Source organism: Nostoc sp. (assembly GCF_036917135.1).
Classification (GTDB): domain Bacteria; phylum Cyanobacteriota; class Cyanobacteriia; order Cyanobacteriales; family Nostocaceae; genus Nostoc.
Map to the genome: position 1 here is coordinate 173,015 of NZ_JBALEA010000057.1, position 57,671 is coordinate 230,685.

55 protein-coding genes and 1 pseudogene (2 of these 56 running past the window's edge) are annotated in these 57,671 nt (G+C 42.4%); 28 read left to right on the forward strand and 28 right to left on the reverse strand.

The window, feature by feature from the left end:
• The 3 genes from V7K50_RS16750 to V7K50_RS16760 form a co-directional block, all read left to right on the forward strand.
• Positions 1-173, forward strand: the 3' portion of a protein-coding gene (locus V7K50_RS16750; RefSeq protein ID WP_334961871.1) for an SDR family NAD(P)-dependent oxidoreductase. 517 nt of this gene lie to the left of the window's left edge; only the last 173 of its 690 coding nucleotides appear in the window; the start codon falls outside the window, past its left edge; it ends in the stop codon at positions 171-173.
• A 34-nt stretch (positions 174-207) separates the two neighbouring features.
• On the forward strand, positions 208-978 hold the full coding sequence (locus V7K50_RS16755; RefSeq protein WP_334961873.1) for a class I SAM-dependent methyltransferase: 771 nt from the start codon (positions 208-210) through the stop codon (positions 976-978).
• 92 nt (positions 979-1,070) lie between these two features.
• The gene (locus V7K50_RS16760) at positions 1,071-1,769 is read left to right on the forward strand and encodes a glutathione binding-like protein (RefSeq protein ID WP_334961875.1); all 699 of its coding nucleotides are present in this window, start codon (positions 1,071-1,073) and stop codon (positions 1,767-1,769) included.
• 38 nt (positions 1,770-1,807) lie between these two features.
• Here the strand turns inward: V7K50_RS16760 and V7K50_RS16765 are convergent, their stop codons facing one another.
• The gene (locus tag V7K50_RS16765; RefSeq protein WP_334961877.1) at positions 1,808-2,056 is read right to left on the reverse strand and encodes a hypothetical protein; all 249 of its coding nucleotides are present in this window, start codon (positions 2,054-2,056) and stop codon (positions 1,808-1,810) included.
• A 425-nt stretch (positions 2,057-2,481) separates the two neighbouring features.
• Positions 2,482-2,937 (reverse strand): hypothetical protein, encoded by a 456-nt coding sequence (locus V7K50_RS16770; protein ID WP_334961879.1) that lies wholly within the window; start codon positions 2,935-2,937, stop codon positions 2,482-2,484.
• 444 nt (positions 2,938-3,381) lie between these two features.
• On the opposite strand from V7K50_RS16770, the gene V7K50_RS16775 reads away from it, so the two are divergent.
• The 5 genes and pseudogenes from V7K50_RS16775 (at position 3,382) to V7K50_RS16790 (ending at position 7,409) form a co-directional block, all read left to right on the forward strand.
• The gene (locus V7K50_RS16775) at positions 3,382-4,707 is read left to right on the forward strand and encodes an ATP-binding protein (RefSeq protein ID WP_334961881.1); all 1,326 of its coding nucleotides are present in this window, start codon (positions 3,382-3,384) and stop codon (positions 4,705-4,707) included.
• The gene (locus tag V7K50_RS16780) at positions 4,704-6,407 is read left to right on the forward strand and encodes a tetratricopeptide repeat protein (RefSeq protein ID WP_334961883.1); all 1,704 of its coding nucleotides are present in this window, start codon (positions 4,704-4,706) and stop codon (positions 6,405-6,407) included. Before V7K50_RS16775 ends, V7K50_RS16780 begins: the two co-directional genes overlap by 4 nt.
• 12 nt (positions 6,408-6,419) lie before the next feature.
• A pseudogene (locus V7K50_RS30735) lies at positions 6,420-6,572 on the forward strand (TPR end-of-group domain-containing protein); the annotation flags it as partial.
• A gap of 140 nt (positions 6,573-6,712) precedes the next feature.
• Complete coding sequence (locus V7K50_RS16785; RefSeq protein ID WP_334961885.1) at positions 6,713-7,051, forward strand: hypothetical protein; 339 nt, start codon at positions 6,713-6,715, stop codon at positions 7,049-7,051.
• A complete protein-coding gene (locus tag V7K50_RS16790) occupies positions 7,044-7,409 on the forward strand; it encodes a type II toxin-antitoxin system PemK/MazF family toxin (protein ID WP_152589592.1) in 366 nt (121 codons plus the stop codon). Before V7K50_RS16785 ends, V7K50_RS16790 begins: the two co-directional genes overlap by 8 nt.
• Positions 7,410-7,484: 75 nt before the next feature.
• Here the strand turns inward: V7K50_RS16790 and V7K50_RS16795 are convergent, their stop codons facing one another.
• Together V7K50_RS16795 and V7K50_RS16800 are read right to left on the reverse strand one after the other, a co-directional pair.
• Positions 7,485-8,114 carry a Uma2 family endonuclease gene (locus V7K50_RS16795; protein ID WP_334961888.1) on the reverse strand — a complete coding sequence of 210 codons (630 nt, stop codon included), beginning with the start codon at positions 8,112-8,114 and terminating at the stop codon, positions 7,485-7,487.
• Positions 8,115-8,149: 35 nt separating this feature from the next.
• Positions 8,150-8,422 carry a hypothetical protein gene (locus V7K50_RS16800; RefSeq protein WP_334961890.1) on the reverse strand — a complete coding sequence of 91 codons (273 nt, stop codon included), beginning with the start codon at positions 8,420-8,422 and terminating at the stop codon, positions 8,150-8,152.
• Here V7K50_RS16800 and hflX point away from each other — a divergent pair.
• The 4 genes from hflX to gshB all read left to right on the forward strand — a co-directional run bounded on the left by hflX (position 8,307) and on the right by gshB (position 13,426).
• On the forward strand, positions 8,307-10,046 hold the full coding sequence (gene hflX / locus V7K50_RS16805; RefSeq protein WP_334962023.1) for a GTPase HflX: 1,740 nt from the start codon (positions 8,307-8,309) through the stop codon (positions 10,044-10,046). The two genes, V7K50_RS16800 and hflX, sit on opposite strands and share 116 nt — an antisense overlap.
• Before the next feature lie 721 nt (positions 10,047-10,767).
• The gene (locus V7K50_RS16810) at positions 10,768-11,589 is read left to right on the forward strand and encodes an XDD4 family exosortase-dependent surface protein (protein ID WP_334961892.1); all 822 of its coding nucleotides are present in this window, start codon (positions 10,768-10,770) and stop codon (positions 11,587-11,589) included.
• Between the two features lie 370 nt (positions 11,590-11,959).
• Complete coding sequence (grxC, locus tag V7K50_RS16815; RefSeq protein WP_334961894.1) at positions 11,960-12,232, forward strand: glutaredoxin 3; 273 nt, start codon at positions 11,960-11,962, stop codon at positions 12,230-12,232.
• A 219-nt stretch (positions 12,233-12,451) separates the two neighbouring features.
• Positions 12,452-13,426: a glutathione synthase gene (gshB, locus tag V7K50_RS16820; RefSeq protein ID WP_334961896.1), complete on the forward strand. Its 975-nt coding sequence runs from the start codon at positions 12,452-12,454 to the stop codon at positions 13,424-13,426.
• A gap of 313 nt (positions 13,427-13,739) precedes the next feature.
• Here gshB and ftsZ read toward each other — a convergent pair whose 3' ends face one another.
• From ftsZ to V7K50_RS16835, 3 genes are all read right to left on the reverse strand, one after another.
• Positions 13,740-15,050, reverse strand: coding sequence for a cell division protein FtsZ (gene ftsZ, locus V7K50_RS16825; RefSeq protein WP_334961898.1), 1,311 nt, complete (start codon positions 15,048-15,050; stop codon positions 13,740-13,742).
• A 60-nt stretch (positions 15,051-15,110) separates the two neighbouring features.
• Entirely contained in the window at positions 15,111-15,398 is a 288-nt protein-coding gene (locus V7K50_RS16830; protein WP_334961900.1) for a hypothetical protein, read from the reverse strand.
• Positions 15,399-16,115: 717 nt separating this feature from the next.
• Positions 16,116-16,949: a cell division protein FtsQ/DivIB gene (locus V7K50_RS16835; RefSeq protein WP_334961902.1), complete on the reverse strand. Its 834-nt coding sequence runs from the start codon at positions 16,947-16,949 to the stop codon at positions 16,116-16,118.
• Between the two features lie 678 nt (positions 16,950-17,627).
• On the opposite strand from V7K50_RS16835, the gene V7K50_RS16840 reads away from it, so the two are divergent.
• Both V7K50_RS16840 and V7K50_RS16845 read left to right on the forward strand, forming a co-directional pair.
• The gene (locus V7K50_RS16840; RefSeq protein ID WP_334961904.1) at positions 17,628-18,959 is read left to right on the forward strand and encodes a P-loop NTPase fold protein; all 1,332 of its coding nucleotides are present in this window, start codon (positions 17,628-17,630) and stop codon (positions 18,957-18,959) included.
• A 304-nt stretch (positions 18,960-19,263) separates the two neighbouring features.
• Positions 19,264-24,312: an nSTAND1 domain-containing NTPase gene (locus tag V7K50_RS16845; protein ID WP_334961906.1), complete on the forward strand. Its 5,049-nt coding sequence runs from the start codon at positions 19,264-19,266 to the stop codon at positions 24,310-24,312.
• Between the two features lie 111 nt (positions 24,313-24,423).
• Here the strand turns inward: V7K50_RS16845 and V7K50_RS16850 are convergent, their stop codons facing one another.
• Positions 24,424-24,771 (reverse strand): hypothetical protein, encoded by a 348-nt coding sequence (locus V7K50_RS16850; RefSeq protein WP_334961908.1) that lies wholly within the window; start codon positions 24,769-24,771, stop codon positions 24,424-24,426.
• A 769-nt stretch (positions 24,772-25,540) separates the two neighbouring features.
• On the opposite strand from V7K50_RS16850, the gene V7K50_RS16855 reads away from it, so the two are divergent.
• The 7 genes from V7K50_RS16855 to V7K50_RS16885 all read left to right on the forward strand — a co-directional run bounded on the left by V7K50_RS16855 (position 25,541) and on the right by V7K50_RS16885 (position 32,865).
• Positions 25,541-26,377, forward strand: coding sequence for a photosystem II manganese-stabilizing polypeptide (locus V7K50_RS16855; RefSeq protein WP_334961910.1), 837 nt, complete (start codon positions 25,541-25,543; stop codon positions 26,375-26,377).
• 1,027 nt (positions 26,378-27,404) lie between these two features.
• On the forward strand, positions 27,405-28,181 hold the full coding sequence (locus V7K50_RS16860) for an RNA polymerase sigma factor SigF (RefSeq protein ID WP_334798737.1): 777 nt from the start codon (positions 27,405-27,407) through the stop codon (positions 28,179-28,181).
• 166 nt (positions 28,182-28,347) lie between these two features.
• On the forward strand, positions 28,348-29,187 hold the full coding sequence (locus tag V7K50_RS16865) for a hypothetical protein (RefSeq protein ID WP_334961912.1): 840 nt from the start codon (positions 28,348-28,350) through the stop codon (positions 29,185-29,187).
• Positions 29,188-29,189: 2 nt separating this feature from the next.
• The gene (locus tag V7K50_RS16870; protein ID WP_334961914.1) at positions 29,190-29,441 is read left to right on the forward strand and encodes a hypothetical protein; all 252 of its coding nucleotides are present in this window, start codon (positions 29,190-29,192) and stop codon (positions 29,439-29,441) included.
• 405 nt (positions 29,442-29,846) lie between these two features.
• A complete protein-coding gene (glyA, locus tag V7K50_RS16875; RefSeq protein WP_334961915.1) occupies positions 29,847-31,130 on the forward strand; it encodes a serine hydroxymethyltransferase in 1,284 nt (427 codons plus the stop codon).
• A gap of 157 nt (positions 31,131-31,287) precedes the next feature.
• Positions 31,288-32,538, forward strand: coding sequence for a competence/damage-inducible protein A (locus V7K50_RS16880; protein WP_334961917.1), 1,251 nt, complete (start codon positions 31,288-31,290; stop codon positions 32,536-32,538).
• A 48-nt stretch (positions 32,539-32,586) separates the two neighbouring features.
• Positions 32,587-32,865, forward strand: coding sequence for a hypothetical protein (locus V7K50_RS16885; protein ID WP_334961919.1), 279 nt, complete (start codon positions 32,587-32,589; stop codon positions 32,863-32,865).
• Positions 32,866-32,883: 18 nt separating this feature from the next.
• Here V7K50_RS16885 and V7K50_RS16890 read toward each other — a convergent pair whose 3' ends face one another.
• The 3 genes from V7K50_RS16890 to V7K50_RS16900 form a co-directional block, all read right to left on the reverse strand.
• On the reverse strand, positions 32,884-33,114 hold the full coding sequence (locus V7K50_RS16890; protein ID WP_334961921.1) for a hypothetical protein: 231 nt from the start codon (positions 33,112-33,114) through the stop codon (positions 32,884-32,886).
• Positions 33,115-33,215: 101 nt separating this feature from the next.
• On the reverse strand, positions 33,216-33,851 hold the full coding sequence (locus V7K50_RS16895; RefSeq protein WP_334961923.1) for a hypothetical protein: 636 nt from the start codon (positions 33,849-33,851) through the stop codon (positions 33,216-33,218).
• Positions 33,852-34,024: 173 nt separating this feature from the next.
• Positions 34,025-34,144 (reverse strand): AAA-like domain-containing protein, encoded by a 120-nt coding sequence (locus tag V7K50_RS16900; RefSeq protein ID WP_334962025.1) that lies wholly within the window; start codon positions 34,142-34,144, stop codon positions 34,025-34,027.
• Positions 34,145-34,638: 494 nt separating this feature from the next.
• On the opposite strand from V7K50_RS16900, the gene V7K50_RS16905 reads away from it, so the two are divergent.
• Positions 34,639-35,433, forward strand: a complete 795-nt coding sequence (locus tag V7K50_RS16905; RefSeq protein WP_334962027.1) for an LmeA family phospholipid-binding protein — start codon at positions 34,639-34,641, stop codon at positions 35,431-35,433.
• A gap of 148 nt (positions 35,434-35,581) precedes the next feature.
• On the opposite strand, the gene V7K50_RS16910 is transcribed toward V7K50_RS16905, so the two are convergent.
• From V7K50_RS16910 to V7K50_RS16950, 9 genes are all read right to left on the reverse strand, one after another.
• Positions 35,582-35,728 carry a hypothetical protein gene (locus tag V7K50_RS16910; RefSeq protein ID WP_334961926.1) on the reverse strand — a complete coding sequence of 49 codons (147 nt, stop codon included), beginning with the start codon at positions 35,726-35,728 and terminating at the stop codon, positions 35,582-35,584.
• A gap of 303 nt (positions 35,729-36,031) precedes the next feature.
• A complete protein-coding gene (locus tag V7K50_RS16915; protein WP_334961928.1) occupies positions 36,032-37,423 on the reverse strand; it encodes a UDP-glucose dehydrogenase family protein in 1,392 nt (463 codons plus the stop codon).
• Positions 37,424-37,568: 145 nt separating this feature from the next.
• A complete protein-coding gene (locus V7K50_RS16920) occupies positions 37,569-38,519 on the reverse strand; it encodes a UDP-glucuronic acid decarboxylase family protein (protein WP_334961930.1) in 951 nt (316 codons plus the stop codon).
• Between the two features lie 360 nt (positions 38,520-38,879).
• Complete coding sequence (locus tag V7K50_RS16925; RefSeq protein ID WP_334961932.1) at positions 38,880-41,015, reverse strand: cation:proton antiporter domain-containing protein; 2,136 nt, start codon at positions 41,013-41,015, stop codon at positions 38,880-38,882.
• 140 nt (positions 41,016-41,155) lie between these two features.
• Positions 41,156-41,812 (reverse strand): HAS-barrel domain-containing protein, encoded by a 657-nt coding sequence (locus V7K50_RS16930; RefSeq protein WP_334961934.1) that lies wholly within the window; start codon positions 41,810-41,812, stop codon positions 41,156-41,158.
• Between the two features lie 88 nt (positions 41,813-41,900).
• A complete protein-coding gene (locus tag V7K50_RS16935) occupies positions 41,901-42,098 on the reverse strand; it encodes an NAD(P)H dehydrogenase subunit NdhS (protein WP_099099801.1) in 198 nt (65 codons plus the stop codon).
• Positions 42,099-42,213: 115 nt separating this feature from the next.
• Complete coding sequence (rodA, locus tag V7K50_RS16940) at positions 42,214-43,527, reverse strand: rod shape-determining protein RodA (protein ID WP_334961936.1); 1,314 nt, start codon at positions 43,525-43,527, stop codon at positions 42,214-42,216.
• Between the two features lie 218 nt (positions 43,528-43,745).
• Positions 43,746-44,816 (reverse strand): Mrp/NBP35 family ATP-binding protein, encoded by a 1,071-nt coding sequence (locus tag V7K50_RS16945; RefSeq protein WP_334961937.1) that lies wholly within the window; start codon positions 44,814-44,816, stop codon positions 43,746-43,748.
• Between the two features lie 616 nt (positions 44,817-45,432).
• Entirely contained in the window at positions 45,433-45,957 is a 525-nt protein-coding gene (locus tag V7K50_RS16950; protein WP_334961938.1) for an SRPBCC family protein, read from the reverse strand.
• A gap of 452 nt (positions 45,958-46,409) precedes the next feature.
• On the opposite strand from V7K50_RS16950, the gene hemF reads away from it, so the two are divergent.
• Together hemF and V7K50_RS16960 are read left to right on the forward strand one after the other, a co-directional pair.
• Entirely contained in the window at positions 46,410-47,453 is a 1,044-nt protein-coding gene (hemF, locus tag V7K50_RS16955; protein WP_334961939.1) for an oxygen-dependent coproporphyrinogen oxidase, read from the forward strand.
• Between the two features lie 249 nt (positions 47,454-47,702).
• The gene (locus V7K50_RS16960; protein ID WP_334961941.1) at positions 47,703-48,071 is read left to right on the forward strand and encodes an STAS domain-containing protein; all 369 of its coding nucleotides are present in this window, start codon (positions 47,703-47,705) and stop codon (positions 48,069-48,071) included.
• Positions 48,072-48,135: 64 nt separating this feature from the next.
• Here V7K50_RS16960 and V7K50_RS16965 read toward each other — a convergent pair whose 3' ends face one another.
• The gene (locus V7K50_RS16965) at positions 48,136-48,732 is read right to left on the reverse strand and encodes a chromophore lyase CpcT/CpeT (RefSeq protein ID WP_334961943.1); all 597 of its coding nucleotides are present in this window, start codon (positions 48,730-48,732) and stop codon (positions 48,136-48,138) included.
• Positions 48,733-48,941: 209 nt separating this feature from the next.
• Here V7K50_RS16965 and psb29 point away from each other — a divergent pair, with 209 nt between their 5' ends.
• Complete coding sequence (gene psb29, locus V7K50_RS16970) at positions 48,942-49,649, forward strand: photosystem II biogenesis protein Psp29 (RefSeq protein WP_334961945.1); 708 nt, start codon at positions 48,942-48,944, stop codon at positions 49,647-49,649.
• A gap of 69 nt (positions 49,650-49,718) precedes the next feature.
• On the opposite strand, the gene V7K50_RS16975 is transcribed toward psb29, so the two are convergent.
• From V7K50_RS16975 to V7K50_RS16985, 3 genes are all read right to left on the reverse strand, one after another.
• Complete coding sequence (locus V7K50_RS16975) at positions 49,719-50,081, reverse strand: phage holin family protein (RefSeq protein WP_334798758.1); 363 nt, start codon at positions 50,079-50,081, stop codon at positions 49,719-49,721.
• A 237-nt stretch (positions 50,082-50,318) separates the two neighbouring features.
• A complete protein-coding gene (locus V7K50_RS16980) occupies positions 50,319-50,999 on the reverse strand; it encodes an ExbD/TolR family protein (RefSeq protein ID WP_334961947.1) in 681 nt (226 codons plus the stop codon).
• Between the two features lie 42 nt (positions 51,000-51,041).
• Positions 51,042-51,770 carry a MotA/TolQ/ExbB proton channel family protein gene (locus tag V7K50_RS16985; RefSeq protein WP_334961949.1) on the reverse strand — a complete coding sequence of 243 codons (729 nt, stop codon included), beginning with the start codon at positions 51,768-51,770 and terminating at the stop codon, positions 51,042-51,044.
• 273 nt (positions 51,771-52,043) lie between these two features.
• Here V7K50_RS16985 and trmB point away from each other — a divergent pair, with 273 nt between their 5' ends.
• The 3 genes from trmB to V7K50_RS17000 all read left to right on the forward strand — a co-directional run bounded on the left by trmB (position 52,044) and on the right by V7K50_RS17000 (position 53,697).
• Positions 52,044-52,691, forward strand: coding sequence for a tRNA (guanosine(46)-N7)-methyltransferase TrmB (gene trmB, locus V7K50_RS16990; RefSeq protein WP_334961951.1), 648 nt, complete (start codon positions 52,044-52,046; stop codon positions 52,689-52,691).
• A 289-nt stretch (positions 52,692-52,980) separates the two neighbouring features.
• Positions 52,981-53,232 (forward strand): hypothetical protein, encoded by a 252-nt coding sequence (locus V7K50_RS16995; RefSeq protein ID WP_334961953.1) that lies wholly within the window; start codon positions 52,981-52,983, stop codon positions 53,230-53,232.
• Positions 53,233-53,259: 27 nt separating this feature from the next.
• Positions 53,260-53,697 (forward strand): nitrogen fixation protein, encoded by a 438-nt coding sequence (locus tag V7K50_RS17000; protein ID WP_334961955.1) that lies wholly within the window; start codon positions 53,260-53,262, stop codon positions 53,695-53,697.
• A gap of 564 nt (positions 53,698-54,261) precedes the next feature.
• On the opposite strand, the gene V7K50_RS17005 is transcribed toward V7K50_RS17000, so the two are convergent.
• From V7K50_RS17005 to V7K50_RS17020, 4 genes are all read right to left on the reverse strand, one after another.
• Positions 54,262-55,032, reverse strand: a complete 771-nt coding sequence (locus V7K50_RS17005; protein WP_334961957.1) for a peptidylprolyl isomerase — start codon at positions 55,030-55,032, stop codon at positions 54,262-54,264.
• Positions 55,033-55,065: 33 nt separating this feature from the next.
• On the reverse strand, positions 55,066-56,106 hold the full coding sequence (locus tag V7K50_RS17010; RefSeq protein WP_334961959.1) for an aldo/keto reductase: 1,041 nt from the start codon (positions 56,104-56,106) through the stop codon (positions 55,066-55,068).
• Complete coding sequence (locus tag V7K50_RS17015; RefSeq protein WP_334961961.1) at positions 56,103-57,203, reverse strand: T3SS effector HopA1 family protein; 1,101 nt, start codon at positions 57,201-57,203, stop codon at positions 56,103-56,105. Before V7K50_RS17015 ends, V7K50_RS17010 begins: the two co-directional genes overlap by 4 nt.
• A gap of 125 nt (positions 57,204-57,328) precedes the next feature.
• Positions 57,329-57,671, reverse strand: the final stretch of a protein-coding gene (locus V7K50_RS17020; RefSeq protein WP_334961963.1) for a phosphotransferase. The gene runs 821 nt beyond the window's last position; the window shows 343 of its 1,164 coding nt (coding positions 822-1,164); its start codon lies off the right edge, out of view; the stop codon is at positions 57,329-57,331.

A 57,671-nucleotide genomic window follows, 5' to 3' on the forward strand; every position in this document is an offset into this window, starting at 1 on the left:
ATTTCGTGATTGATGGTGCAATCCGTTCAGCAATTCGCCAAGATCCATTAGATAATCCTGATAGTACTCTTGACCCGGATGCGATCGCTCAAACTTATCTCAGCATTCTCCGCCAACCCCGCAGTGCTTGGACGTGGGAAGTAGAACTACGTCCGTGGGTAGAGAACTTCTAGCCTAGACAATTGTTACAAGAATAGTTTTGCAGGTATGAAAATTGATTTTGGTGCAACTGCTACTGATTATGCAAAACATCGCGCTGGCTTTCCCAGTTCATTATTTAACAAACTGTCTGAATATGGCATAGGTTTACCAGGGCAAAATATTGTTGACCTTGGTACGGGAACAGGAACACTAGCGCGGGGCTTTGCCGATAGAGGTGCTTATGTAATTGGCATAGACCCATCAGTTTCACTTTTAGAACAAGCAAGACAGTTAAGCGAAGCTGTCCAACTCCAAGTAGATTATCGAGTCGCAACTGCCGAGAATACCGAGTTACCAGATGCCAGTGCTGATGTAGTCACGGCTGGACAGTGTTGGCATTGGTTTGATCGTTTGCGTGCCGTCCAGGAAATTACTCGGATATTGAGAAGAAATGGCTCGATCGCGATCGCACATTTTGATTGGATACCCTTAAAAGGTAATGTCGTTGAAGCAACAGAACAACTAATCAAAGCTCATAATCCCGCGTGGAAGATGGGCGGCGGTACTGGGTTGCATCCCCTGTGGTTACAAGACATTGGCGAAGGAGGATTCCGAGAAATCCGCACATTTTCTTACGATGTATTTGTGTCTTATACACACGAAGACTGGCGGGGAAGAATTCGTGCTAGTGCGGGCGTGGGAGCCAGCTTAACACAAGAATTGGTAGAAGCATTTGACCAAGAATTGGCAACATTACTCGCAGCCAAATATCCCACACCAATTCTTCCGGTTCATCACAGAGTTTGGGCAGCGATCGCCAAATCACCAAAATCTTAGTACAACTCTGCGTACCTCTGTATTCCTACCCTGCGGGAAGCCGAGGCGGCTAGGCATTTAAATTACCACCCTAAATATCAGGAAAAATAATCATGATTGAACTTTACTATTGGACAACCCCAAACGGTCATAAAATTACAATTCTTTTAGAAGAAATCGGCTTACCATACACCATAATTCCTGTGAATATTGGGGCAGGGGATCAATTTAAACCGGAATTTCTGAAGATTTCTCCTAACAATCGCATCCCCGCGATCGTTGACCAAAAACCAGCAGATGAAGGTGCGCCAATTTCGGTATTTGAGTCTGGTGCAATCTTGCTATATTTGGCAGAAAAAACCGGTAAATTAATCCCCCAAGATTTACGGCAGCGCACTCAAGTTTTAGAATGGTTGTTCTGGCAAATGGCAGGGCTGGGGCCAATGGCGGGACAAAATCATCACTTTAGTACTTATGCTCCCGAAAAGATTGAATATGCCATTAACCGCTACGTAAATGAGACGGGACGCTTATATGCAATACTGAATAAGCAGCTAGCAGATAGAGAATTTGTGGCTGGTGATTATTCCATTGCTGATATTGCTGCTTATCCCTGGATTGTGCCCCATGAACGCCAAAGTCAAAACTTAGAAGATTTTCCTAATATCAAGCGCTGGTTTGAGACAATTCAAGCCCGTCCAGCAACAATTCGCGCCTATGAGAAAGCCGAAGCATTGACAACTCAAGCGCTTGATCCTGATAAATCACGAAATTTGTTATTTAACCAGTCAGCGAAGACTATTCAGCCTTGAGCCTTTAGAATTAATTGTCTGAGGTTCGCTTCTCCTACTTAACCTTGGGGGCGGGGGCGATCGCAATGGTAAGGATAAAGCCACTCACACTTGAAAAGTCCGTGGGTATGTTTTTCAAAAAAAGTTCCAGCGTGTCGTCCAGGTGATATGTCAATCCCAGCCTTGGTTTTAATTTCGTACAGCCAAGGAAAAGAGACTACTAAAACACTGATAACCGCGAAGATGTAGAAAATCGTGGTTCTAATTTTGGGCAATCTTCGGGAATTGCTGTTGTGGTTTTGAGGCATAATATCCGTGAACAACTAAGGATCGATCTTACCCTAAAGCTGAAAATGTCGTCCGAAGCAGGGATCAATCTCAAACTTCTTGCATAAATAAAAAAAAGAACCCCACCCCGCATACAGGTCTACCGTGTATACACTTAAGCCTGTTACAACTGTGTAGCCAAAATCTTGACTATGCAGATAAACATGAACGAGGCTATAAAAATTTACCAATTGAGGAAAATGAATCCTACAAATGGTTAGCATCGACATCGGGTAGTCACAGATGTTTTGAAGCGGGTGGGGCAAAAATGGTAACTCACATTGGCGATGCCTAGGTTGGGCTACGCCTACGCGAATCCGAATCTAACCGATTCACTGACGATTGCTGACCACACATGAAGTTGTTTGCTGAGAACAGGCACCGCGAATAATGCAGAGCGGAGAGATTAACCACGACCCCAATCGCGATCGCGTTCATAGCGACGGTTATTGTTATAAATGTTGCGAAGGTTATTCTCACGCTCATAGCGGCGATGATTCTCGCGCTCATAACGGCGATGATTCTCACGCTCATAGCGACCGTTATGATCGCGGTCATAACGACCGTTATTCTCACGCTCATAACGGCGATGATTCTCGCGCTCATAGCGACCGTTATGATCGCGGTCATAGCGGCGATCATTGTCACTAATGTTGCGAAGATCGCGATCGCGGTCATAATCACCATCTTTGCGATCGCGATTCTGACCTTCGTAGTTCCGATCATCGTTGCGTTGATAACCGTAGTTATCTAACTCAGCAATATAAGACACTGGTGTTTTAGCATCAGCTTTTGGAGAAATAGCCAAAGCTGAAGCAGATGCTATCAAGCCGGCTAGCAAAATAGAGGTAAAGCGGTTCATGATGTGAGGGGAAAGTTGTTAATAGTAATTTATGCAAGTCTAGTCTGTTTACGAAGAGCAGATTCCACAAGTCTTTGAATAAATTCTAACAGTCTTAAGTAACTCGAAAAGTTTTCTTGGGTGCGATGATTGAGAAAAGTTTTGTTGTCTATGATACTTTCTGACCTTCCACGGAATGTAAAAAGTCAGAATTAAAATGAGTACTTGAACTGGATGAATGCACCTCTGAACTCCGTTAACGAGTCTTTGAACTGGATTCATCTACCTCAGTTCTGTATAAGGGACTGACAAGAAATAAATTATCCATCTTGTGGGGTGGGCAACATGAGCGCCCTAAATCTGGGACGGGTGGGGACACCCATCCCACAAAAAATTTGGGATGTTTTTTTATTTGTCAGTCCCTAATCTCGATTATTATGACCATCATTGCTATATTTTTTACCTATGCCTAATAATGATGACTTACTCGCAAACCTCTACAACGCCTTTAACCCCTTTGAACCCTTACCCGCAGGAGATCCAAAATATGTAGATTGTCAGGATGTGCGGGGAGATGCGGATATTGAGCAAGAGTTGGGAAATCGAATGCGACTAGCTGATACAAATACTTGTCAATTGTATTCTGGTCATCGAGGTGCGGGGAAGTCTACAGAATTACTCAGGTTAAAGAAATATTTAGAAAATCGGAAATTTTATGTTGTCTATTTTGCGGCTGATGAAGAGGATATCGATTCAGAAGATGCCCAATATACAGATATACTCCTCGCCTGTACCCGGCGTTTGCTCAAAGATTTAAAAGGAATTGCTAGTCCTCGTCCCATACTCGACTGGTTGAAAGATCGTTGGGTAGATTTAAAAGATTTGGCGCTGACTCCCATAGAGTTTGAGAAGATGGCTGTAGAAGTGCAGCTTGCTCAATTCGCCAAGTTGACCGCAAATTTAAGAGCTGTTCCTGAATTACGCCAGAAGATTCGCCAAAAAATTGATCCTTACACCGTCACTTTAATTCAGGTGTTAAATGAGTTTCTGGTGGATGCAAAACAGCACTTACCTAATGGCTACAATAAACTGGCGGTAATTGTCGATAATTTAGACCGAATGGTGTTAGTTAAAGACGGAGAACGCACCAACTATGAGGAAGTCTTTTTAGACCGCAGCGAACAACTCCAAGCTTTAGATTGCCATTTGATTTACACTGTCCCCATTTCAATGGTCTATTCTACCAGAGCAACAGACCTCAGAGATATCTACGGCGACCCCCAAATTTTGCCGATGATTATGGTAAACACTCTCAAGAGGGAAGTTTACCAGCCAGGACTCAAGAAAGTTAAAGAAGTAATTAACAAGCGAGTCCGACAAATTGCACCGGAACTATCACTAGAAACAGAAATTTTCGACAGTCCCCAAACCTTAGACAGACTTTGTTTAATGAGTGGAGGTCATGTGAGGAATTTGCTATTGTTAACTCAAGATGCCATTGGACGCACTGAAGAGTTACCTGTTTCAGAAAAGGCGGTGCGACGAGCAATTACTCAAGCCAGAGATACTTATCGCCGCGCTGTGGAAGATCATCAATGGGATCTGTTAGCGAAAGTCTCTTGTTCTAAGCGCATTATTAATGATGACTTGTATCGGAGTTTGATGTATAACCGTTGTCTTTTAGAATACCGATATTTTGATGATGATGGAGAGATGCAGCGTTGGTATGATATTCATCCATTGATTCAAGGAATTCCAGAATTTAAAGAAGCCGTAGCGAAACTTTCATGAACCCAAATTTAAGTGATTGGGATGATGATTTACCCCCAGAACCAGAAGAAGCTTATCAAGACTTGCTTCGCGCACTGAAGCGTAAATCAGGATTTGGTTTGTTTTTTGTCCAATGTACACCTGTGGAAGCAGACAAGTTTATTGTCAAACTTCCCCAGGAGATTCCGCAGAAGAAGATTGAAGTTTTGCGCTTTGTCGAGGCGATTGATAATTTATATCAGCCAGTGGCAGACTTTATTAAAGACAAGCAAGTTGATATTTTATTGATTAAAGGTCTGGAATATTCTTTATATAAATATGAAAAAAGAAGTTTTGGGGAAATTACCGAAGGACAATTTAGTAATTTAACCAGTGTTCCGCATATTTTAAATCACTTAAACCAACAGCGAGAACACTTTAGAGATGACTTTCCCATTAGCTTTGTTTTTCTTTTGCGTTCATTTTCGATAAACTATTTTATTCACCGCGCCCCAGATTTTTTTGATTGGCGTTCTGGGGTGTTTGAATTACCGACAACGCCAGAAGTAGTAGAAGAAGAATCAACTCGCCTGCTGGACGAAGCAGGTTATGAAGAATATTTAAAACTTAGTCATGAAAAAAAAATAGAAAAACTTCTAGAAATTAAAGATATGTTAATAGAAAAATCCCTGATAGAAAGTCGGAAGCCGAGTTTACTATGTGAATTGGGAAAGTTATTAGTTACTGCTAACGAAAATGAACTAGCGATCGCATCCTATGATGAGGCGTTGAAAATTCAACCTGATTATCACCAGGCTTGGTACAATCGGGGCATCACATTAGGGAATATAGGATGTTATGAACCAGCAATCTCATCATACGATGAGGCGGTGAAAATTAAGCCTACTTACCACTATGCTTGGTACAACCGGGGAATTATGTTGGTGAATTTAGGACGTTATGAAGCAGCGATCGCATCCTACGACCAAGCACTGAAATTGAAACCAGATTACCACGAAGCTTGGAATAATAAAGGCAATTTACTGGTAAATTTAGGACATTATGAAGCAGCGATCGTCTCTTACGAAGAAGCACTAAAATTTAAACCTAATTACTACTTAATTTGGAATAATCATGGTATTGCACTAGTAAAGTTGGGGCGTTATGAAGAAGCGATCGCATCTTATGAAGAAGCACTAAAACTTAAACCTGATTACCATTTAGCTTGGTACGGCAAGGGGAATGCACTAGCAAAGTTTGGAGATACTGAAGCAGCAATTGCTTTTTATCAGGAGGCAGTTAAAATTCAACCTGATTACCACTTAGCTTGGTATAGCCAGGGAAATGCACTAGAGAGTTTGGGACGCTATGAAGAAGCGATTGAATGCTACGAAGAAGCCCTGACAATTAAACCAGATGACTATTTAGCTTGGTATGATCGAGGTATTGTGCTAGAAAATATACGAAACTACGAGATAGCAATTACTTCCTACGACCAAGCACTAAAGATTAAGCCAGATGACTACTTATCTTGGTATGCTAAGGGCTATGCTTCGAGGAATTTAGGACGCTTTGAAGAAGCGATCGCATCCTACGACCAAGCACTGAAAATTAAACCAGATGACCACGAAGCTTGGTACAATCGGGGCATTGCGCTAGATAATTTAGGACGCAATGAAGAAGCGATCGCATCCTACGACCAAGCACTGAAATTTCAACCAGATTTACACGAAGCTTGGTAGAATAAAGCTTGCTCTTATGCTCTCCAAGGTAATATTGAACAGTCACTAGAAAACTTACAAAAAGCAATTAATCTGAATCCTGATAAATATCGAGAGATGGCAAAAAGTGACTCAGATTTTGATAGGATTCGGGAACATGAGCGCTTTCAAGGTTTAATTCAATAACCGCTATAAAAACTAAACTAATGTAGCGATTAATGTAGCGATCGCCTTCACACTTCCACTGAAGATACTAACTGAAATTAAAAGCGATAGTTATGAATGACAAATTAAAAACTTAACCTATCTTGAAAAACGCAAATCAAATGTCAGAAACAATCAACATTGCACAAGCTGTATTAGATAATCTGCGAATTCTCTCAAATGACAAGCAACAAGAAGTCCTAGATTTTGTTGAGTCTCTTGTAAAAAAAACAGTCAATCACCAGCAGTTAGACACTGAAGATTCAGATTCTAATATCTCATCAAATCTCCAACAGCAAAAACGTCCATCTCTCCGAGAAATTGCCCGACTACCTGTAGCAGAACGTCACAAAATACTAGAACCTTTTATCGCCGCCATAGCCGAAGATTTTTTGAATGATCCAGAATTAACAGAGTTTGCCGTTCTGGATGGTGAAGACTGGGAAACCGAGAATGACTAATCCTAAAAAAGGTGAGATTTGGCTAGTGCAACTTGATCCAACTAGAGGACAAGAAATTCAGAAGACTCGCCCTGCTGTTGTGATTAGTTCTGATATATTTATTTCTATACCAATGCGAATTATTATTCCTGTGGCAACATGGCAACCTAAATTCCAAAATCGCCTTTTCATGATTCCTATCCAGCAAACTGATGAAAATGGCTTAGACTCAAACTCAGCAGGTAATGTTTTGCAGCTTCGTAGTGTAACAACTGAGCGATTTATCAGGTGCTTAGGAAAAGTTTCAACAGCCGTTATGCAAGAATTACTAGATGGTTTAATTATCTGTATTGATTATGCCCCTGAAAGCAACGACTGAAAAAGAGGATCTTTGATAAAAATACAATTTAGAGGTAGCGATCGCCTTCACACTTCCACTAAAAATACTAACTGATTAAATTTGCTCCTTCACCCACTCCCGAAAATTCCGCGTCATTTTCATCACCCCAATTCTTTGACTTTCTTCTAAAAATCGAGCAATTTCAATTAAAGGCAATTGTGCAAAAATTAGCGAATTATTACACTCTATATATTGCCCTTGTTGCAATTGGTAAATATACAGCACACCTTCCTCATAACGCCAAAGTTCCATAACACCTAAAGACGCATAAATATCAAATTTATTCAGCGAAGAACTCGTTAAATCTATTTCTACTACTAAATCCGGTGCTGGATCACGGTTCAAATCAATTTCTGATTTGTTCCTCACCAACGCTTCATTGCGAATATAGTAACTGCTATCTGGTTCCGCACCACGCCGCAAATCTTCTCGTTTCAAAGTCGTTGAACCTGTAGGAAAAATCTCTAAATTCAACTCTTCACCCAAAACGAAAATGAGCATTTTCAATAAGCAATTCCAATGTTCATGCGGCATCAGTGGAGTCATAATTTCCAGCATTCCTTGGTCATAGGTGATGCGAGAGGCTCTATCCTCTCCCATCTCAGCTAGCATGGTTTCAAAAGTCTGCCAACTGATATTTCTCAATACAGCCCTTTGTTCTGAGGCGGCGCGTGTTGTTACCATTGCTCAATTTGTGAGTTACTACCACCAAAATAGCGTCAAATAAATACCCACCGTGAACTAATTCCTAACGCATCCCTCAAAGGAGATAGATAGGAGCCTAAACCCTGTTGTAAAATAGACATATAAGGATTCGGGGGGCCATTTAACTGGTCAAAAACGCCTATAGAAACTATTTTTGGAAATCTCCAAGGTCTGAAGTCCAGCCAGCTGAAGCAACTACAGCGACTGTACCACCAGCGCATACCAGGCGATCGCATCACCACACCTGACTTTTCCCAGCGTCTGGCAGCAATTAGCACAGAAGTCAATCAGCCTGTGTGCGCCTACATCAACCGTCGCGGGCAAGTGATTCGCGTCGGCGTCGGCACACCGCGTCAAACCCAAATACCACCGATGGAATTGCCCCGTTACGGTGCAGAACGACTCAGTGGTATTCGTTGCATCGCCACCCATCTCAAGGCAGAACCGCCCAACGAAGCGGCACTCACGGCGATGGCACTGCAACGCTTAGATGCCCTAGTTGTCCTAAATATAACCGGAGCGGGATTTACACGGCGGGGAGGCGGCGCAACTGGGTATGTCAAAGAAGCTTATCTAGCTCATCTGACACCCCAAGAGTCTCGCACCCTGATTCCTAGTCCTGCTGCTGTCAAGGTAGAGGAAAGCCAATTCGGCTTCGCTCACAATAAACAAATCCAATCCCCAAGTTGGAATATATCGCCACCTTTGGACTTAGACGATCTGGCAGACCAGGATTTAGTAGACTTGGTAGAAAATCTGGAAGCAGAATTCCAGCGCGAATTTATCGCCCAGGAAGTAGATGCTGACCACGATCGCGTCCTAATTGTGGGAGTGATGACCAGTGAGATTACTCCCCTACAATTCCAAGACAACCTAGTGGAATTGGGACGTTTAGTTGATACTGCTGGGGGAGATGTATTACAGACAATACAACAAAAGCGATCGCGTGTTCATCCCCAAACAGTAGTTGGCGAAGGTAAGGTGCAAGAAATTGCCCTAACAGCCCAAACACTAGGGGTCAATCTCGTCGTCTTTGACCGCGACCTTTCACCCTCCCAAGTCCGCAACTTAGAAGTGCAAATTGGTATCCGGGTGGTTGACCGCACTGAAGTAATTTTGGATATCTTTGCCCAACGCGCTCAATCTCGTGCCGGGAAATTGCAAGTAGAACTAGCACAGCTAGAATATATGCAGCCACGACTAGCTGGTAGAGGTCGCACCATGTCCCGATTGGGTGGTGGTATAGGGACTCGTGGCCCTGGTGAAACAAAACTAGAAACTGAACGCCGTGCCATTGGGCAGCGCATTTCCCGACTGCAAAAAGAAGTAACCCAGTTGCAAGCCCATCGTTCGCGGTTACGGCAACGAAGGCAGCATCGAGAAATTCCCTCAGTGGCTTTGGTTGGATATACTAACGCTGGTAAGTCCACCCTGTTGAATGCTCTCACTAATGCAGAAGTTTATACAGCTGACCAACTATTTGCTACTCTCGATCCCACCACGCGCCGCCTGGTGATTCCTTATGGCGAAACAAACGAACATCAGGAAATTCTGATTACAGATACGGTAGGTTTCATACACGAACTACCTGCATCATTAATGGATGCCTTCCGCGCCACCTTGGAGGAAGTCACAGAAGCTGATGCCCTACTACACTTGGTAGATTTATCTCACCCAGCTTGGTTGCGTCATATTCGCTCAGTCAGAGAAATCTTGGCGCAAATGCCAATAACTCCTGGTCCGGCGCTAGTTATTTTTAACAAGATTGATCAAGCCGATAGTGAGACACTAGCTTTAGCTAGAGAAGAATTCCCCCTAGCGGTATTTATTTCAGCCAGTCAGCGCTTGGGATTAGAAACCCTACGCCACCGCCTTGCTCAACTAATTGAATATGCCGTTGACAGTAGGTAAATGTTGAGTAACTACTTCAGTGTTAGCACTTTATATTAGTGTCGTGAATATTTAACTTTGGGGAAGGCGATAAATTGCCTTCCCTTATTTATTGCATTGTTATAGGGAAGAGTAGAAAAATTGAATTATGCTTTTAAACTTTAATTTTCCAGAGACTTTTAATGCACCATTTTAGCATTGCCACACCAGTCCAGTGGTTTTATATGAATATTTTAAATAAAACCCTGATAAAGCTGATTTTTCCCACTCAGTATGTTTTAAAGCATCAAATTGGAGTCCGATATTTAATTTAGCTCATGTACTTAGTGAAAGATTAAAATATCTACTCGTGTAGATTGGGATGAAATACCTATTGTAGCCTGGCTTTCTACAAGGTGACACTGCGCTCTATGCAACCTACAAATCTTACTCATGGAATAATCAATATCTCTCACAAATCTGTTGATTAAGTAATAACATCGAGAAACCAAATATTGATTATTAAATGTGGATATATACAATTTTAATTTAAAAATATATATCAAGTGTAAATACTGAGAATCTCCATTAATTCATAAAAACTATATTGATAATTCCAAATTTAAATTTTTAGCTAACCTCGATAAAGAACATAGACAAATTGTATTTATTTGTGTCAATTTAGACATTGGTAACTTCCATAAAAGAGTTATTTTGAGAGGTCTTAAATATCCTCAATAAAAAGAAAAGGAGTTTTAATCGCGTGTCTCAACCATATTCCAAGAAAATAGCGGGTTATGCAGTCTGTTGTATATCAGCATTAGCTGTGGTGACAGTTTCACAGATATCCCAAGCAGATGCAGCCTCTATGACTTTCTCAGTCACAGGAACTAACTTACTATCGAATAATGCTCTGGCATCATCAGTTGTCTTTGATGACTTACTCAATCCAGGTAAGTTGACAGTGACCCTGAAGAACATGAAAAATGTCTCAGTTCCTTCTGATGTCCTCACATCAGTCTTTTGGGACTATGCTGGATCTCCCTTAAATTTATCTTTAATTTCAGCAACAGCCCCAACGGTCACTCAAAACAACCCCTCTACCACTACAAATAATGTAAATCTTCTCAATACTCCTAATAATGGCAAAGAATGGGCATTTGCATCTACGACCAATTCCGCAGGACTTACTATTGGAGTAACCCAAGACTACGGTTTAGGTACTGCCGGCTTGGGTATTTTTCAAGGCATTGGTGGACAGCAGCAATTGAATTACGGCATTATTGACGGCTATAATGCTAATGCAAATTCACCAATTAAAGGGGGAAGTTTTATTGACAATTCTGCCACGTTTGTTTTGTCAGGACTACCCACTAACTTTGATATAAGCAAAATTGGTAGTGTTCGCTTCCAATATGGCACTACTTTAATTGAGCCTAGCATTATAAAAGCACAAGGCACTTATTATAGTCCTCCGCCTCCTGCACCTAAACAAGTACCTGAACCTGGGACGACAGCCGCCCTTGGTTTATTTGCAGTGGGTGCATTGAAAGTGGTGAGGAAAAAGTCTTTAGCAGTAGCCTAAATGACAGTATTTTAGTAGTAAACACTGACAAATACCGGATACTTACCTAAGATAAAATACCGTTTTTTTAGAAAGTTAAGTGTGTATCACCTAAATTTTGTAAAAATTGATCGAGTAAAACATGTGTAAATAGACCTGTACCGTTGAAAAGCTCACATTATTTATAGGCTTTTCAACGATTTTTCTTTTTGCATAGTTCTGCAAAAAAGCTAGCTAGGTGTAGCGGAAGTGGATCTCTAAGGAACTCAGCGATACCAAATAACTGAATTTAGTTAGCCACTTTTGAAAGTAAAGTCAAAACGGCATAGAACACCTACAGCCAGTGGCAAGGTTCTAAAATTAAGAAGTATTAAATCAAGTTGAGGACATTATGGCTGCAAAAGTAGAAATTTACACCTGGAGGACTTGCCCGTTTTGTATCCGTGCCAAAAGTTTGCTGAAGAACAAGGGAGTTGAATTTACCGAATACAGCATTGACGGGGATGAGGCAGCCAGAAATAAAATGGCTCAAAGAGCTAATGGACGGCGCTCTTTACCGCAAATTTTCATCAATGATGCACATGTTGGTGGTTGTGATGATATCCACGCTTTAGATAGTCAAGGCAAGCTGGATGAGCTACTAACTTCTAGTAATAGCATTTAGATTCAAAAGGTATTGCGCTAGCGACAAGCCGCTACACACGGCAGTCGCTACACTCTGGAAAAACAACGCGCTGCCTTTTTGCCCAAAAAAGCGATCTCTATCCACAAGACTTTACCCTCCAGATTCTACTCAGCAGTACAGATGTACGTCAATTGGTAAGATCATCAAGAGATAATAATTAAATAACCATTTAATTTCTTGGTGATTGAGGTATAAAGGGTGAAACTGGTTTTTATCATTGATCCTATCCATCTGCTTGACCCGTGTCATGATACCAGTGTTGCCCTGATTGAAGCAGCGCAAATCCTGGGACACGAAGTTTGGATAACTCAGGGAAATCTACTGAGTGTGGTGGAAAGCAAAGCTTGGGCTTTACTACGGCGAGTCGAAGTTGTACCAGTGCAGTTGGTAGACAGACGATGGGTAGCGGCCAATCCTTGGTATAAGTTGAGCGATTCTTCCTTAACTTCTTTAGAGACAATGGACGCCGTATTTATGCGGACAGATCCACCTGTCAATGATTCATACCTTTATGCGACTTATATTCTTGATTACATTGACCAAAATAAAACCCTGGTGATTAATAGTCCTAGTGGTATCCGAGGGGCAAATGAGAAAATGTACGCCCTCCAGTTTACTAAAGCGATTCCAGAGACGATTGTCAGTGCTGATAAGGAGTTGATTCGGCAATTTGTGGAAGCAAAGGGGGCAGCAATTCTCAAACCACTGGGTAACAAAGCTGGGGAAGGTATTTTGTTTTTGCAATCAGGCGATCGCAATTTTAACTCCATTGTCGAACTCAGTACCCTCCAAGGTCGAGTACCAGTAATGGTACAAACCTATTTACCGGAGGCAAAAGCAGGAGATAAGCGAATTATCTTGCTCAATGGCGAACCAATTGGTGCGCTCAATCGCCTCTCTAGCGGAACTGATTTTCGCAATAATATGGCAACTGGTGGCACAGTCGCTCAAACCGAAATTACCCCAAGAGAGTATGAAATCTGTACCCAATTAGCCGAACGCTTACGCCAAGACGGTTTAATTTTTGTGGGTATTGACATTATCGGTGGCTACCTAACTGAAGTTAATGTCACCAGTCCTACCGGAATTCGTGAGATTGATCGATTAGATGGCACTCGCCTTGGTCATCAGATAATTCAATGGATTGAACAAACCTTGAAAATTAAAAAATAATTTCCCCTTACCGATACCTTTAGTAAATTTACTTATCCTTAGTTGGGCAGGTCTTCCTATTTTTTGGTAACAAAAGCATAGCTGGACATACCAGCCAACAGACTCCTGCCCAAATCCATTCTATAAAGTAGCGTTGACGAGTTTTTTTACCAATTGCCAAAATTAGGTATGACAACAGATTGCTTACCCCTAACCTTGGTAAAACCCTGAAACTAGCAGATTTTATACAGCACTCAGCCTGAACCGAGACTGCTAAGTTAATCTAAAGTCGTTCGACTGAGCGCTCACATCGGAGTCTCAAATCCAAAATTTTTTAATTCCTTGGTGTACGTCGGTTTTTCAGAAAATCAGGTATATCCAATCCAATTTTTTCTTTTGGTTCTGGAATTGGAGTTGGAGTTGCAGTTGGAGTTGAGGTTGGGGGATTAACTGCGGGTTGCTGTGTTGCTGGTCGCTTAGAGGTGTTAGGTGCTACTCGAACGTTAGCTACGCTTTGTTGTACCGCAGCTTGCACTTCACCTGTAAATCCGGTGGCAATCACAGTAATTCTTACCTCACCTTGGAGTCTGTCATCAATTACAGCCCCAAAAATAATATTGGCATTGGGATCAACTACTTCATAGATTGCTTCTGCAGCTGCATTCACTTCATGCAAAGTCAGGTCAGTACCACCAGTAATATTAAAGACAACACCTCTAGCACCTTCAATAGAACATTCTAGTAACGGCGAAGAAATAGCTGCGATCGCAGCTTCTCTGGCTCTAGATTTTCCAGAACTCACGCCAATTCCCATCAATGCCGATCCCGCATCTGCCATCACAGCTCGGACATCAGCAAAGTCAACGTTTACCAAACCAGGGATCGTGATGATATCAGAAATACCTTGCACCCCTTGACGCAGCACATCATCTGCATAGCGAAAAGCTTCTTGCACAGGCGTTTGTTCGGGGATCACTTCCAACAGTTTGTTGTTAGGGATAATAATCAGCGTATCTACCCTACTTTTTAGTCCATCAATACCTTGTTCCGCTTGGCTGGTGCGGCGGCGTCCCTCAAACACAAATGGACGTGTGACTACACCAACAGTGAGAGCGCCCATTTCTTTGGCTATTTCTGCCACAATCGGGGCTGCGCCCGTCCCAGTACCACCGCCCATCCCAGCAGTGATAAATACTAGGTCTGCACCCTCCAAAGCCGTAGCAATTTCATCCCGTGATTCCTCAGCTGCCTTTTGACCAATGGCAGGATTACCACCTGCTCCTAAACCCCGCGTTAATTTCTGTCCAATTTGCAATCGACTTGGAGCGCCAGCTAAGGTAAGAGCTTGAGCATCAGTGTTAATTGACCAAAACTCTACCCCAGAGACATCAGACTCGATCATGCGGTTAACAGCATTGCCACCACCACCACCGACACCAATCACTTTGATGTTGGCGACCCGACCAGGAACAATCTCACCAATTCGGCTATTTTCCGCAAAAATCTTCTTATTATCGTGATTTTGTCCGAAGTTCATCCCGGAATTATTAAAGGGGTTGGTTGAGTTAACTGCCAGAGAGAACCCTGGCTGTCCCGCAGATTGGGAATTTTTATAGTTAAGTCCTTGGTTATTATCAAGTGTCATTGGATTTGTGAAAGGGTAGATAAACGACTTTTTCAGGTGTTATTCACCTAAGAGTCAACTTTAGTTTGACACTGCCACAATACTATGGCATTGTTCTTGATTGTTTTCACTACTGCCAAGCCTAACAGAATTAGCAGTGGGAAAATTTGCGATGGGATCAGCTTTTAACGCAGCCGATCGCACAGTCAATTCTAGAGAAGTATACCTATATTTATCTAAAAGTGACCTGTATAACTTCAACCAGACATTAATCTCTTGATTATTCTCATCAGAGGGCATCCCTTGTAAAGACACACTACAGGGTATCTTCTCTGCCTCAATAATAATATTGTTAATAGGTTTCACCATTGGGGATGATTGCAACTTTAGACACAAAATTTACATTCTACTTACTTATCCTTAAGGTTAAAATAAGCAAGAATTTACTTGTCAGACTATACCTGATTCATTTGTTCTTTGGGGGGTCTTAAGGGACACTTTGTCGGAGCAATAGTCTATCCTACAAGAACCCTTACTAGTGTGGTCAACAAATCAAGATTTCCTAAGTGGTTTCGTCATCCAATAAGAATTACAGCACAGATCAGTCCAAATTGATTGCCCATAAGCAATGCTTACGCCACTTTGGGCGGCATTTTTCCTTACAGATTGAAACTTCGGTAAACTGTCTTTGGAAGTGTCCTCAACAGACCAAAGCCGCAGCATTTTTGGCTCTGCACTTAGATGACGGCATAAACCGTTCTCATCAGTGCCCTCTGCTTTTAATGAAAAACTCAAGCATTTTTCTCTTTTTCGCACTAAGTTTAGTCAAAGAATGTATGGGCGGAATGCGTTTTGCACGCTATAGACCATCATTAGATTGTCCGACATTTTGCACCCTACTATTAGATGTTAGGGTAATAATTGAGGGTCTTTTACTCGGAATGGAGATTTTATGATTGATCTTCTTATTCTAATTAGAAGTTAATGCCGATTTTCGTCCGGTTTGCTGGAAAACTGAAAATAATAAATATATTTATCAGCATAAAGCTTCTGAATTTACCATGAGCTATCAATACATTAAACACCCTAGATGTTTTTAGGGATTTTGGGAGTTAATTTTTGGTTATTTTGGTTCATCTGTACTAATGGAACTTCGGGATTTTTCAGATCGATATACTCTATTTCACCGGAATTTAATTTTGCTGCTAAAGGGCGCATTTGGGCCAGTACCTTAATTTGTTCAGACAACTGGGAGCCTGGAACGCCGAGATGCACATTTCCTAGTTCTGTTTTCAAAATTAAATTCGCTGGATTTTGGCAATCAATTTCCATAACTTTCACCGGACTTTGGCTGACAGCTTGATGAAGTTGAGTCCAGTGGAGGCAGTATTGTTTTGGTGAACCAATTACTCTGAGATTAGGTAATTTGCTAGTGGGATTCAGTGATGTGTATTTTTCTAAGGGCATCCAGGCCCCACTTGCATCTAGTAAGCCGATTGTGACTTTTTTGTTGCTAGGTGTTTGAGTCACCGCTACAGGTACTCGTTCTTGAATTTCGATGATTAATCCCGGAGGAAACAGGCGGCGTTTGACGATCGCTTGGGCAATAGTTGGTTGTTTCTTCAAAGAGTTAGCGATCGCTGACGGTTCAATCCGCCACAAAGACTGGGGGTAAGGTAGCACCAACAGTGACTGAATTGTTTGATCCGACAGTAATTTATTACCTGATTTCATCACTATTTGTTTGGGAGCCTTTAGCATCCACACCGGTTGGACTGCCACCCACAGCAATCCACCCGCAAAACCAGTAATGGCAAAGGTTCGCCAAATAGCCTGAATAATTTTCATCTGCCGTTGCCGCCGTAATTTCTGACGACGCTGGGCTAGATCCGTGCGGGAAACTGATATTATGCCAGCCATTCAAACCCCTTTCTGGTTGCAATCTAAATTCCTTGACATACTCGGATCATGATTAATTTCAGTAAACACTATTGGCATCTGTTAGCCACTCTCCTCAAGACTTTTTTTATTTTTAGTAACACTTTACACTAACTACACAAGGATTATGGCGCTAGTGATCATTGCTATGAAAGTTTCCGGTGTCCATTTTTAACTGACTGTAGTCTTTTTGACAAGTTCTTTTTGAAGATTTTTCCCTAAAGATTACAAAATATTAATTCAGATGCTGAGAATTTTATTTTCTTGACAAATAGTATACGAAGTGATATATAAGTATTTCAGATATCTCTGTACCTTGCTATAATTCATACCAGTCCTATCTCATCAGTTATACAAACTGAGAACCATGTACTCTTGTAGCTTTTTTGACTGATTCACTAAGCATTAAAGGTTTGCACCAGATTAAACAAAAGCTAGAGATTGTCAAAACCTCAATAGCAGGTGTAAAAAGGACAGATGTGCTTAAGGTTATTATGGTCAATTAAATCTCTACCGTACTACTGACAGTGATAATGCACCAAGTCATGTTTCTTGTAAGACACTCCCAACTTGTGAGTCAATCGTATGCTTACATCCTGGATAGAGATTAATTGTATAAAAAATACGAATTAAACTGCATCTACATACACCTCTACATACATGAGAACGACATTAAACTTGTCACGATTTTATAAAGCATGTAACCCCAGCTACACGCTAAATATAAGTAACGGGCTAGATCGGCAGTATTACATAGATTTTGCTGATGTACGTGGTTGCAAGATTGTGGAAGAATTGCAACGGACTATCGTTCGGATTTCTCCTGATGAGCCAACCTGCCAGTTATTTACAGGCCACATTGGCTGCGGTAAGTCAACGGAATTACAGCGCCTCAAGACAGAACTGGAATTAGCGGGATTTCATGTGGTTTATTTTGAGTCTAGTCAAGATTTAGACATGGCGGATATTGATATCAGCGATATTTTGCTGAGTGTAGCCCGTCAAGTCAGTGCCAGTTTAGAAGGCATTAACATCAAACTCAAAGGTGGTTACTTTACCAATTTGTTTAAAGAAGTAGGCGATTTTTTGCAAAGTCCCATAGAGCTTTCTGGACAAGCAGAATTGTCTTTGGGTATTGCCAAAATTACCGCCAAAACCAAAGATAGCACCCAGATGCGAAATCAACTGAGGCAATATCTGGAACCACGTACCAATAGTATTTTGCAAGCGATTAACGAAGAAATTTTAGAAAAGGCTGTTGAACAGCTAAAGCTACGGGGTCAAAAAGGACTGGTAGTGATTGTAGATAATTTGGATCGAGTGGATATGCGTCCCTTAGCATCAGGGCGATCGCAACCAGAATACCTTTTTATCGACCGAGGTGAACAGCTACGCCGACTCAAATGCCACCTAGTTTACACAATTCCCCTAACGTTAATTTTCTCCAATGAGTATGAGACACTAAAAAATCGTTTGGGGGGAGGGATTGCGCCGAAAGTACTGCCGATGGTATTAGTGCGGCAAAGAGATGGCAATGACTACGAACCAGGGATGTCATTAGTGCGCCAATTAGTTCTAGCAAGAGCTTTTCCAGAAGTTCCTTTGAATGAAAGGCTTTCATTAATTACAGAATTGTTCGATCACTCCCAAACTTTGGATCGGATATGTCGCGTTAGTGGTGGTCACATTCGTAACTTATTGGGTTTACTTTATAGCTGCCTGCAACGACAAGATCCACCTTTTTCTAGGGACTGCTTAGAAGCCGTGATTAAGGACTACCGCGACGATCTGCTATTAGCTATTGATGAATCCCAGTGGGAATTATTGTTTGAAGTAGTGCAGCAGCAGAGAGTTAAAGGTGAGTCTGACTATCAGAGCTTACTGAGAAGTATGTATCTGTTTGAATATCGCGATCCTGTAGGTCGCTGGTTTGGGATCAGTCCAGCCTTGGCAGAAACAGAAAAAGTTTTGGCTTGGCAACAAAATAAGTAACAAGTCATTAGTTATTAGTTATTAGTCATTAGATTAAGGTACTTCCAAGAAATAAATTACCCAAAGAAACGAACCACTCCAGACATAGAGAAACCAGTGCGCCCTTGCGGTGACGGTGACCCGACTTGTACCGCTCCGGGGATCTTGCTACGCGTAGCTTTTCCCAGGGGGAGAAGCAACTGGCGTGACACAGAGGAATGAGGAGGAGAGAGTTTTTTAGCCAGTTTTTTGGGTATTTTGTTATTTGTCAGTCTCTAATACTAATACAAATGCCCAATTCCCAATGCCCCAAGCCCAATTCCCAATGACTAATGACAAGCAGCTACGCTTCTACACTAAAGAAAATCAGCATACTTTGCAAAGACTGATTAGAGCGATCGCACTTTCTCAAGGTCAATTTGCTCTGATTTTAGTTCGATGTAACTATAGGCGATTACGTGAGCAAATGTTAGAGAATATTCGCTCCACCACCAAAGACATCTATATCAGAGAAATCGTTCTCAATCCTTCAACTACTTCTTTACACAACACAATAGTCTCAGAACTATCTTTAGATAATCCTGCCGTCCTTACAGACTCTTTGCCATCTGCCGTGATGGTTTTCGGTATTGAGTCAACTACCTACCTGGAAAACTTACTTACAGGCATCAACCAAGCACGAGATATCTATGCCGCGACTTTTCCATTTCCAGTGGTGTTATGGCTACAAGATGATGTAGCATCATTACTTTCAAGATTAGCGCCTGATTTCAAAAGCTGGGCTGCAACTACTATTAAATTTGAAATGGCCAAAGCAGATTTAATTGCTTTGATCCGTGAAGAAGAAGAATCTCTATTTGCTAAAGTTCTAGCAGCAGGTGCCGAAACCTTTTTATCTAATGCCTTTCTAGATTTAGATCCCAAGTCCCAACACCGCCACGAAATAGAATCAGCCCGTAATGATTTGCTGCGTCTGTATGGTGTTAAATTAACACCAGGATTAGAAGCTAGTTTAGAATTTGTGTTGGGGCGAGATAAATACGCCAACGATCAAATTAATGGTGCTTTAGCCAATTATCAAAGAAGCCTAGCGTTGTGGCAGCAGGAAGCAAACAGAGTAGCGCAGTGGGAGAGTAATTCTTCTTTGCCCATCTCATCCCCTCGCCCTTCCCTCTCCTCCTTTTTACTCAAACAAGCAATAGTATTATTCCACCTGGGGCTTTGTTATCACCGAATGGCAGACTTATACCAGAATACTAGTAGCTATTGCGAACATGCTCTGTTGTGGTTTAAGCAATGCTTGGAGGTATTGGAGCAGGTACAAAGAGAAGACTTAGTTGCTAAATTCATTTTGCCTACTTGTGAAATGCTGCAACGATTACAAGCCTGGGATGAGTTAAAAGAATTAGCTCAAAAGTCATTACATCTACATAAAATTTATGGAACTCCCACACAAGTTGCTCAAAATTACGGCTTTTTGGCAAATGTGGCGGCTTCGGAGTCGAATTGGGTACTGGCTTATGAATTAGCGAATACAGCACTTTCTATTTCCGAAGAAGCAACAGAAGTTTCTCTGCGAGAAGCTTTGCGAACGCGGCGACAAGAAAGTTGGTATCTTCTCTTGCTCGCACGTACACAAAGGCATCTGGGTGAGTCGGAGGAAGCTATTAATAATTTGGAATGGGCGAGGGTAGTTTGTGAGCTACAACATCAGCCATCACTTTACTTAGAGATTTTAGAGGAACTGCGATCGCTTTACTTTTTTGAGCGTCATAACTATACAGAAGCCTTTAAGCTGAAGCAAGAAAAAATTAAAATAGAACATCAGTATGGCTTTCGTGCCTTTATCGGGGCAAGTCAATTGCAGCCACAACGCCCCAGAATTAACCCAGTACTGGAACCTGACAAAATACCGTTTATTCCTGAAGAAATTGCTCAAGAAATATCTGCTTCTGGACGGCAACAAGATGTCAATCGCTTAATTGAAAGAATTAGCCGTGCTGACTACAAACTCACAGTAATTTATGGGCCATCAGGTGTAGGTAAAAGTTCAATTCTCAAAGCTGGTTTAGTCCCAGCAATCAAAGGAAAAGTTATCGGTGAACGTATTGCAATACCGATTGTTTTATCTGTTTATACTGATTGGATGACAATCTTAATCAACAGTATGAACCAAGCGCTGGCATACACAGGAACATCCGTTAGTCTTGACTCTACACCCAATATTCTAGTAGAAAAAATTCGGTTAGCATCTGAGCGAAATCATACAATAGTTATCATATTAGACCAGTTTGAAGAATTTTTTTTTGTTAGTAATCCTCCCACACAAAGAATAGAATTTTATAAATTCTTTAGTGAATGTTTAAATATTTCTTATGTAAAAATTATTCTTTCCTTACGAGAAGATTATTTACATCATTTATTAGAATTTGAACGTTTGAGCCAGAAAAATAGTACTGGATTATATGATTTAGGCGTAATTAATAAAAATATTCTCGATAAAGATATTCGCTACTATTTAGGAAAATTCTCTAGTCAAGATGCCAAAGCCATAATTCAAAGTCTGACTCAACGTTCACATTATGAACTGAGTGAGGAATTAATTAACCGATTAGTGCAGGATTTGACAGGAGAATTAGACGAAGTACATCCAATTGAATTACAAATAGTCGGCGCTCAACTCCAAATAGAAAACATTACCACATTGGGACAATATAAGCTTTGTGGTGGCTCGACAAAATTGGTGGAACGCTGGCTGGGGGAAGTGATAAAAGATTGCGGTCAACAAAATGAAGAGTTAAGTTGGAAGTTATTATTTGAGTTAACTGATGAAAAGGGAACGCGACCGTTAAAAACTAAAGGTGATTTAGCGGCTACATTAGTTAATAATAATCATATAGATACAATATCAAGCTTTAACACAGTTGGGGAACTGATTTTAGAAATATTGGTGGGTTCTGGTTTGGTGTTGCGAGTTAGAGAAGAGTTAGGCGATCGCTATCAGTTGGTTCACGATTATTTAGTTGAACCAATTCGCCAAAAGAACAATTATGGTATGCTCGCCGAATTAGAAAAAATCAAACTTGAAAAAACTAGAGCGGAAGTAGCCCAAAAACTTAGTCAACAGCAACTAAATTTGGTGCTGCAACGGCGACTGCGAGAAGCACGGATCGCAGGCGCGATCCTGGCAATCATGGGGGGAACAATAGCAGCATTATGGTGGCAAGCCGACTTGCAAAAAAGAGCAGCAGTCCGCCAAACTCTCCGAGCTGAAAGCAGTGAAACCAACTTCAACATTAGTGCGATCACTGCTACTAGCGAAGCTTTGTTTGCCTCCAATAAAGAATTTGATGCCCTATTAGAAAGTTTGCGGGCTTGGAGAGGGCTTAAACAGGCAGAGGTTGTGCAACCAGATACCCGAATGCGAGTGGTGACAGCCCTGCAACAGGCAGTTTATGGCGTAACGGAGGTTAACCGCCTAGAAGGGCATACTGATATTGTTTGGGGAGTAACTTTCAGCCCAGATGGTCAGTTGCTAGCATCAGGTAGTCGAGATCAGACAGTGAAACTTTGGCGTCCTGACGGTACCTTACTCCAAACCCTCAAAGGTCACACTGATGCTGTTAGTTGTGTAAGTTTTAGCCCGGATGGTCAAAGCCTAGCCTCTGGCAGCCTCGACAAAACAGTGCAAATTTGGCACAAAAACCCGGTTACAGGTGAATTTAACCCTAAGCCATATAAAACCCTGAAAGGACATGGAGATTGGGTTTATAGCGTTAATTTCAGTCCTGATGGCGAATTACTAGCTAGTGGCAGTAAGGATAAAACCATAAAACTCTGGCGGAAAGACGGTAGCTTAGTAAAAATACTAAGGGGACATCAAGGGTGGGTTAACTGGGTAAACTTCAGTCCCGATGGTCAATTTATCGCCTCGGCCAGCGACGACAAGACAGTGAAAATCTGGCGACGGGACGGTAGCCTGGTTACAACTTTACAAGGACATCAGGACGGTGTGATTGTAGCTGTTTTCAGCCCGGATGGTAAATTTTTGGCATCAACAGGTCGAGATAAGACAGTGAAACTTTGGCAGCGGGAGATTAACAGTGCGAAAGACGGTTTTGACTTTCGTCTTTACAAAACTTTACGACAGCATAGCAATACAGTGTGGAGTTTGAGCTTTAGTTCCGATAGTAAAAAGTTAGCTTCCGCAAGTGAAGACAAAACCATAAACCTCTGGAGTATCACAGGTGCTTTACTCAAAACCTTCAAAGGACACAGCGATGCTGTCGTCAGCATCGCTTTCAGTCCAAATAACAAACTGCTGGCATCAGGAAGTTTCGACAAAAGCGTGAAACTATGGAGTTTAGATGCTCCAACACCGTCTATTCTGCAAGGGCATCAGAAGCGAGTTTTGAGCGTTGCTTGGAGTCCCGACGGTCAGATGCTAGCTTCTGGTAGTAGCGATCGCACTGTCAAACTTTGGCAACGCTACACCACTAGTGGCGAGGTAAAAACCAGACTATACAAAACTTTGGTGGGGCACACAGACCAAGTTTCTAGTGTCAGTTTTGACCCAAAAAGTGAAATCCTGGCCTCAGGAAGTTTTGACAAAACAGTTAAACTTTGGCGGCTTGACGGTACTTTAATCAGGACTCTCCACGGGCATAACGATGGTGTGATGAGCGTCAATTTCAGTCCTGATGGTCAGTTTTTAGCATCAGCTAGCAAAGATAAAACAGTGAAACTTTGGAACCGTCAAGGCAAGTTGCTCAAAACCTTAGTGGGGCATCAGGGTTGGGTAAATAGCGTAAATTTCAGCCATGATAGTCAGGTTTTAGCCTCTGCCAGTGACGATCAAACTGTTAAACTTTGGCAAAGGGATGGTACTTTGCTTAAAACTTTCTCGCCGAATGACAGCTGGGTGATGGGTGTCAGCTTTAGTCCCACCGACGAGTTACTCGCTTCTGCTAGCTGGGATAACACCGTGAAACTGTGGCGACGGGATGGGACGTTGTTAAAAACCCTATTAAAAGGGTACAGCGATAGCGTTAATGCCGTCAGTTTCAGCCCCAATGGTGAATTGCTCGCCGCCGCCAGTTGGGACAGTACAGTGAAACTCTGGAGCAGTGACGGCAAATTAATTAAAAGTCTCAATGGGCATCGCGCTTCAGTCTTAAGTGTCAGTTTTAGCCCAGATGGCCAAACATTAGCATCAGCTAGTGATGACAAGACGATAATTCTATGGAATTTACACCTTGATGATTTGCTTGTTCGTGGTTGCGACTGGGTGGGCGATTACCTCAAGCACAATCACAATCTTGAGAAGCGCGATCGCCTTCTTTGTGATGGCATAACCCGTAAAAACCCTCTTTAATTAGGAATTACGAATTAGATTGAAGCCTCAATCAGGAACCGCTTTTGGTTTAGCGGTTGATGAGGCGATCAGAGTTGTTAATTCAGAGCTACAAAATAATTTTCGGGATGATCAGCTCAAGGAGCGATCGCTCTGCAAAACTTCATGGTTATTTTCTTCGGGACGCTCTTGTGGCAAATTGGCTAAAAAAGCTTGTAGTCTCATCCGCTCAATATAAGGCCAGCCTCCCTCAGACTCAATATCTTTCAGCAGTGAGTAGAGTTGCTGACGGTTAACAGGCAAACTCTCTTGAAAAACCCCATCCCGGATCTCTCGGTGTAACTGCTCCAATTGCCGCAATAAAGCTAAAAGAGCTACAGTATCGTCTTTACAAGTTGTAACTGTATCACCTACCACAGTTGCGATCGCTTGCAGTTGAGAGGACAACTTCTCTAATTCCAGATTTTTGTGATCGTTCATGCCACCCTTTCCGTATAAATTGAGGTCAACTCAAATTTACCGGAGATTTTTAATTTTCCCTAGTTTGTCGCTCTTGTACCCTCACTTGCCCTAGTCAGGGGTGAATATAACTAGATTTGTATCTTTATCAAAAGCAATTGCGATCGCTCCTAAAAGAGCGTAGTAACCTTTAGCATAGCCTCCACAGCAGCTAGATGTGATCAGAACGAGACTTTCTTCGATTTTGAGTACTTTGATTTTGAGTTAAAAAAAATCGTATGATCTGGCTGATTTACCCATCAAACAATGGGCTGTATGTAGTAGCGTCACATACATGATACAAAAAGACTTGGGCGATGCTGCTTTTGCTATATGCAAAAGCAAAGTGCGAAGCAGACACCCCTCTTCGCGCTCTTCGAGGCAAGCATTTATTGCTCTGTGTGGAGCTTACTCATCCACCCGCCCAACTCTAACAAATGCCACCAACAGTAAAACTGCTGGTTTTTTGCTCCCCAAGTAACACACATCCAAAATGGATGCAGTGTGCTACTTAGTCTGGGGTTTACACCCCAAGCTCAAGAGAGCGACACGTTTAACACGTTTAGCAGAGAAAAGTTTGAGCAGAGGCTGACAACCTAAAGTCCCGGACACTTGCTTCAACTCTCTTAAGCAGAGCAAAGCCGTATCCGACCAAAGGTAGCTTTTTGCAGAGTAGCGGCTTCTCATCAGAGATCAAAGCTTCGATGCAGTTTTACAACTTAGATATTAATTTTTGAGATTGAGGTTGACCATGAGGTATCGCGCTTTAATTGTTGCATTCTTGGCTTTGTGCCTGGGTCTAATAACTGCTTGTAGTGATGCTCCTACTAGTAGTAGTGGTAGAGATGTACTCACTTACGATCAAATTCGTGGCACTGGTTTGGCTAACAAATGCCCCCAACTAGCAGAAACAAGCCGTGGTTCTATTCCCATTGATTCTAGCCAGTCTTATGCCATCAAAGAACTTTGCTTGGAACCAACTAGCTTCTTCATCAAAGAAGAACCTGCTAATAAACGCCAAGAAGCAGAATTTGTTGCTGGTAAATTGTTGACCAGATACACTTCCACCATTGACCAGGTGCAAGGTAACTTAAAAATCAACGCCGATAATAGCCTGACCTTTGCGGAAACCGATGGTCTGGATTTCCAAGCCATCACAGTGCAACTTCCTGGTGGTGAGCGAGTACCTTTCCTGTTCACCATCAAAAACTTGGTTGCTCAAACCCAACCCAGTTTGACCAGCATCAACACCTCCACGGACTTTGAAGGCACCTTCAAAGTTCCTTCCTATCGTGGTGCTGCCTTCCTCGATCCCAAGGGTCGTGGTGTCGTCAGTGGCTACGATAATGCTGTGGCTCTCCCCGCCCAAGCGGATGATGAGGAACTTACCCGCACTAACGTCAAGCGTGCTGAAATTCTCACTGGCAAGATTTCTCTGCAAATCGCTAAAGTGGATAACTCTAGTGGTGAAATTGCTGGTACTTTCGAGAGCGAACAGCCATCTGATACAGATTTAGGTGCTGGCGAACCTAAAGAAGTTAAGATTCGCGGTCTATTTTATGGACGTGTTGAACCGACTCGTAGCTAAATCCTCGAAAGTAACTTAACTGACTGGTACTCAGAACGACAATTCTGTAACTATCAGACTTGATCACAAAACTTAACTTATAGCGGTTCTCCTTTGTATGCAATACAGTTAATCCCCTTTCCTTGCTTTTAAGAGGCTGGGGGTTAGGTCTGTATTGAACTCAACCGAGAAGCGCTATATTTACCATCTTTTTTCAGGAGGGTTGATAGGTTTTCTACAAAGATGGGGAAAAGTTAAAGTAGAGCAAAATTGTGGGCGAAATAACTCTTGCAATTGGGAAAAGTATGATACCTGGGTTTTGTGGGTGAATTGATTCATCCCTTTTCCCTTTTATTAAAAAACTATAGACGAATGGCACTAAGTTAAGATACAGCCCTTGCCGCAACTGTTTCCCAGCCTGGAGTCTGGGGACGAGATGACATATTAACAATTCAAAATTCAAAATTCAAAATTAAAGACATTTCAGACGTTCGCGTAGTGCCATTGACCATAGACTTAAGTACAAAAAAGGGTGATAAGCCCTTTTTTTATTGGCTTGAGTAAATACACGGATTATTTTTTTAAGATTATTAGTAATTTTTAATTATTGGATAAATCTCAGTTGAATAGACACGTAATTTTACTGTAAATCCAACTTTTGCTTATCCAACAAAAACCTAACCACTGTTGTTTTGTTTCTCTAAATTAGCTTCATCATTAATTAATTCAAGTTAAGTACAATCTCGGTTTGATATTTAGTGATTAATTTTATATTTTATTCCTATGTAGTTCTAAAAAAAGCTACAGGTCATACCAAAGATAAATAACAAACTAAATGGTGATTTCGCCCATTTAAATTTTGCTCGATTGTCAAGCACCCTATGTAATTTTGATAGAAAAGCTTTGCTATCTACCATAGTATTTTCTAGGAAAAATAGCGCGATATTGTCTTTGATATCGTGCGATGCCTACGGCGGGCGTGTACGCCATCGCAGCTGAATTTAAAAACGAATAATTGATTCTTTATTTGCTCACTAAACCCGGTGCTATGCCTACCACAGTCACCAATGAACTAAAACACGAAATTTGGCAGTTGTTGCGAGAATATCAGCAATCTCCGTCAGAAAATGTCCGCAATCAACTCGTAAAACTCAATTTTGGACTTGTGAGAAAAGAAGCTCACTACTGGACAAATCAATGTCATGAAACCTACGATGATTTGCTCCAGGTTGGATGTTTGGGTTTAATCAGGGCGATTGAAAGATTTGAACTTTCTAAAGGACACGCCTTCAGTTCCTACGCTCTTCCCTATATTCGGGGTGAAATTCAACACTATCTCCGAGATAAAGGTGTCACCGTGCGAATTCCTCGCAGGTGGTTGGCGCTGCAACAGCAAGCAATAGGAGTTTCACGTTCTTGGCGGGCAAAACATAATCGCCAACCAAGCGACTCAGAATTAGCAGCAGCACTAGAAATTTCTCCAAATGAATGGCAAGAAATTAAATTAGCATGGGTTAATCGCGCTCCCTTAAGTCTTGATGTGCCAATCCAAGATGGAGAAGAAGGCTCTACCTGTTTGGGAGAATTGGTTCCAGATCCTAACTATCGCAGCTTTCAACTGGCACAAGAAGACCAACTTCGCTTACAACAAGCATTGCTTCAGCTAGAAAAACGCACCCGCGATGTGTTGGAATGTGTATTCTTGCAAGATTTGACACAAAAACAAGTTGCAGAACATTTGGGCATCAGTGTAGTAACAGTTTCCCGTAGAGTCAAGAAGGGTCTGGATTTAATGAAAGAGCTTATGGGTGTGGCAGAGGATTGATTGCAAACAAACACCAACCCGCAGTTATGCTGGGTAGGTAGTGCTAAAAATAACCCTTGAAATGTCAAAAATTAGGTTATAAAGGGAACATACTTTGCCTTTGATACAAATTTTAGGCATATTGATTTCCACTTTTCAATTTTCCAATGGCTTTTGAGAAAGGCTCATGGGCAGAACTTCAAAAATTACAATTGCAGCTATTCTAACTTTGGCGATCGCTGGATGTGCTTCTGAAGATACACAACAAGCTATCAATCCTGCGCCAATTCCCCAAATAGCCAAAAAGTCGCTACCAACGGCTCAATCCTTTAAGAATCCAGTGATACCTGCCAAACAGGTTTCACAAGTTAATCCTGCATCTGCTAGCTTGATTCAATCCACTAATGCTACAGAGCGGGTGCGGTTAGTTGAGATATCAAAAAATCGGAGTGACCCCTTTGCACAAGTTTTCGGGCAACTGGTTCCCGGAATGTCTAAAACACCTGGAAGACCAGTTCCCGTGTTGCCTAAGCTACCGACTGCATTGGTAGTAAAACCAAAACTTCCAACACCCAGGATAGCTTTAAATCAACAGAAACCTGTACCAAAAAAAGTCAATCCTACCTTGATTTCGGTCTTGCCTAAGCTTTTGCCTCAAGTTGTCGCCAACCCGACTTTAGTCTCTGTATTGCCACCACCAGCGCAACCTGACTTAGCAAGGGCAGTTATTGTGACTGGTGTAGTTCTAATTAGTAAGGAACCACAGGCAATTATCAAAGTACCCGATGAGCCAGCGAGTCGCTATGTCCAGGCGGGACAGCGATTAGCAAATGGCGTACTGATTAAACGTATTGAAATGAATGGAGGCTCCAACCCGATTGTGATTCTCGAACAATTTGGTATCGAAGTTGCCAAAATGGTAGGGGAAGGGGCTGTCAACTCAACGCCGTCTGCTGTATCTGCTACCGGCAATCCTGTTTCAGCGACAACGCCCCCCCAAAATACCTTTAATGTGGGAGCTTCATAAAGATGGAGACTAAGGAAAAAATTGAATTCGCTGGTTTGCCTTTAGCTGTCTATAGAGAAATAGCAGCGCATTTACGTCAAATCGAAGGGGTGGAAGTAGATTTAATTCCCCAATCATCCCAAGAATTTGATTACAATCAAAGTCAAATTGGTGGTTTGAGCCTTTCGTGGAGGGCAAACTCTGGTTTAGAATGTCGGCAACGAGTTAACCAGATTTTGGCTTACTATCAAAATCGCTATATTAATCCTGTTTGATTTGTGAAAATTGCAACCCCCAGATCCCCGACTTCTCTAAGAAGTCGGGGATCTTGTTGTTCACGAATAATTAAGTAGGGCAATGGTGTCTTAATATTACAGTATATTTCCTACTCCTGACTCGGAATTCACTCCACGGTAATACCGAAGCGATCGCCTTTCCCTCTGTCTCACATCAGAGCGATCGTAGCAAAATCAAGATTCCCAAAAGCAAGGTTATGATAATTAATGCATTAATTGAGCTTGGGTTTAATAATAAATAAGTTGGTACAAATAAACCTCCAGGGTACGGAGACGATTAATCGCCTCTGTGCAGCAGTCAAAAACCATTACTCTTGACTGTTATTTAGGTGGTGTATCCAACGAAAATCAGGCGTTGTACAAATTTCCATAAGGATAATTGAAGTGACTAGGACTAATTCAGATTTTCTTTCCTCCAGTGATCCAGCGATCGCAGAGTTAATCAACGACGAACTACAGCGTCAGCGAAACCACTTGGAGTTGATTGCTAGTGAAAACTTTACTTCTGCTGCTGTACTAGCGGCTCAAGGTTCAGTACTGACAAATAAATATGCCGAGGGTTTACCTGGTAAACGCTACTATGGCGGTTGTGAGTTTGTAGACAAAATCGAGCAAATAGCGATCAATCGTGCTAAACAGATATTTGGTGCTGCTCATGCCAATGTGCAACCCCATTCTGGCGCACAAGCCAATTTTGCAGTGTTCTTATCCCTGCTGCAACCAGGGGACAAAATTATGGGCATGGATTTGTCTCATGGGGGACATCTCACCCACGGTTCCCCTGTAAATGTTTCAGGTAAGTGGTTCCAAGTTAGTCATTACGGGGTTAGTCAACAAACAGAACAACTTGACTATGACCAAATTCGGGAGCTGGCGCTGAGGGAGCGTCCTAAGCTGCTGATTTGTGGTTATTCGGCATATCCCCGTATAATTGACTTTGAAAAGTTCCGTAGTATTGCTGATGAAATCGGTGCCTATTTACTTGCCGATATTGCTCACATTGCTGGTTTAGTTGCTAGTGGTCTTCATCCCGATCCCATTCCTCATTGTCATGTGGTGACAACAACTACCCATAAGACTCTACGCGGACCTAGAGGTGGTTTAATTTTGACCAGTGACGCAGAACTAGGTAAAAAGCTAGATAAATCTGTTTTTCCTGGTAGCCAAGGCGGGCCATTGGAACACGTCATTGCTGGTAAGGCAGTCGCTTTTGGAGAAGCCCTCAAGCCTGAGTTTAAAACCTATTCTGCCCAAGTGATTGAAAATGCTCGTGCTTTGGCCGAACAACTGCAAAACCGGGGTTTAAAGTTGGTGTCTAATGGCACTGACAACCATTTACTATTAGTAGATTTACGCTCCGTAGGTCTAACTGGTAAGCAGGCGGATCAACTAGTTAGTACCGTGAATATTACTGCTAACAAGAATACTATTCCCTTTGATCCGCAATCGCCATTTGTTACCAGTGGATTGAGGTTAGGTTCGCCCGCAATGACCACGCGAGGCTTAGGAGTAGCAGAATTTACCGAGATTGCAAATATTATTAGCGATCGCCTGCTTTCTCCAGATTCCGACGTAGTAACCCAAGATTGTCGGCAACGGGTAGCGGCATTGTGCGATCGCTTCCCCCTATATCCTCACCTGGAAATTCCTGTAGCAGCACTAGCCTGACATTATAGATAGTTAGGAGTTAAGAGTTAAGAGTGATGAGTTTTAAGTTTTGAACTCCAAACTTCTAACTCCTAACTCCTAACTCCTAACTCCTAACTCCTAACTCCTAACTCCTAACTCCTAACTCCTAACTCCTAACTTCTTACTATTCCTTCCAATGAGTGCAGAAATTATTTGTGTTGGTACAGAACTGCTGCTAGGAGATATCCTCAACGGCAATGCTCAATATTTGGCGCAACAATTAGCGCAGCTAGGTATCCCCCATTACTATCAAACAGTGGTTGGGGATAATCCAGAACGGTTGAAGCAAGTTATAGAAATTGCTATTTCCAGAGCGCAAATTCTTATTTTCACTGGTGGACTTGGCCCGACACCAGATGATCTTACCTGCGAAGCGATCGCCGATTTTTTTAAAGTCCCCTTGGTAGAACGCTCTGATATCATCGAAGACATAACCCAGAAATTCGCCCAACGTGGTCGGGTTATGTCCCCAAGTAACCGCAAGCAAGCTTTAATTCCCCAAGGTGCAGAAATTCTCCCCAACCCCACTGGAACAGCACCCGGTATTATTTGGCAACCTCGTCCTGAAATCACGATTTTTACCTTTCCCGGTGTTCCCAGTGAAATGCATCCGATGTGGGAAGAAACAGCCGTGCCATTTCTTAAAAGTCAAGGTTGGGGTAAAGAAATTATTCACAGTCGGAGTTTAAAATTTTGGGGTATTGGTGAATCTGCTTTGGCGGAAAAAGTTGCTTCCTATTTGAAGTTGCCAAATCCCACAGTCGCCCCTTATGCAGGTAAGGGGGAAGTAAGATTGCGAGTCTCTGCTAAAGCCACTTCAGAAGCAGTAGCAGAAGCCTTAATTGCGCCCATTGAAAAACAACTTAAAGAAATTGCCGGACTGGATTTCTACGGTGTTAATAATGATACTCTTGCTTCCGTAGTTGGTCAGTTATTGCGGACATCAAAAGAAACGCTTTCGGTGGCAGAATCTTGCACTGGTGGCGGTTTGGGGCAAATGTTAACTGAGATATCTGGAAGTTCTGATTACTTTTGGGGTGGCGTAATTTCTTATGACAATTCGGTGAAGGTTGGGCTGCTGGGGGTTAACCAGGAAGATTTAGATAAATTTGGGGCAGTAAGTGCTACTGTTGCAGAGCAAATGGCAATTGGAGTCAAAACCCGCCTTGCAACAACTTGGGGATTGAGTATTACTGGAATTGCTGGCCCAACTGGAGGGACAGATACTAAGCCAGTGGGTTTAGTTTACGTTGGTTTAGCTGGGCCAAAGGATGAAGTGACAAGTTTTGAGTATCAGTTTGGTACAGTGCGAGGACGCGCTCTAATTCGTCATGTCAGCGCGAATGCAGCGTTGGATAATCTGCGGCGGAAGTTGTTGACGAGGTAGAAGGTATGTTATTTTTGTCATACACGTGTATGACAAACGAACCTAACCATGCGAATTAATGCGCGATTAGATGACGAGTATGCTGACAAACTAGCCTTTATTCAACAGCAGACTAATCAGGCAGTAACAGATGTGATTAAGTCTGCTATTGATGCGTGGACCGACTCTCAAGAACCAAATTTACAGGGGGCTGTTTCTACAGGGGATATTTGGCAATTTGCTCTATTGAATCGAGAAAGTAAACAAATAACTCAAGACCTGAATTTATATCGTGTTCCTGCTGACATAGACGACTTGCTTCGGATTTTGGTGGCGATACTGAGCTAAGTATGAAACACTATTATATTAATATTTTCTATAGTGAATAAGATAAGGGCTATATTGCTGATATTCCTGATCTGAAATACTGTTCAGCATTTGGTTTAACTGAAGAGGAAGCGCTTCGTGAAGTCTTGCAAGCAAAAGCAGCATGGTTAGATGCTGCCAAAATTGAGGGAAAACTAATTCCTGAACCGAGATATCATCCGGCAATTTAGCAGATCGCCTCATGATTAGCAGAGAGGCAATGTCTGACAACAAGCCGCTCCCCGTCTACGCACTTGGTGAAAAGTTTTATCAGTATATTTCAGCGATCGCTATCACCAACATCCTATGCAACATTATAAATCCGCATCTGATCACTCGGAGTAACGAATTCTCTGTGGATAAACCCTGAAAGAATCAAAGAAATTAACAGTTTCTGTAGTTAATTCATTATCTGCTACGGCTCCCAGAACGTACATACGTCCTTTAACCAAAAACGCTTGATATTGTCCCAATGTGCCGTCATCATTTTGCACCACCAACTCTATACCAGGAGCTTCATCAATGACAAGATTGGTACTTTTAACTACTTTACCTTTTTTAACAATCTTTTCTCGCATTGAGCTTTGCAGCAATTGCCGAATTTCTTGAGTAGATAAATAGAAAATATCTCGAGGTAAATCTTTCTGGATAATAATGTATGTCGTCTGACTAGTAGCACTCCATGATGTCAATTGGCTAGAGTCGTTACTTTCTACTTTTCCTGGCATCATAATTTCAAAATCATGTTGCGCCCCCCAATAAGTATCATCAAGTACAATTAGAATAGATTGTTTAGTTTTTAATAGTAAATTCTTCTCAGATACTCGGTTACTAACTAATGCTACTGCTGGCTTCTGCATCTCCGAAATCACAGCAAATAATAAGGTAACAGGAAATGGCAGTAAAGCGGAAATCAATACATAAGTAGCTAATGGGATTTTAAATTTTTTTTGTACGTTGTCTAGCATTGGATCACCTTTTAAACTCAACAATTCCATCTAACTCATGCTTCTATTCGAGTTCAGATATGAGAAGGAATTAACTTAATTAAGTTCTATTGATTTAGAATTATCTTTAAAATCACAACACTAATTTCTAAACTCCCTCTGTCCAAAAGAAAACAGTTTGGTAAATATCAAATTTATGGATTATTTGTTGAAAAATTCAGAAAATATTGAGGGTATAATTCGCAGTGAGGCATTACCTCATCACCTTCTAACTTGCTTAGTCCCATACTCTGTAATTTAAATCTTGGTACTATCTTTAATAGTACAGTAAGTAGGTAGGCACAATTAAAGCGAACTACGTCAACTTATGTAAAGCACCAAAAACGGTTTGAATATAAGCTTTTAAAAGATTTACATTTCTTAATTTAGTTGGCTTTTTTAACGCCCACCTACTTAACGCTGTATGCATTAACCCAGAAGTCGCTACCGCATTGTCACACAAGCGCACAGATGACAGGTAGATTGTGGTGAGACAAAACCAAGGTATTACGTCTGCCTCCACTGGCTCGAGACTGTTGTTAATTGAACCGCAATCGCACCCACTGCCCAAAATCTAGTGGGGCTGCATTAGCTTCCTTTGTTAATATCTAATGCTAACAGAAGTAAGCTAGTAATATTTAATACACTACCATATCAACCATCAGCCATCCAACTCCTATCCATCAGCACAATTAATCACGGGATCGCTTGCTGTATTCTTCACAGTTTGTTACAAAAGTACAAAGAACTTCTAGAGACCCAAAACCACATGTTCGGCGGACTTACTGGTTTACAAGATCCTAAAGGCACAGATTGGGGAGAGCGGATGCTCAACACGGTCGCCAGCCAAACGATTCGCCACCTGTTTACCCAAAGCGAGTCAGTAGAAGTCTTTGTGCGCTGCTACCCCTCCAGCAAACTGTTGCAAGGCAGCATTGATAGCTTCAAAATGAGCGGTCGTGGCTTGGTGATTCGGAAAGATTTCGCAGTAGAGGAGATGTCTTTTGAAACCGATGCGGTTGCTATTGACTTCGGCTCGGTTTTAAGTGGCAAACTTAGCCTTAAACAACCTACTCAAGCGATCGCTCAAGTCATATTATCAGAAGCAGGCATCAACCAAGCCTTTAACGCGGAACTGGTGAAAAAGCGCCTACTTAACCTCACCGTACCATCACTGACGGCATTATCTGGCGGTGAACCAGTCTCCTTTACGGAAGTTGAGGTACAGCTATTACCTGAAAATCGTTTACAGCTTGTAGCAAAAGCAGATTTAAACAATGGCGAACTAGTTCCCCTGAGTATGATCCTAAGCATAGGCATAGAAAGGCGGCGGCGAGTTTCTTTCAAAGATCCAAAAATTCAACTTGACCAAGTGCCAGAAGCGCAAAGGGAAATTTCGCAAACTTTGAGCGTAGCGTTGGTAGAAATTTTGGATAATATGGTCGATTTGGATCGTTTTGACCTTGATGGAGTGAAAATGAGACTCAATAGATTAGAAACTGAAGGACAAAAACTTATTTTCAGTGGATATGCTGAAGTTGAACGTATTCCACATAGCGCTTGATATGATATTTTCACGCAAAAATGCCAAGGAAAGGAAAGCTTTAAACAAATTAAATACCGCCTAGAAGATTCTAGGCGGTAGTTTAAATCTTGAGGTTTTGAAGGGAGTTAGGAGTTATTTATTATGGGTCAATACGCTTGGGTTAAGGCTAAAACTCTTTGTGAAAGTTAATTTTTTTTAACGTAGACGCTTCTCTACGAGACGCTACGCGAACGGCTTCCCGCAGGGTACCGCAGAGGCGCAAAAAAGCCAGTGCGTTGCGGTGAGGCAGTCCGGTCTTGGGGGTTTCCCCCATAAGGAACTGCCGTTAGCGAGCCTGCGAGCGTCACCCGAAGGGGGGTGGAGGAGTTTGTAGCAACTGGCGAGACACAGAGAGAAGGAAGAAATGCTTAACTGAACTGTATTGGATTGTAGGTTGTATTAAACCTCCTCCATTTTGAACTCTGGAGTAGTACGGGCAGCGTTCGACTGAGCGCTCACGCCGAAGTCTTGCCCGCTACTACCACCAGGGAGCAAGATGCTCCCACTACTTTTAAAAACTATGGTTCTCAAAATAGTGTGGTTTAATTTTTATTTATCATTCCTAACTCCTAACTCTCTACCGTCCCACGCCTACATATTGGAATCCAGCGCGGATCAGTGCTTCGGGGTCGAGGAAGTTACGACCATCGATGATAACTGGGTGGGCCATTAATTTTGCCATCTTTACATAGTCGAGAGTGCTGAACTGCTGCCATTCGGTGACAAGTACCAAAGCATCGCAGCCATCAGCTAGTCTTTCGGCATCGGTTTCCACTAACACCCCAGAAAGACCATGACGCATACCTGTTTGGGAAATAATGGGGTCGTAAGCTTTGACTTTAGCTCCTAGTCTATTTAGTTGCTCAATTAGGATGAGGGCTGGAGCGTCGCGCAAGTCGTCGGTATCTGGTTTGAATGTCAGTCCGAGTAGTCCAACTGTTTTGCCTTTGAGGATTTTCAGAACTTGTTGAAGTTTCTCTAAAGCAATCAACCGTTGGCGTTCATTGACACTGACAGCAGCTTTCATTAGCTGGGCTTCATAGCCATAGTCATCAGCAGTGTGAATCAGGGCGGAGACATCTTTAGGGAAGCAAGAACCACCCCAACCAATACCAGCTTGTAAAAACTTGTTGCCAATGCGGGAGTCTAGACCGATACCTTTGGCTACTTGGGTGACATCAGCACCGACGCGATCGCAAATATTAGCGACTTCGTTAATAAAACTAATCTTAGTGGCTAAAAAGGCATTAGCGGCGTATTTGATCATCTCCGCCGAGCTGAGGTCTGTTGCCAAAATTGGCACAGGCGGTAAAGATTGATCCTCAGCGAACTTACGTTCGACTATTGGGGCATACAGTTGCTTCATCAAGGCTACTGCCCTTTGACTATTGCCCCCTAGTACGATGCGATCGGGGTTGAAGGTGTCGTGAACTGCCGAACCTTCGCGTAAAAACTCTGGATTGCTGACTACATCAAACTCGGCTGCAAACTCAGGTAATTTCTCATCACTCGACACTCCACCTGCGGGTATCAGTGTTTTCTGCCGTTCAGCAATACCATCTAGAACAAGCATCCGCACCCAGTCACCTGAGCCAATGGGTACTGTAGATTTATTGACTATAACTTTATAGCCACCGTTGAGATTTTCCCCGATGCCACGGGCTACAGCTTCGACGTAACGAGTATCACTTTCACCAGTGGGTAAAGGTGGTGTTCCCACAGCAATAAACAGAATTTCCCCGTGGGTGACTCCGGCAGCGAGATCGCTAGTAAAATGAATTTTCTCTGTTTGAATGGCAGACTGCATAATTTCTGAGAGTCCCGGCTCAAAAATTGGGGACTGCCCAGACTTCATCAACTTAACTTTTTCTTCGTTGTTGTCTACGCAAATTACCTCATGCCCAATATGAGCCAAGCAAGCACCTGTAACTAAACCAACATAACCAGTACCAATCACACAAACACGCATTTTTTAGCTCCTCACTTTTTTGGGTTAGTCTTCAAAAAGAAGTTGTCAACTTGACACTTACACACTGGCAGTAAACTCAGCCACTAAGCAGATTAGTTATGGAGGGTGAGCCTGGATGAAAATTCAAAGCGACACTAAAGGCTGCTTAGATGGTTGAATTATTGACATCGCCTTGAATGCGATCGCGAAAATCTTCTATTGTCAGTTTTAACCCCTCTTGGAGAGCAATGGTGGGTTCCCAATTTAACCAAGTTTTTGCCTTTGTGATATCGGGCTGGCGACGCCGGGGATCGTCCAAAGGTAGTTCCTCGAACTTAATCTGCGCGTCTGGGTTGATCATGTTTTGCACAGTTTGGGCCAATTGTAAAATCGTGTATTCACCAGGATTGCCCAGGTTGACTGGGCCAATGTAGTCGCTATTCATTAGGCGGATGAATCCTTCTACCAAATCGGAAACGTAGCAGAAACTACGAGTTTGCGAACCATCACCATAGACAGTTAAAGGATTACCCCGTAAGGCTTGAACTATAAAGTTGCTCACCACCCGACCATCGTTTTCTAACATTCTCGGCCCGTAGGTGTTGAATATCCGCACAACTCGAATATCAACTTTATTTTGCCTATAGTAATCAAATGCTAGAGTCTCAGCAATTCTTTTACCTTCGTCGTAGCATGAACGTATGCCAATGGGATTGACGCTACCCCTATACTCTTCAGTTTGGGGATGAACTTCTGGATCTCCGTATACTTCACTAGTTGAAGCCAAGAAAAACCTAGCTTTCACACGTTTAGCCAGCCCCAACATGTTCAGTGTTCCCATCACGTTAGTTTTAACGGTTTTAACTGGGTTGTACTGGTAATGTACTGGTGAAGCTGGACAAGCTAAATGATAAATTTGATCTACTTCTAACCGAATTGGTTCGGTAATATCGTGGCGGATCAGTTCAAAGTACGGATTACCTAGCCATTTAAGGATATTACGTTTGTGACCAGTGTAAAAATTATCCAAGCATATTAATTCATGCCCAGCAGCCATTAGTCGGTCGATGAGATGGGAACCAATAAACCCAGCACCGCCGGTCACCAAAATTCTCATAGTTTCCCAGTTACTTACAAATATTTTCAGTAGCTATTGCACTTACTTTTAGATTACCCAGCTTGGGGACAAAAATACAAAATAAAAAAAGAACAAGGCTCAAGCAAAATTTTTGTTGAACTTAGCTATTTTTTACGGATGTAGTTTTATGATGTTTTTACCTGCTTCCTTAAGAATTTAATTAGTAAAATAACAAATATTGTTTGAAAATTGTTGGTTTTTTACCTAAGCTTTATCAAATCTTCAACAAGAGAGGGATGAACATCTGTGCATCTGTACAGTCGATTCATTTGTTGCCAAGATTTGGGGAAATTCTCGGACACCCAACCTCCACTTAAGTAGATTGAACTATGGCTCGTATTATACAGTAGATGTAATGGTAGTAACCACATTAGAGGTAATTAGATTAGTTTGAGTGCGTTGGGGTTCTCCAAGCATGACTATAGAGCAGGTGAGTTGTCTGGCTAACTGGGTTGTGACATCGCTAATGGCTAACCCTCCAGGACTGGTACGATTACGTATAAAAGGTAAAACTACTAAATCATATAATCGTGCTGCCTGCAAAATTGCTTGGGCAACATTTTCGTGAGCAATAATTTGAATTTCTGGGGGATCGGTCAAAGCTAATTTAGATACTAGTAGGGAGAGATGCGATCGCCTCCAAGCAATTTTACTTGAACTAGTGCGGCGATCGCACACATTCAGCACAGTAATATGGCTCTGATTTTCCTCTGCCAACATCTGGGCAAATTGTATAGGCTGTAATGTCGGTGCGGTTAAATTTTCTACTGGAACTAAGATGCGCTGAATTTTTTTCGGTGATTCTACTAAACGTGTCACCGCTACTGGACAATGGGATGCCCAAAGCACACCATCAATTACATTGCCAAATAAACGCGCTCGTAACCCAGTGCGTTTACCCCAACCCATAACAATTAAATTAGCGTTTTGTTCACGAGCAGCTCTACTAATTCCTTGAGCAAAGGCATCATCGATTCGCAGCATTGGTTCTGCGGCCACGCCCAATATTCGACTGTGTGCTGTGGCTTTGGTTAATAAACGCTCACTCCGTTGTAGAGAGGCTTCTAACTGCGGTGCATCCATGTGAGCGGTAGCAGGAGCAATCGCCAGTGGGATAATTTTACCCTGAGACTGACGCGCTAATAACGCCGCCATTTCAATCAAATACTGTTCAGTCTGAGGGTTATACACAGGTACGACTATAGTGAAAGCACTGTCTGTCTCTGGTGCGTTCTGGTCAGGTAGGGGTGGTGTTGGATCTTCGGCTGTTGAGGAATTTAAACCAACAGCTATTCGACTGGTCATCAACGGTCCTAATGTTGATGTGACAAGCATTAAGACAATGACACCGTGTAATACTTCTAGTGGCAGCAACCCCGCCCGATATCCCACTAACGTTGCTGCTAAGGTTGTACCAACCTGGGGAAGTGACAGCGACCACATCGTGAGCATTTCTTGCCATTTGTAGCGGTAAACCAGTTTTGTCAACAAAGCCGCGATTAATTTACTGACAATCAAACCGGCTATCATCAACAGCGTTAACTTCAGCGTGTCCAGATTGTTCACAAAGGCGGGTAGATTGATCAGCAAGCCCAGGTCAACAAAGAAAATGGGAATGAATAGCACACTGCCAATAAATACCACCTTTTCTTTAACTGGACCTTCACCGACAGCTTCATTCACTGCCAAACCCGCTAAAAAAGCCCCAACAATTTTTTCTATGCCCATCAATTGAGCGCCCACAGCTGCGAGAAACACCGAAAGCAACACAAACAAAAACTTGTTTCCTTCGTCGTCTCCAGACCGCTTGAAAAATTCTTTGCCCGCCCAATCAAAGCCTGTGACAACGGCTACAGAATAAATAATTAACCAACCCGACAAGGTGAGTAGTTTAGCAATGCTGAATGTCCCAGCTTGAGCGATCGCTACACAAACGGCTAATATCAGTACTGCGCCAATATCTGTAAAAATTGTAGCTCCAATGGTAACAGTAACAGCTTCGTTATTTACCACTCCCAAACGGCTGATTATGGGATATGCCAAAAGGGTATAGGAAGTAAATAAAGAGCCAATTAAGATTGAAGTATTCCAGCCATAGCCGAAAATCAGCCCTAATGAGGTTCCCATCACCAGGGGTATACTGAAAGTCAAGCTAGCGAATCCAAAGGCACGGCTTTTACTTTGGCGGAACTTTTCTAGATCAACCTCTAGCCCAGCGACAAACAGCAAGTAAATTAAGCCAATGTCTGATAGGAGGTTAATCATTGGCGAGTCAGGTTGAAATAGATTCCAGCCTGAGGGACCAAGTACTAGCCCTGAGAAAACCAAACCCACTAATCCTGGTAATCTTAGCCGATCGAACAAGATGGGTATAACTAAGATAACCACCAGTAAAATAGCAAAGGGAACAATGGGTTCCTTGCCAAGAACTTGGGAAGTTGGTTCCAGAACCAGAACTTGTGATAAGAGTTCCATGATGTAGGAATTGAAGGGGCTATGGTAAAATAGCGATTACCTTGGGAGCGATCGCCTGATGGATAAATTGAGAAGCCACCTGAAGAAAAATCAGAAATCTTAATTTACACTAACTAAGTAATTGTCTCAGAACTAAGTACCTACGGGTGGATTTGACTCAAAATGAACCGCAAGCGATCGTAGTCATCTTTGAGTAGCACACTCAAGTTACGTCCAGCTTTAATTAGCCATTCTCGGTCAGCTTTGCGTAACTGGTATACATCTCGAATGGCTGCTGCGGTCAACGACTCGATTGGCGCACCATTGATACAAAGCAGTGTCCGTAAAAAATCTAGTTCTTCAGTAAATTTAATGATAGCTTCTGGTTCACATCGATAAACAGCTTGATGAATTTGCGGGGGACGGGGTGGAAGATACTGATATACTCTTTGGTTATAACTTTGATTTTGCGAAGATAGTTCAAATCCCACAATGGCAGCCCGAAATTCTGTGCGGAGCATGGCGAATATTTGGGGTTGTTCCTCCCGTAAGTCTTGCAACGATAACCCCAAGGCTCTAGCTCGGTGTACGGAATCTATGGGCATAGTTGTGGCATAATACACTACAGCATAGATTTGGTTGCCAGATTCTTCATCTACAGAACAAACCCAACTACCAAAGGGTGGCATAGAGGGAAAGCTCAAATCTTCAGGTTCTAAACACTGAGCTAAAAATTCAGTACTAGTAGTTTCGATCACCTCCGCAATGTGGTTCGGATGGCGATCGCTAGTGGCAAACTGTGGTAGTGGGAGGCGCATAACAGTGCTGAGTTAGGAGTTAAGAGTTATGAGTGATGAGTTGAAGAATCATAACTCCTAACTCCTAACTTCTCACTCCTAACTAATTTTATTTGGCTTTTTTACGTCCGGCGGTGGTCTCTACAAGTTCCAATTCGCTCAGGCGGAAGGTAACTAATTTATCCCAGTTACCACCTTCAAATAATACGGCTACTTTGCCATCACTCAGCCGTTGCACGAGTCCTTCATAACGATAATAGGTATCTGCGGGATTCTTGACGCGAACAGTTGCTCCAGGCAGGATCATGTTTTTAGCCTCGCTTGTTTCCTTTTAATCGTATCGCGGAAGTCCCCACCCTCAACCGTTCGCGCCGCATATCGTAGTTCTTGGTTCTTACAAATGACCAATGACAAATGACCAATCAATAATACTTCTGCCTTTGTCGAAAATTTGCTACTGATTCTACTATTCCCAAGGAAATGAAGTTGGTTAACATTGCAGAACGCCCATAACTCATCCAAGGCAGGGGAATTCCTGCCACAGGCGCTAAACCTACAGTCATACCCACGTTCACAATCACCTGAAACACGATCATCGACAAAACCCCAATAGCCAACAATGAACCAAAGTTATCTTTAGCAGTTTGGGCAATATGTAGTAGACGCCAGGAAATTAAGCAGAAAACAAATAGTACTAGCAAACAACCAATAAAACCGAATTCTTCACCCACTGCGGAGAAAATAAAGTCTGTATGCTGTTCCGGCACGAAATTCAGTTGCGTCATTGGCCCCTTGAAGAGACCCCAGCCCGAAATTTCACCAGCACCAATCGCAATGCGAGATTGAATTAGGTGATACCCAGCACCGAGGGGATCATGATCGGGGTCCATGAATACAGTTAGTCGATCTTTTTGATAGGGTTTTAAAATATGTTTCCAGGCAAAGATTCCTAATTCGCCACCCAGTATATTGAGACTCCATGCACTGATAGCGCCGAAACCAAATCGACGCCAGGGAAGGGTTTGCCAACCGACAATAGCCATCGCAACTGACCAAATTAGCCCTAATAGGCCAAAAGATAGTTCTTTAAATAAAACTACTGGCGCTGCTAATGGCCAAGATATACTAAATAAAATGGCAGCAACCACCGGAGAAATCATCAAAATTAACCAGCCTGGGTTAGCATTTGCCCAATAAAGCATTCCTAAAACGATCGCACCAAATACCAATGATGTTGCTAAATCTGGCTGTAAAAATACCAATCCCCAAGGGATAGCGGTTATTGCCAGAACGCGGAAAACACCTTCGAGGCTAGAAGCAGTGCGCCTGTGTAACAAAGCCGCTAAGGTGATGATCATCCCTATTTTGGCAAATTCTGAGGGTTGCACGTTAAAGCCAGCAACACTAATCCATCGTTGTGCCCCTTTAGCGCTAGTACCAGCAATCATCACGGCGATTAAACTGAAGTTCGTCAGTGAATATGTTACCCAGTGCCACTGCATCAATAGTTCGTAAGGGATGCGAGATAACAACAGCGCTATAAATACGCCGATACCTGCTACCATCCAGTGCCACCACCAGTCAGTTACAGGCTGCTTTAATTCCGTACTGAGAATCATGATGCCGCCAAAGATACTGACAGCAATTGGCAAACAAAATAGTAGCCAATCTACAGACTGCCAGGGCTTAACCCAAGACTTCCAGCGAACTTTGGGGAGCGATCGTTTTAACAACATTGTTCCAGTTTAGACTTTTTTAATTGTTGGGGATTGGGGATTGGGGATTGGGAATTGAGTACTTGTACTGAGCTTTGCCATTGGCGTAGTCTCTCTGAGAGAAGTATTGACAAATGCCCAATACTTCTCCATGTCCCATGCCCCATGCCCCATGCCCAATGCCCAATCTCTAGTATTCCCAAGGTATAGCCCAGGAAGTAGATAGAAATTAAAATTAATTATGTCAAAGCAGCAACTGATACTTTACCAGCAATGGTAAGAGCGATCGCTGTTAATGCTTTTGCCGAAGCTGAATCTGGCTCACCAACGACTATTGGCACACCACTGTCACCGCCAACTCGTGTGGAAATCTCTAGCGGTACACACCCCAATAGTGGCACTCCCAATTCTGCGGCTGTTTTAGAGCCACCACCGGAACCAAAGATGTCATAATGCTTATCCGGTTGATCGGGCGGGATAAAATAGCTCATATTCTCCACGATCCCCAATACTGGGACATTCATCTGTTGGAACATCCGCAATCCCTTGCGAGAATCTAACAGGGCTACAGTTTGCGGCGTAGTGACGATTACTGCCCCAGCCATCGGCACTGCCTGAGTTAAAGTTAACTGGGCATCTCCGGTTCCCGGTGGCATATCTACAATCAAATAATCCAGTTCTCCCCATTCAACTTGATAGAGAAACTGGCGAATTACACCATTGAGCATAGGCCCCCGCCAAATTACTGGTTGATCTCGGTCAATCAAAAAGCCCATTGAAACTAATTTGACACCGTGATTAAAAGCAGGTTCCAGGATATCACCTGTTTCAGTGGAACGCACAGTAATTTGGGCATCAGCCAGACCCAGCATAGTGGGGTCATTGGGGCCGTAAATATCAGCATCAAGCAAGCCGACTTTTGCCCCAGTTTGGGCTAGAGCCACTGCTACATTCACCGCCACCGTACTTTTACCAACGCCACCTTTGCCACTGGAAACAGCAATAATATTTTTGACCCCAGAAATGCCAGTGCGGTCGGGTAAACTTTTTTGTTGCGGTGTTTCTGCCGTCACTTCTATGCTGACATCTGTAACGCCTGGGAGTTTTTTGACAGCTTTCTGACAGTCTTCGACAATAAATTCGCGTAAAGGACAGGCAGGGGTGGTTAAGACTAAAGTAAAACTAACCTTGCCACCGTCAATTGTGACGTTGCGTATCATATTTAGTTCTACTAGACTTTTGCGGAGTTCTGGGTCTTCCACTGGTCGCAAAACTTCTAAGACAGAGCGAGAATCGAGGACATCGTACATAAAAATTCAAAATTCAAAATGAATAAATACACTTGTGGCGAACATCTTAGCTATTAACTGGATGCTTTCGTGAAGTACCCCTTTTTGCTTCGCTGAAAAAGGGGCTTCCAATTTCAACTACACACAATGACGGTCTTATTCGTCTCTTGGGTTTCCCGTCTCATCCGCCGTTGCCACGTTAGGAACTTCCTTTAGAAGTCGAGAACTAAATCTCGTGATGGTCTTGCACAGCGTCCACAGGCAGCCGCCCGTCTACCACAGGCAGTTTGATTTTTGTTTCGTACAACACCGCTTGGATTCACGACAATAGTCAACCAGTTAACAGTGTTCTTTCCCCAATCTCTGATGTTACTGCGGCAAGTCTGACTACTTTGAAGTTAGCCTTTATGTTCCATACAGTTGGGCGGGTCAACGACCATTTATACATTAGTATAAATAGACTCCGCGACATGTTAAGTAAGGTCAGTTTAGTATTTTCACTGTCATTGCCGTAATAAAACTTAGTAAATTGCATTATTACCTAATAGAATCTTAACTTTCTTTGGGCATTGGGCATTGGGCATTAGGTATTGGGTATTGGGCACAAATTCTCCCTTATCCCCCTCATCCCCAGTCCCTAAAAATCAAAACAACTGCCATTAAGGGATTTTTTCTTACCAGATACCGTTGGTAATGCAGTCTTTTCTACTGCCTCAACTAAAGACCGTGCAACGCGGTCTGCATAAGGACGGGATAAAGACCAAATCAGGGGCGATAACCAACCCCGTAGGGTTACAGAATAAGACAAACAAGTACCACAAACCGTTGACTCTACTTGGTAAGTCACCCGTTCCTCTATTCCCGGAATCGCCATCACTCGGATACTCAGCATCTCTTTAGGATTGACGCGTTCCACAAAAATTCTGATGGGAATTGGCGAAAAGCGTGTTACAGCTTGAAAAATTAATCCTGGTTTGGGTACTAATCCGTAGGGTACATTAGTACTCTTAAGTTGTGGATGCCAGGAAACATCAGTTAAGTCAACCACTTTTTGCCACAATTCATCTACAGAAGCAGAACTAATCTCTCGATAGGTCCATACTAGGGAAGCGCAAAAACGACGACGTTTGCGGTGGATGAATTTGGATAACCAACCTTGCATTTTCCTAATCCTCCTCCCTAAACACTTTCTGCTAACTCTGGTATTGTGTGCAACTACGCTCAACCCCTAAATTAAAACTTTCTCAAAAATGCCCTAAAAATAGCAAGCCTCGATTCGCTACAAACCTTAACATCCGACATCAGCAACAATATGGCAAAAAAGTTCTGAGTAGGCCAGTCAAATCCTTGATACCTCAAGCTTAAGACTAAAATTTAGTCTTTATACCAGAATATTCCAATTAAGAATTTCAAAAAAAACTAATTCAATATAGAAGCCTATACGCATTTGAGGGAAAATAACTCTAGTGATGCCCATCAATCGTATAAATGCTTAACCGGTAAGAAAAAAGCGGGTTGGGCAAATAGAGCTAGATTGTTGGCGCGTGTTTCCCCCAAATTTTAAAATGAAAAATTTGTGGCTTTGTGGAATTTGTAATTTAGGTTCGGGAATCTATGTTGACCAACTCGCAAACACCAACTGTAGAAGCAGTATCATCCAAGTCTTTGCCAGCACCTGACTCTCAGATTAGAGTCAGTCAGTTTATGAAACAGCTGCAAGACGAAATTACTGAATCATTAGCAAAACTAGATGGTGTAGCTAAGTTTAATGAAGATAGTTGGGAACGCCCAGAAGGGGGTGGAGGGCGATCGCGCGTGCTGCGAGATGGTGCAATATTTGAACAAGCAGGTGTAAACTTTTCTGAAGTTTGGGGTGACCATTTGCCACCCTCAATTTTAGCCCAACGCCCGGAAGCCGCAGGGCATGGGTTTTATGCCACGGGCACTTCAATGGTATTACATCCTCATAATCCTTATGTACCCACAGTTCATCTAAATTATCGCTACTTTGAAGCTGGGCCAGTGTGGTGGTTTGGTGGCGGTCTTGACTTGACACCTTATTACCCCTTTGCTGAAGATGCGACACATTTACACAAAACATTAAAACAGGCTTGCGACAAACATCACCCTGAATATTACCCAGTGTTTAAGCAGTGGTGTGATGAATATTTCTACCTGAAGCATCGTGACGAGACACGGGGTGTAGGTGGTCTGTTTTTTGATTACCAAGATGGACAGGGTGGTTTATATCGCGGCCCAAATCCCAATGGGGAAGCGGCTATTTATAGCAATCAGGTGGGAACACCAGCAACCCGCAATTGGGAAGATTTGTTTGGCTTTGTGCAAGATTGTGGTAGAGCATTTTTACCAGCCTACGTACCAATTGTAGAACGGCGACATGGGATAGAGTATGGCGATCGCCAACGTAATTTTCAACTCTACCGCCGGGGACGGTATGTAGAATTTAACTTGGTTTATGACCGAGGCACTATTTTTGGTCTGCAAACTAACGGACGTACCGAATCAATTCTCATGTCCCTACCTCCCTTAGTGCGCTGGGAATACGGCTATCAACCGGAACCAAATTCCCCCGAAGCCGAGTTGTATGAAACCTTCCTTAAGCCTCAAGATTGGATCAACTGGACACCGCCTCAATAGGGAATGGGGATTGGGTACTGGGGATTGGGTACTGGGTATTGGGTATTGGGTATTAGCAAAGATATCGCAGTCCGTAATCCCGACTCCCCACTCCCCACTCCCCATTATTTTGGTGAGTTAAAGTCCTCAAGTTAAGTACTTAACAGAAAAAGGTGACAATTTTAGCTATAGCTTGTTAATCTCAAGTGGCAGCATTACAAAATTCTGTAACTAGTTAATCTTGAGAGGAATGCCACGGGGAGGGCTTTAATGATTCATATAGACCAAAAAAGTTATGCAACTCAAGACGGAAACACGGTTATTGTCTTGACACCAGCAGGTCGCCTAGACATTACCACTGCTTGGCAATTTCGCCTGAAGTTACAGGAGTGTATTTCCAAACTCAGTCGCCATGTAGTTGTAAATTTGGCTCAGGTAAATTTTATTGATAGTTCTGGTCTCACGTCTTTGGTAGCTGGAATGCGTGATGCTGATAAAGTAAAGGGCAGTTTCCGCATCTGCAATGTCCATCCAGAAGCCAAACTCGTGTTTGAAGTGACGATGATGGATACTGTCTTTGAAATCTTTGAAACAGAAGAGGAAGCTTTAGAAGGTGTACCTCGTAGCATTGCCAGCTGAAAAAGAATTAGGAGTGAGGAGTTAGGAGTTAATTCAAAATTCACAACTCATAACATTATCTTATTCAATACTGATTTCGCTTGGTGTAGCGATAAGGCCCCATAATCGCTCCCCAAGTTGCTTTTCCAGTTGCTGGATCGATTCCTTTGTCGTAGCTGTAAAATTCTGTAGCTGTAGCTGCAAAACCCAAGGAAACATAGATGTTATTGCCAAGATAAGTAAAGCTGCAACGAGTGTCTGGTGGTGGGGTAGCGGTAAATTTATAGCGATCGCTAGCTAGTTTCTCCTGAGTAACTGTTAGGATACAACCTGGTAATAAATCTAATTGTTCGGGTGTCAGTGTGTTCAGTAGAGCAGGGTTATTACCTGCACCCTTTAATGCACCTGGATCTTGAGGCATATAATATTGTACTTCCACGGTTGCGTCAGAGTTGCTCCCCTGACGCAACCGGATAATTCGCTGGCGGTAAGGTTGATCTAGGGTAATAACGTTAGCCTGTTCAGCAAACAAGGTAATGCTATCTTCTGTGAACAGATTAACTGGTCTTTGCCACAGACGGAGGTGGACATACCAAACTGGTTCGGCTATGGCTTGTTCCCGATTATCAAATTCACCAGCTAGATACTCACCTAAAGCAATTAACTGTGGCGAGAAGTTCATAAATACGATCAACGAATCATTAAGGATAATAATTTTTGGCTAGTTTTTTAGGAGAAAAGGTCTGATCTCCTGTGGCTACAAGCTTATAAAATACTTCTGATGTCTCTATATTGTAAATGAAACCGTCACCCGCTAAAAGCTCAACTTGGCAAAGTAGCCTTTAAGCGACAAAATAAAGATACGTCGCCCTTAACATTTCTTTTTTCTTTGTGAATAACGTCCGTACAGTCTCCGATACAAAGCGAACTTTCTATAATCTTCACACCCGTCCGATCAACACTATTTATCGTCGGGTAGTCGAAGAATTGATGGTGGAAATGCATCTACTGTCAGTAAATATCGATTTTAGCTACAATCCGATTTATGCCTTGGGTGTCGTCACTACTTTTGACCGTTTCATGGAAGGCTATCAACCAGAACGGGATCAAGAATCAATTTTTAACGCCTTATGTCAGGCTATAGAAAAAGATCCGCAACGCTATCGACAGGATGCCCAAAGACTGCAAGCTGTAGCTAAAGGTTTGCCAATTAAAGATTTAATTGGGTGGCTGGGTCAAACTACGTACTTAGATAGAGATGCTGACTTACAAGCACAACTGCAAGCGATCGCCAATAATCCTAACTTTAAATACAACCGTTTGTTTGCAATTGGTGTATTTTCGTTATTAGAACAGTCAGATCCCGAATTGGTTAAAGACGAAAAGCAACTCACTGAGGCGCTAAAAGCGATCGCTGCTGGCTTGCACCTCTCCGATGACAAACTCAACAGAGATTTGGAGTTATACCGCTCTAACCTAGACAAGATGGCGCAAGCACTAGTAGTGATGGCAGATATGCTCTCAGCCGATCGCAAAAAACGCGAACAACGTAAACAACAATCAACTACCCCAGTTGCTCCCCCAAGTTCCAACGAATAGTTACAAAGATGGGAGTGATAAGTTAGGAGTTCTAAGTGAGGAATTGTTAATAACTCCTAACTCCTAACTTTATACTCCCAATAATTTGTAGATTAAGCTGTTAATTATAGTGAGCGAAAACGCCCCAATAATAGCACTCCAAATACCGTAACGCAAGCGAAAGCCCTCTACTAACCAAGCAGCAAGACTAAAACAAACCACGGCGATCATAAATGTGAAAATGCCGGATAACAATTCCAATGTGAGTAAATTTGGTAGTGCAAAAACGAGGCTTAAAATCGGTCTGACTATTGCCGTTATAATACCAAGCACTGCGGCAGAAAAGAAGGCTTTTCCAGGAGTGTCAATTTCAACTCCCAGAGGCAATTTACTAATTATCAACAGGCTGATAGCTGTTACTACCCAAACAATTAAAAGCGTCACAATATTCATGCCACAACCCCTGAAACGTGAATGGCAATTGGTGATAAATTACTTTAGTTTATCGGTGGAAAAATCTTTAAAGCTCAACCAATTATTTATAAAGTAGCAGGAAATTTTTCTCTAGCCGAATTTTATTTTAGATATCTTTAGGTTTAGGAAAAAGATTGAAGGGGAGTGAGGCACGAGGAAGCAGGGGCAGCAGAGGAGAATAACCAGTCCCCAGTCCCCAGTCCCCAGTCCCCTATCTCATCTTTTAAGAGGAGGTTGGGTTTTTTTCGGTGCTACAGGCACTTGGGATGCTGGTGGGTTTGAAATACCAGGATTGATAGGACTGATGCCTTGTCCTGTTGGAGGCTGACTTATGCTAGGAAAGGGTACAGAATTAGGTGCTAAGGGAAATTTAGGGATAATATTCCCTTCGGGATTGATACCTGGAACTGGTGCAGCACCAGGATTTATTGGGAAAGAGGGGACAACAGGCTGGTTAAGTGAGTTTGTGGGTGGTTGAGATGAACCAGGAATAATCCCCAAAGAAACGCGATCGCCTCCTACTTGCCGCAGTAAGTCCAATGTCTCAATTACATCATTGTAAGTTGCTGTCCGCGAAGCATTCAGCACAATAACAGCATTGGGGTTTGCTTGGAGATATTGTTTTAACCTCTGTCCCAAATCTTCCTGTTTTACAGGCTGTTTTTCTATGTAAGTATTGCCAACGGCATCGATAGTCACAATCAGACTTCCGCCCTGTGACGTTATCCCAGATACACTACTAGGGCTGGCTTTGGGCAAATCAACATTTATTGCCTGTTGCCGTGTAAATTGTAAAGCTGCTAACAAAAAAAACGTCAGAATACAAAAAACAACATCAATTAAAGGGATGATTTGAATCTGAACTTCTTCAATTGGAGTATGTAGATTAACTTTCATGTTTCACTCTCAAGCCTGGTTCGGGGGTTGAATTATTGACCATTAATTAGGTGTATTCGGGGGTTCAGGAGGTATAGGAAGCCTAGTCTTTCCTGGCTTGCGGGGTGGAGTGATATCTTCCCGAACAATTGCTGATGTCCTATTGCTAAAGTCAGGAGGAGACTGGCGATAGAGCAATTCCATCTCATTCCCTGCCTTCCGAAAAACTTTGACTTGGTTGACTACAAAACTTTGAAATAGGCGGTAAAATACCAAACTAATAATGGCAACTATTAGTCCCGTTGCCGTACTAATTAAGGATTCACCAATACCAGTAGTCACCCCAGCCGTAGATTCAGTTCCCAAATCGCCAATGCGAATTGAGCGCAAAGATTGGATTAAACCCAAAACTGTCCCCAACAATCCCAGCAGTGGCGCGAGGGCAATCACGGCTTCTAAAAGTTTTTCGCCCCGCCGCATCCCAGCTAATTCATCTTCGGCAGTAGCCTCCAGTGCTAGTCTAAAGGTTTCTGCATCAGTTTTTGTTAGGCGCAGAGGGGCGTAGAGAAAACGTCCTACAGGCTGATGATTTGCAAGTCTTGCCATGTCCGCAGCTACTTCCCAATTTTCCTGGGCAGCATCCAGGATGCGATCAACTATTTGCTTTTCTTGAGTCAACATTCGCAACCAGAACCACAAACGCTCGAAAATCACACTCAAAGCCAGAATCGACAGAGCTAGCAGAGGCCACATCGCTGGCCCGCCTTTATAAAATAAATCTAAAATATCCACTGTTTAAGTTTCCTCCCTCCATGACTAGAGCAAATGTGCTAGGGCATTTTAATTCTAGAGAGTAATGCAAAATGAGGGACTTCCAAAATATAAATTTCTCGACAACCTGAAAATACAGTGTCAGTATGACGTATTTGACTGAGACTGCTATATGAACTTGCTGCTGCGTAGGCAATTGAATGATAGACCGATAATTTTTGGCATACTTTTGCTAGACTTCCTTGTAACCTGGAGTTTCACTACAGGATATTTTCGCGTAAAGGAGAGCAAATTTTGGCAGCAGTCCGAGTCCGCCAGCATGTTAATCCACTTGGTAAAAAGTATCAAACACCGGCAAGTCCCCTTGAATGGGAAAAAATTTATGCAAAGCCAAATCAACCACTACATTTAGATATTGGCTGCGCTAAGGGACTGTTTTTGTTGAATATGGCCAAGATAGAACCCAATTGGAATTTTCTCGGCTTAGAAATTCGGGAACCGTTGGTGGGGGAGGCGAATAAGTTACGTTCTGAATTAGATTTAACAAACCTGCATTATTTATTTTGCAATGTGAATAACTCCCTGCACTCACTTTTATCTTCCCTCCCTCCAGGAAGTTTACAACGCGTTACAATTCAATTCCCCGATCCTTGGTTTAAAACCCGCCATGCTAAACGTCGTGTAGTCCAACCAGAACTAGTGGCAGACTTAGCTAATTATCTGGCGGTTGGGGGGTTTGTATTTCTGCAATCAGATATGGAATTTATCGCGGTGGAAATGCGCGATCGCTTTAGAGAAAATCCAGCTTTTGAGAAAATTGGTACAGGAGAATGGCTGGCCCAAAACCCTCTACCAGTAGCCACAGAACGAGAAATAGGCACGCAAAAAAAGGGTGAACCTGTTTATCGGGCTTTGTTTGAAAGAGTAGAAAGTCGTGAATGAGGAGTAGTGATCGGGCGATCGCCTAACACGATAAATACCAAATCTGGTTTTTACCTTGACATCATATACTTTATATGTATGCAAATTTGATATGGAATAACTGGACATTAGATATGTTCTGTCAGTTGTCAAGATTTTCGGGACATAAATGTTTTAGTTCTGTCTAATTTAAAGTTCTAAAAATAGAGTAAGTAGTTTTCTTCTTTCCTATAATGAGGATATATCAAGTAATTACACTTTAACACTGCAATTACTTAATCAATGATCAAAAATTCAGAGGAAAATCAACATGGAAGGGAAAGAAAGAAAATATAACAGTCAAATTGAAATTAACGATTTGATTGATGGTGCTGTGAAGAATGCTATGACACGTCGGAACGAAGTTTTGGATTCAGAAGAAACTTTATTATCTATGTCTGACGAAGAAGCAAAAAGCGTTACAGGTGGGGCATTAAAATTGGCTCCCACAATACTTGGTAAGATTGTTATTCCTGTTATTATAGGACTCGTAGCAACTGACCCCAACGCCTTATATTCATAAAGATTCTCTCCACTGGAGGCTCAATTGATGGAAGATGTTGCTGTTGATAAAACTACACTTTGCCCCAGTGCTAGACCAGAATCTGAGGATAGTGTGGTTTTCGGAATCATCAGTGGAACAGTTGCAGAACCCCGTGTAACTTATCTTAAACAGCCCTTGCCTATCACTGATGAACTGATAGCAAAAGTTAGTCCAGTTACACCAGCCGAAATTTTTCGGACGGCATCAGCTTGTGCTACTAAAGATTGTCAGCATTTTGATGGACAAGATTGCCGTCTAGCAATGCGAATTGTAGAAAACTTACCCCCAGTAGCAGAAGAACTATCCCCCTGCTCTATACGCCGAGATTGTCGGTGGTGGCAGCAAGAAGGCAAGGCAGCTTGTATGCGTTGTCCACAAGTAATTACAGATAACTACAAAACATCTGAACTGATGCGTCAGGTGGCTGCACCTACTGCTGGTTAAGCAAATCATCAGTCTAAAGTTTGTACTAGGGCGTGTTCTCAGAGTTAAAGTGGGGCTAAGAGGATATTTGAAAAGTATTTCACTGTGACTTTAGGCACTTTTAGATCCCCCCCTAGCCCCCCTTAAAAAGGGGGGAACCGGAATTAGAGCAGAAATCATGTATTTGAACCACGTCTGTCGTAGGGGCACAGCAATGCTGTGCCCCTACCCCGTGGTCTATTTACCTTAAAATAGCTGTAAAGTCCCCCTTTTTAAGGGGAATTTAGGGGGATCTAGAACGTTTTGCTACTAACAAGAGGACTTTTCAAACAAGCTCTAAGAGTCTCTTAAAGTCCCCCCTTTTTAACTAACCTACAAATCTTCAAAACCTACGCAGTATTGCCCCAGTTTTATAATTGGCAAGTTTTGTGTTGGGGTTAAATCCCCATTCCAAAACTTAATTACGTTAGCGACACAGGAGCGTCGCGTCATTACGAATTACGAATTACGAATTATTTAACCGGGATTTAGGGGTATCTAAAAAGTTTCGTTTCCCCATATCTTTGCGTTGGAATACTCTTAAGCCTAATGGTGGGAATTTTTCAAATTTTGCAACCAGGCTTGAAACAAGGAGTCCATAATCTGTTCTCTCACTCCTTGATTTAATTCTATAGGGAACCACTTTTCCACTCTCAGAACGTGATACCCGACTTTTGTTTGCACAGGACCAATAATTTCACTCTCCTTAGCTTCGCTAAGAGGTTTGGCAATTTCCGGTATCAGTTCTACTAAATAGCGAATTCCGACAAAGCCGCCATTTTCTTGCGACTGCTTACCCTTAGAATGTTCCAAAGCCAAAGCAGAGAAAGAAGCTTGTCCTTCGCGTAGCATTTGCACGATTTTCCAAGCAGTTGCCAGGTCAGTAACCAGAATTTGCGATAGCGCCACCCGTCTGTAGTTGTCGCGGTTAGAAACATAAGCGTTATCCACTGCTGCACTGAACAGATGTTCTTTAAGCTTGTTCTCCAACAGCGCTACTTTAATTCCTTGCGACCACTCGTCTACAGTAATGCGTTGTTCCTCCAGCCATGCACTAGTTTCGGCATTTCCCCATAACTTGCGTTCCATGCGAAAAGCATCGCCAGCAGCTTGCCATTCATCATCAGATATTTCAATTCCCAACTGGTTGCAGTTGGCTAAAACTAATGTCTCACGTTCAGCAGCGATCGCTATTTCTGCAAACCTAGCAGAATGACGCAAATATGTCAAAATTTCTGCATCGGTTGCTGGATGGGCTTGCACGGGTTCGTTGGTTAAAACATTGAGCGCTAAAGTTTGTTCTAATTGTTCGGTCATGGCTTAATGATATTTAAGTAAGATTTGTTATTTCTATCTGCTAATAAGCAAACGTTCTGTAGGAATTTCGTCAGGTTTGATGCGGTTGCGATGTAAATCGCCGTATAGGTTGAGATAGTCGATTTCTTCAGGAGTAAATTTGCCCTTTTGCACAGCTTGAATTGCTGCATCTACTTGTTCACGATTTTGCCAACCTGCTAAGGCAACATCAACAGAGTTTTGACTTAAAGAATAGCGATATAAATCTGGGACTGAAGGTTGCCAGCATCCAGATGGTAGACCAGCAGGCGGTTCCCAGAGGGCATTAACCATACCTGATGACTTAAAGGTGACAATCCCTGGTCGATGAGGATCGTCGACATCCAAATGGGGGAAAACCTTTCTTTGGGCTGTACGATGTGCCACGTTGTGCCTCACCATCACAACATCCAATAAAGAGCTATTTAACCACTGTTTTGCTAAATCGTGGTCGTGAAAAGAAGCACCAATATAGCGCACTGCACCCATTTTTTTCAGCTTTTCGGATACGCCAAATACTCTTTCCATCTGGCGCTGACACACTGTATTGGGTCCACGAATATCATCAGAGGCACTAATGCACTTCTCGAATGCAGGATGATTATACTCATCAATCCAGCCCCAGAAAAACACATCAATGTAATCAATACCCAGGTCAATAAACTGGTCGTATAGATAGGTATAGATTGTGTCTGGGGTTCTAATCATGTAACTGACAGTTGCCAGAACTACTTTTTCACGCATTGAGGAGCCGCGTCCGCATAATTGGCGGAGTGCAGGACGCATGGAACTATAAAAATATTGATGTAAATCGCTGGAGTAGAAAAAGTAGTTGATGCCTTGGTCAAAAGCGTAAAGGGTATCTTCACTGGATATTTGACCACCACCACCCAGCCCTAAAGAACTAACAGTTAAGTTAGTCCGCCCAAGTTTGCGGTAAAAAGGCAAATCTGATTTGGCAAATCTACTATTAGCAAGAGCAAGTTCATCTGGGGTGGTTAACTGAGGCTGAATATCATGCTTCGGAATATCAGGGTTAAGATTAGTAATTTTCATAACTTTAATGTTCTGTAAATATCCTCAGATTTGGCATTTAGGTAAGGACGTTGCAAGTCAATTTCTCTCAAAGAGAATTGTTGCAGAATCGATGTTATCCGACCTTCTGGGGAATTATCTTCTTGCTGCCAAGCTTCTAACAATCCATTGGCAATAATTTGACAGCGATTCGTACCAAAACTTTCTTTTTCTCCAAATTTTTGGTCTGGTTCTTCAGCGATCGCTAAACCTGGTGCGATAAGTTTAGTAAATAAAGGGACTTCTGGCAGAAAATGGGATTGGTGTTCTGCATACACCTTTTCTAGTACTGAATGTACAGCTTCATACTTGTTTTTGTCAAAGTAAAGCACTGCTGAGTCATGACGCCCATAATCTGAGGGGTTGTATAACGCTTTAAAGTTAAAAGCAAGGGTGATGGCATTAAGTTGGGTAGTCAAGCTTTCCATAACTGCAACTGCACCATCAGTAGTTAAGTTGAAATAAACTCGTACTACATCTTCCCCATCGTAGGAACCTGCATTGCCAACTGCCATGTAAAAGCCATTTTGCACTAAATTTTTAGGCAGTTTGATGGCAACCAAATCCCCAACATTAACACTTTGGGAATCTGGCGGTAGATGCCGCTCTCGTTCAACGTGCAGTGTTAAACCTTCCTTTTGTACCGCCAAAGCACCATCTGCTTCTTCTTTCACCACTAGCCAATCGGGGCTAAAATACCCTTCACCTTTGTTGCTTTTATGGAGGCGATTGTAAAACACCAAATCCACGCCTAGAAAGGTGTTATTTTCTAGATTTTGGTTAACTGCTAAATTTGTTGTTTTCTCATCCAGCGCTAAGACACGTCTTAGCGAACCGTTGTAATAAATGCCGTAAAGAAAACTAGATAATTGCGCTTTTAAATACTTATCTTGTACATCTGAGGGTAATTGCTGAAAGCGTGAAAATGCCTCAGATGGTAATTCTATAGGTTTGTAGTCAGGGTGTCTGATACAAAATTTGGATTCAATCTGAATTTTATTAACAATATCTTGCAATGAATGCTGCAATGGTTCTGGAATAGCTACCAGTTGCATTTGTAGCGAATCTAGTAGTTGCATAAGTGCTTGCCTTTAACGATGGGGAGAAGGAGAAAGGAGAATCTGACAAGTGTAGGTTTTTGATAACAATGCTGGAAAAGTGAGACTACACCTGTAAGGGGAGATGGGAACAAAAATGCTCTCTTCTAAACGGGAGATAAGCTTGTGGATGTAAGTTCTGATGCTTGCATACCAAAAACTGTGGGAATCGATGCTTCTGGACGGCATAACAAAGACTTGGCCACTTGAAGCATACAGATACCCGTATTACCAAAAGTTTTTTGATATTGCAGGGTTGATTGAATAGCGATAATCAAATCCCAACCAGCAAATTGTATGACTCGCCGTAAAAAGTCAGGGCGATGCTCTAATATTTCTGGAAAATGATTTAAATATGCAATTAATAAATTAGCAATAGAAGGTTGCATTACCTCCAATGGAGTAGTCGCCATCCGCAAGGATTGGTCAATACTCATCGTTTTGTTGGTA

What these genes read in the sequence shown, in the direction of transcription:
- V7K50_RS16915 (WP_334961928.1), bottom strand. Translation starts at nt 37,423, where the DNA reads ATGCGTGTTTGTGTGATTGGTACTGGTTATGTTGGTTTAGTTACAGGT.
- V7K50_RS16980 (WP_334961947.1), bottom strand. Translation starts at nt 50,999, where the DNA reads ATGAAAGTTAATCTACATACTCCAATTGAAGAAGTTCAGATTCAAATC.
- V7K50_RS17010 (WP_334961959.1), bottom strand. Translation starts at nt 56,106, where the DNA reads ATGAAAATTACTAATCTTAACCCTGATATTCCGAAGCATGATATTCAG.
- grxC (WP_334961894.1), top strand. Translation starts at nt 11,960, where the DNA reads ATGGCTGCAAAAGTAGAAATTTACACCTGGAGGACTTGCCCGTTTTGT.
- V7K50_RS16770 (WP_334961879.1), bottom strand. Translation starts at nt 2,937, where the DNA reads ATGAACCGCTTTACCTCTATTTTGCTAGCCGGCTTGATAGCATCTGCT.
- V7K50_RS17000 (WP_334961955.1), top strand. Translation starts at nt 53,260, where the DNA reads ATGGAAGATGTTGCTGTTGATAAAACTACACTTTGCCCCAGTGCTAGA.
- V7K50_RS16870 (WP_334961914.1), top strand. Translation starts at nt 29,190, where the DNA reads ATGGAGACTAAGGAAAAAATTGAATTCGCTGGTTTGCCTTTAGCTGTC.
- V7K50_RS16785 (WP_334961885.1), top strand. Translation starts at nt 6,713, where the DNA reads ATGTCAGAAACAATCAACATTGCACAAGCTGTATTAGATAATCTGCGA.
- V7K50_RS16910 (WP_334961926.1), bottom strand. Translation starts at nt 35,728, where the DNA reads ATGGGGGAAACCCCCAAGACCGGACTGCCTCACCGCAACGCACTGGCT.
- V7K50_RS17005 (WP_334961957.1), bottom strand. Translation starts at nt 55,032, where the DNA reads ATGACCGAACAATTAGAACAAACTTTAGCGCTCAATGTTTTAACCAAC.
- V7K50_RS16885 (WP_334961919.1), top strand. Translation starts at nt 32,587, where the DNA reads ATGCGAATTAATGCGCGATTAGATGACGAGTATGCTGACAAACTAGCC.
- V7K50_RS16925 (WP_334961932.1), bottom strand. Translation starts at nt 41,015, where the DNA reads ATGGAACTCTTATCACAAGTTCTGGTTCTGGAACCAACTTCCCAAGTT.
- V7K50_RS16945 (WP_334961937.1), bottom strand. Translation starts at nt 44,816, where the DNA reads ATGTACGATGTCCTCGATTCTCGCTCTGTCTTAGAAGTTTTGCGACCA.
- V7K50_RS16795 (WP_334961888.1), bottom strand. Translation starts at nt 8,114, where the DNA reads ATGGTAACAACACGCGCCGCCTCAGAACAAAGGGCTGTATTGAGAAAT.
- V7K50_RS16905 (WP_334962027.1), top strand. Translation starts at nt 34,639, where the DNA reads ATGTTCGGCGGACTTACTGGTTTACAAGATCCTAAAGGCACAGATTGG.
- V7K50_RS16845 (WP_334961906.1), top strand. Translation starts at nt 19,264, where the DNA reads ATGACTAATGACAAGCAGCTACGCTTCTACACTAAAGAAAATCAGCAT.
- V7K50_RS16790 (WP_152589592.1), top strand. Translation starts at nt 7,044, where the DNA reads ATGACTAATCCTAAAAAAGGTGAGATTTGGCTAGTGCAACTTGATCCA.
- V7K50_RS16995 (WP_334961953.1), top strand. Translation starts at nt 52,981, where the DNA reads ATGGAAGGGAAAGAAAGAAAATATAACAGTCAAATTGAAATTAACGAT.
- V7K50_RS16855 (WP_334961910.1), top strand. Translation starts at nt 25,541, where the DNA reads ATGAGGTATCGCGCTTTAATTGTTGCATTCTTGGCTTTGTGCCTGGGT.
- V7K50_RS16895 (WP_334961923.1), bottom strand. Translation starts at nt 33,851, where the DNA reads ATGCTAGACAACGTACAAAAAAAATTTAAAATCCCATTAGCTACTTAT.
- V7K50_RS16840 (WP_334961904.1), top strand. Translation starts at nt 17,628, where the DNA reads ATGAGAACGACATTAAACTTGTCACGATTTTATAAAGCATGTAACCCC.
- V7K50_RS16850 (WP_334961908.1), bottom strand. Translation starts at nt 24,771, where the DNA reads ATGAACGATCACAAAAATCTGGAATTAGAGAAGTTGTCCTCTCAACTG.
- ftsZ (WP_334961898.1), bottom strand. Translation starts at nt 15,050, where the DNA reads ATGACACTTGATAATAACCAAGGACTTAACTATAAAAATTCCCAATCT.
- V7K50_RS16755 (WP_334961873.1), top strand. Translation starts at nt 208, where the DNA reads ATGAAAATTGATTTTGGTGCAACTGCTACTGATTATGCAAAACATCGC.
- V7K50_RS16780 (WP_334961883.1), top strand. Translation starts at nt 4,704, where the DNA reads ATGAACCCAAATTTAAGTGATTGGGATGATGATTTACCCCCAGAACCA.
- V7K50_RS17015 (WP_334961961.1), bottom strand. Translation starts at nt 57,203, where the DNA reads ATGCAACTACTAGATTCGCTACAAATGCAACTGGTAGCTATTCCAGAA.
- V7K50_RS16830 (WP_334961900.1), bottom strand. Translation starts at nt 15,398, where the DNA reads ATGGTGAAACCTATTAACAATATTATTATTGAGGCAGAGAAGATACCC.
- V7K50_RS16920 (WP_334961930.1), bottom strand. Translation starts at nt 38,519, where the DNA reads ATGAGAATTTTGGTGACCGGCGGTGCTGGGTTTATTGGTTCCCATCTC.
- V7K50_RS16865 (WP_334961912.1), top strand. Translation starts at nt 28,348, where the DNA reads ATGGGCAGAACTTCAAAAATTACAATTGCAGCTATTCTAACTTTGGCG.
- V7K50_RS16760 (WP_334961875.1), top strand. Translation starts at nt 1,071, where the DNA reads ATGATTGAACTTTACTATTGGACAACCCCAAACGGTCATAAAATTACA.
- V7K50_RS16860 (WP_334798737.1), top strand. Translation starts at nt 27,405, where the DNA reads ATGCCTACCACAGTCACCAATGAACTAAAACACGAAATTTGGCAGTTG.
- V7K50_RS16975 (WP_334798758.1), bottom strand. Translation starts at nt 50,081, where the DNA reads ATGAATATTGTGACGCTTTTAATTGTTTGGGTAGTAACAGCTATCAGC.
- rodA (WP_334961936.1), bottom strand. Translation starts at nt 43,527, where the DNA reads ATGTTGTTAAAACGATCGCTCCCCAAAGTTCGCTGGAAGTCTTGGGTT.
- V7K50_RS16775 (WP_334961881.1), top strand. Translation starts at nt 3,382, where the DNA reads ATGCCTAATAATGATGACTTACTCGCAAACCTCTACAACGCCTTTAAC.
- V7K50_RS16835 (WP_334961902.1), bottom strand. Translation starts at nt 16,949, where the DNA reads ATGGCTGGCATAATATCAGTTTCCCGCACGGATCTAGCCCAGCGTCGT.
- V7K50_RS16930 (WP_334961934.1), bottom strand. Translation starts at nt 41,812, where the DNA reads ATGCGCCTCCCACTACCACAGTTTGCCACTAGCGATCGCCATCCGAAC.
- V7K50_RS16880 (WP_334961917.1), top strand. Translation starts at nt 31,288, where the DNA reads ATGAGTGCAGAAATTATTTGTGTTGGTACAGAACTGCTGCTAGGAGAT.
- V7K50_RS16950 (WP_334961938.1), bottom strand. Translation starts at nt 45,957, where the DNA reads ATGCAAGGTTGGTTATCCAAATTCATCCACCGCAAACGTCGTCGTTTT.
- hemF (WP_334961939.1), top strand. Translation starts at nt 46,410, where the DNA reads ATGTTGACCAACTCGCAAACACCAACTGTAGAAGCAGTATCATCCAAG.
- V7K50_RS16765 (WP_334961877.1), bottom strand. Translation starts at nt 2,056, where the DNA reads ATGCCTCAAAACCACAACAGCAATTCCCGAAGATTGCCCAAAATTAGA.
- V7K50_RS16965 (WP_334961943.1), bottom strand. Translation starts at nt 48,732, where the DNA reads ATGAACTTCTCGCCACAGTTAATTGCTTTAGGTGAGTATCTAGCTGGT.
- V7K50_RS16935 (WP_099099801.1), bottom strand. Translation starts at nt 42,098, where the DNA reads ATGATCCTGCCTGGAGCAACTGTTCGCGTCAAGAATCCCGCAGATACC.
- V7K50_RS16960 (WP_334961941.1), top strand. Translation starts at nt 47,703, where the DNA reads ATGATTCATATAGACCAAAAAAGTTATGCAACTCAAGACGGAAACACG.